52 protein-coding genes, 1 tRNA gene and 3 pseudogenes (2 of these 56 only partly in view) are annotated in these 57,671 nt (G+C 70.3%); 32 read left to right on the top strand and 24 right to left on the bottom strand.

Annotation, left to right across the window (positions count from 1 at the left end):
- From murJ to trxA, 6 genes are all read left to right on the top strand, one after another.
- A protein-coding gene (gene murJ / locus A8W25_RS16295; RefSeq protein WP_067162162.1) for a murein biosynthesis integral membrane protein MurJ crosses the window boundary here: on the top strand, window positions 1-1,417 show its 3' portion. Its footprint begins 755 nt before the window's first position; the window shows 1,417 of its 2,172 coding nt (coding positions 756-2,172); the start codon falls outside the window, past its left edge; it ends in the stop codon at window positions 1,415-1,417.
- Window positions 1,418-1,546: 129 nt separating this feature from the next.
- Window positions 1,547-3,262 carry a protein kinase family protein gene (locus A8W25_RS16290; RefSeq protein WP_067162160.1) on the top strand — a complete coding sequence of 572 codons (1,716 nt, stop codon included), beginning with the start codon at window positions 1,547-1,549 and terminating at the stop codon, window positions 3,260-3,262.
- Between the two features lie 64 nt (window positions 3,263-3,326).
- Window positions 3,327-4,040, top strand: a complete 714-nt coding sequence (sigM, locus tag A8W25_RS16285) for an RNA polymerase sigma factor SigM (RefSeq protein WP_067162158.1) — start codon at window positions 3,327-3,329, stop codon at window positions 4,038-4,040.
- Complete coding sequence (locus tag A8W25_RS16280) at window positions 4,037-4,990, top strand: anti-sigma factor family protein (RefSeq protein WP_067162157.1); 954 nt, start codon at window positions 4,037-4,039, stop codon at window positions 4,988-4,990. Before sigM ends, A8W25_RS16280 begins: the two co-directional genes overlap by 4 nt.
- Window positions 4,991-5,095: 105 nt before the next feature.
- Window positions 5,096-6,058, top strand: a complete 963-nt coding sequence (gene trxB / locus A8W25_RS16275) for a thioredoxin-disulfide reductase (RefSeq protein WP_067162155.1) — start codon at window positions 5,096-5,098, stop codon at window positions 6,056-6,058.
- 54 nt (window positions 6,059-6,112) lie between these two features.
- Complete coding sequence (gene trxA / locus A8W25_RS16270; protein ID WP_067162153.1) at window positions 6,113-6,445, top strand: thioredoxin; 333 nt, start codon at window positions 6,113-6,115, stop codon at window positions 6,443-6,445.
- Between the two features lie 122 nt (window positions 6,446-6,567).
- On the opposite strand, the gene A8W25_RS16265 is transcribed toward trxA, so the two are convergent.
- From A8W25_RS16265 to rpmH, 9 genes are all read right to left on the bottom strand, one after another.
- Window positions 6,568-7,185 carry a GNAT family N-acetyltransferase gene (locus A8W25_RS16265; protein WP_067162151.1) on the bottom strand — a complete coding sequence of 206 codons (618 nt, stop codon included), beginning with the start codon at window positions 7,183-7,185 and terminating at the stop codon, window positions 6,568-6,570.
- 331 nt (window positions 7,186-7,516) lie between these two features.
- The gene (locus A8W25_RS16260) at window positions 7,517-8,620 is read right to left on the bottom strand and encodes a ParB/RepB/Spo0J family partition protein (protein WP_079126128.1); all 1,104 of its coding nucleotides are present in this window, start codon (window positions 8,618-8,620) and stop codon (window positions 7,517-7,519) included.
- The gene (locus tag A8W25_RS16255) at window positions 8,617-9,696 is read right to left on the bottom strand and encodes a ParA family protein (protein ID WP_079126127.1); all 1,080 of its coding nucleotides are present in this window, start codon (window positions 9,694-9,696) and stop codon (window positions 8,617-8,619) included. Before A8W25_RS16255 ends, A8W25_RS16260 begins: the two co-directional genes overlap by 4 nt.
- A 279-nt stretch (window positions 9,697-9,975) precedes the next feature.
- The gene (rsmG, locus tag A8W25_RS16250; protein ID WP_067162147.1) at window positions 9,976-10,695 is read right to left on the bottom strand and encodes a 16S rRNA (guanine(527)-N(7))-methyltransferase RsmG; all 720 of its coding nucleotides are present in this window, start codon (window positions 10,693-10,695) and stop codon (window positions 9,976-9,978) included.
- A gap of 149 nt (window positions 10,696-10,844) precedes the next feature.
- A complete protein-coding gene (locus A8W25_RS16245) occupies window positions 10,845-11,354 on the bottom strand; it encodes a protein jag (protein ID WP_067162146.1) in 510 nt (169 codons plus the stop codon).
- 14 nt (window positions 11,355-11,368) lie between these two features.
- Window positions 11,369-12,655, bottom strand: coding sequence for a membrane protein insertase YidC (yidC, locus tag A8W25_RS16240; RefSeq protein WP_067162144.1), 1,287 nt, complete (start codon window positions 12,653-12,655; stop codon window positions 11,369-11,371).
- Between the two features lie 3 nt (window positions 12,656-12,658).
- Entirely contained in the window at window positions 12,659-12,994 is a 336-nt protein-coding gene (yidD, locus tag A8W25_RS16235; RefSeq protein WP_067162142.1) for a membrane protein insertion efficiency factor YidD, read from the bottom strand.
- Entirely contained in the window at window positions 12,991-13,362 is a 372-nt protein-coding gene (rnpA, locus tag A8W25_RS32460; protein ID WP_079126126.1) for a ribonuclease P protein component, read from the bottom strand. Before rnpA ends, yidD begins: the two co-directional genes overlap by 4 nt.
- An 18-nt stretch (window positions 13,363-13,380) precedes the next feature.
- Window positions 13,381-13,518, bottom strand: a complete 138-nt coding sequence (gene rpmH / locus A8W25_RS16225) for a 50S ribosomal protein L34 (protein ID WP_006381191.1) — start codon at window positions 13,516-13,518, stop codon at window positions 13,381-13,383.
- A 385-nt stretch (window positions 13,519-13,903) separates the two neighbouring features.
- Here rpmH and dnaA point away from each other — a divergent pair, with 385 nt between their 5' ends.
- The 9 genes from dnaA to A8W25_RS16180 all read left to right on the top strand — a co-directional run bounded on the left by dnaA (window position 13,904) and on the right by A8W25_RS16180 (window position 26,452).
- Window positions 13,904-15,682, top strand: coding sequence for a chromosomal replication initiator protein DnaA (gene dnaA / locus A8W25_RS16220; protein ID WP_079126125.1), 1,779 nt, complete (start codon window positions 13,904-13,906; stop codon window positions 15,680-15,682).
- Between the two features lie 882 nt (window positions 15,683-16,564).
- Complete coding sequence (gene dnaN, locus A8W25_RS16215) at window positions 16,565-17,695, top strand: DNA polymerase III subunit beta (RefSeq protein WP_067162139.1); 1,131 nt, start codon at window positions 16,565-16,567, stop codon at window positions 17,693-17,695.
- A gap of 120 nt (window positions 17,696-17,815) precedes the next feature.
- Window positions 17,816-18,694: a phosphogluconate dehydrogenase (NAD(+)-dependent, decarboxylating) gene (gnd, locus tag A8W25_RS16210; protein WP_067162137.1), complete on the top strand. Its 879-nt coding sequence runs from the start codon at window positions 17,816-17,818 to the stop codon at window positions 18,692-18,694.
- A 43-nt stretch (window positions 18,695-18,737) separates the two neighbouring features.
- Window positions 18,738-19,859, top strand: a complete 1,122-nt coding sequence (gene recF / locus A8W25_RS16205) for a DNA replication/repair protein RecF (RefSeq protein ID WP_067162135.1) — start codon at window positions 18,738-18,740, stop codon at window positions 19,857-19,859.
- Window positions 19,856-20,407, top strand: coding sequence for a DUF721 domain-containing protein (locus tag A8W25_RS16200; RefSeq protein ID WP_067162133.1), 552 nt, complete (start codon window positions 19,856-19,858; stop codon window positions 20,405-20,407). The genes recF and A8W25_RS16200 overlap by 4 nt, the downstream gene beginning before the upstream one ends.
- A 480-nt stretch (window positions 20,408-20,887) precedes the next feature.
- Entirely contained in the window at window positions 20,888-22,951 is a 2,064-nt protein-coding gene (gyrB, locus tag A8W25_RS16195; protein WP_067162131.1) for a DNA topoisomerase (ATP-hydrolyzing) subunit B, read from the top strand.
- Between the two features lie 44 nt (window positions 22,952-22,995).
- The gene (gene gyrA, locus A8W25_RS16190) at window positions 22,996-25,608 is read left to right on the top strand and encodes a DNA gyrase subunit A (protein ID WP_067162129.1); all 2,613 of its coding nucleotides are present in this window, start codon (window positions 22,996-22,998) and stop codon (window positions 25,606-25,608) included.
- A gap of 87 nt (window positions 25,609-25,695) precedes the next feature.
- Window positions 25,696-26,268 carry a DUF3566 domain-containing protein gene (locus A8W25_RS16185; RefSeq protein ID WP_067162127.1) on the top strand — a complete coding sequence of 191 codons (573 nt, stop codon included), beginning with the start codon at window positions 25,696-25,698 and terminating at the stop codon, window positions 26,266-26,268.
- A 110-nt stretch (window positions 26,269-26,378) separates the two neighbouring features.
- A tRNA-Ile gene (locus A8W25_RS16180) sits at window positions 26,379-26,452 on the top strand.
- 209 nt (window positions 26,453-26,661) lie between these two features.
- Here A8W25_RS16180 and A8W25_RS16175 read toward each other — a convergent pair.
- Complete coding sequence (locus tag A8W25_RS16175; protein WP_067162125.1) at window positions 26,662-27,036, bottom strand: DUF6344 domain-containing protein; 375 nt, start codon at window positions 27,034-27,036, stop codon at window positions 26,662-26,664.
- Window positions 27,037-27,246: 210 nt separating this feature from the next.
- Here A8W25_RS16175 and A8W25_RS34930 point away from each other — a divergent pair, with 210 nt between their 5' ends.
- The 7 genes and pseudogenes from A8W25_RS34930 (at window position 27,247) to A8W25_RS16145 (ending at window position 32,552) form a co-directional block, all read left to right on the top strand.
- Window positions 27,247-27,381 carry a DLW-39 family protein gene (locus A8W25_RS34930; RefSeq protein ID WP_003958712.1) on the top strand — a complete coding sequence of 45 codons (135 nt, stop codon included), beginning with the start codon at window positions 27,247-27,249 and terminating at the stop codon, window positions 27,379-27,381.
- A gap of 1,251 nt (window positions 27,382-28,632) precedes the next feature.
- Window positions 28,633-29,028, top strand: a pseudogene (locus A8W25_RS16165) (DUF881 domain-containing protein); the annotation flags it as partial.
- Between the two features lie 34 nt (window positions 29,029-29,062).
- Window positions 29,063-29,740 (top strand): class E sortase, encoded by a 678-nt coding sequence (locus A8W25_RS16160; protein WP_067164119.1) that lies wholly within the window; start codon window positions 29,063-29,065, stop codon window positions 29,738-29,740.
- A 67-nt stretch (window positions 29,741-29,807) separates the two neighbouring features.
- Window positions 29,808-29,984, top strand: a complete 177-nt coding sequence (locus A8W25_RS34405) for a hypothetical protein (RefSeq protein WP_180357215.1) — start codon at window positions 29,808-29,810, stop codon at window positions 29,982-29,984.
- Complete coding sequence (locus A8W25_RS16155; protein ID WP_067162121.1) at window positions 29,981-30,619, top strand: aminodeoxychorismate/anthranilate synthase component II; 639 nt, start codon at window positions 29,981-29,983, stop codon at window positions 30,617-30,619. Before A8W25_RS34405 ends, A8W25_RS16155 begins: the two co-directional genes overlap by 4 nt.
- Window positions 30,616-31,797, top strand: coding sequence for a class E sortase (locus tag A8W25_RS16150; protein ID WP_067162120.1), 1,182 nt, complete (start codon window positions 30,616-30,618; stop codon window positions 31,795-31,797). Before A8W25_RS16155 ends, A8W25_RS16150 begins: the two co-directional genes overlap by 4 nt.
- 20 nt (window positions 31,798-31,817) lie before the next feature.
- Window positions 31,818-32,552 (top strand): class E sortase, encoded by a 735-nt coding sequence (locus A8W25_RS16145; RefSeq protein ID WP_067162118.1) that lies wholly within the window; start codon window positions 31,818-31,820, stop codon window positions 32,550-32,552.
- 90 nt (window positions 32,553-32,642) lie between these two features.
- Here the strand turns inward: A8W25_RS16145 and pknB are convergent, their stop codons facing one another.
- The 7 genes from pknB to A8W25_RS16110 form a co-directional block, all read right to left on the bottom strand.
- Window positions 32,643-34,640 (bottom strand): Stk1 family PASTA domain-containing Ser/Thr kinase, encoded by a 1,998-nt coding sequence (pknB, locus tag A8W25_RS16140; RefSeq protein ID WP_067162116.1) that lies wholly within the window; start codon window positions 34,638-34,640, stop codon window positions 32,643-32,645.
- Between the two features lie 189 nt (window positions 34,641-34,829).
- Entirely contained in the window at window positions 34,830-36,284 is a 1,455-nt protein-coding gene (locus A8W25_RS16135; protein ID WP_067162114.1) for a peptidoglycan D,D-transpeptidase FtsI family protein, read from the bottom strand.
- Entirely contained in the window at window positions 36,281-37,702 is a 1,422-nt protein-coding gene (locus A8W25_RS16130; protein ID WP_067162112.1) for an FtsW/RodA/SpoVE family cell cycle protein, read from the bottom strand. Before A8W25_RS16130 ends, A8W25_RS16135 begins: the two co-directional genes overlap by 4 nt.
- Before the next feature lie 26 nt (window positions 37,703-37,728).
- A complete protein-coding gene (locus A8W25_RS16125) occupies window positions 37,729-39,192 on the bottom strand; it encodes a Stp1/IreP family PP2C-type Ser/Thr phosphatase (protein WP_067162110.1) in 1,464 nt (487 codons plus the stop codon).
- Between the two features lie 132 nt (window positions 39,193-39,324).
- Window positions 39,325-39,858, bottom strand: a complete 534-nt coding sequence (locus A8W25_RS16120; protein ID WP_067162108.1) for an FHA domain-containing protein FhaB/FipA — start codon at window positions 39,856-39,858, stop codon at window positions 39,325-39,327.
- A 10-nt stretch (window positions 39,859-39,868) separates the two neighbouring features.
- Window positions 39,869-40,090, bottom strand: coding sequence for an FHA domain-containing protein (locus A8W25_RS16115; RefSeq protein WP_416069051.1), 222 nt, complete (start codon window positions 40,088-40,090; stop codon window positions 39,869-39,871).
- Window positions 40,023-41,525, bottom strand: coding sequence for a glycoside hydrolase family 35 protein (locus A8W25_RS16110; RefSeq protein WP_199831764.1), 1,503 nt, complete (start codon window positions 41,523-41,525; stop codon window positions 40,023-40,025). Before A8W25_RS16110 ends, A8W25_RS16115 begins: the two co-directional genes overlap by 68 nt.
- 122 nt (window positions 41,526-41,647) lie before the next feature.
- Here A8W25_RS16110 and A8W25_RS16105 point away from each other — a divergent pair, with 122 nt between their 5' ends.
- The 3 genes and pseudogenes from A8W25_RS16105 to A8W25_RS32440 all read left to right on the top strand — a co-directional run.
- Window positions 41,648-42,535 (top strand): helix-turn-helix domain-containing protein, encoded by an 888-nt coding sequence (locus A8W25_RS16105; RefSeq protein WP_067162106.1) that lies wholly within the window; start codon window positions 41,648-41,650, stop codon window positions 42,533-42,535.
- Between the two features lie 11 nt (window positions 42,536-42,546).
- Entirely contained in the window at window positions 42,547-42,849 is a 303-nt protein-coding gene (locus tag A8W25_RS16100) for a chorismate mutase (protein ID WP_067162105.1), read from the top strand.
- Between the two features lie 87 nt (window positions 42,850-42,936).
- Window positions 42,937-44,034: pseudogene (locus tag A8W25_RS32440) on the top strand (M1 family metallopeptidase); the annotation flags it as partial.
- A gap of 28 nt (window positions 44,035-44,062) precedes the next feature.
- Here A8W25_RS32440 and A8W25_RS16090 read toward each other — a convergent pair.
- The 5 genes from A8W25_RS16090 to paaA are packed head-to-tail and all read right to left on the bottom strand — an operon-like array spanning window position 44,063 to window position 47,650.
- Window positions 44,063-45,118, bottom strand: a complete 1,056-nt coding sequence (locus A8W25_RS16090) for a 2Fe-2S iron-sulfur cluster-binding protein (protein WP_067162101.1) — start codon at window positions 45,116-45,118, stop codon at window positions 44,063-44,065.
- Window positions 45,119-45,637, bottom strand: coding sequence for a 1,2-phenylacetyl-CoA epoxidase subunit PaaD (gene paaD / locus A8W25_RS16085; protein ID WP_067162099.1), 519 nt, complete (start codon window positions 45,635-45,637; stop codon window positions 45,119-45,121). It abuts the gene before it with no gap.
- Entirely contained in the window at window positions 45,631-46,365 is a 735-nt protein-coding gene (gene paaC, locus A8W25_RS16080) for a 1,2-phenylacetyl-CoA epoxidase subunit PaaC (RefSeq protein ID WP_067162098.1), read from the bottom strand. Before paaC ends, paaD begins: the two co-directional genes overlap by 7 nt.
- Complete coding sequence (gene paaB / locus A8W25_RS16075; protein WP_067162096.1) at window positions 46,362-46,649, bottom strand: 1,2-phenylacetyl-CoA epoxidase subunit PaaB; 288 nt, start codon at window positions 46,647-46,649, stop codon at window positions 46,362-46,364. The genes paaC and paaB overlap by 4 nt, the downstream gene beginning before the upstream one ends.
- Window positions 46,646-47,650, bottom strand: coding sequence for a 1,2-phenylacetyl-CoA epoxidase subunit PaaA (paaA, locus tag A8W25_RS16070; protein ID WP_067162094.1), 1,005 nt, complete (start codon window positions 47,648-47,650; stop codon window positions 46,646-46,648). The genes paaB and paaA overlap by 4 nt, the downstream gene beginning before the upstream one ends.
- A gap of 296 nt (window positions 47,651-47,946) precedes the next feature.
- Here paaA and A8W25_RS16065 point away from each other — a divergent pair, with 296 nt between their 5' ends.
- On the top strand, window positions 47,947-49,146 hold the full coding sequence (locus A8W25_RS16065) for an HTTM domain-containing protein (RefSeq protein ID WP_067162092.1): 1,200 nt from the start codon (window positions 47,947-47,949) through the stop codon (window positions 49,144-49,146).
- A complete protein-coding gene (locus A8W25_RS16060; RefSeq protein ID WP_067162091.1) occupies window positions 49,143-49,841 on the top strand; it encodes a TrmH family RNA methyltransferase in 699 nt (232 codons plus the stop codon). The genes A8W25_RS16065 and A8W25_RS16060 overlap by 4 nt, the downstream gene beginning before the upstream one ends.
- A gap of 25 nt (window positions 49,842-49,866) precedes the next feature.
- Here the strand turns inward: A8W25_RS16060 and paaN are convergent, their stop codons facing one another.
- Entirely contained in the window at window positions 49,867-51,540 is a 1,674-nt protein-coding gene (gene paaN, locus A8W25_RS16055; protein ID WP_067162089.1) for a phenylacetic acid degradation protein PaaN, read from the bottom strand.
- A 121-nt stretch (window positions 51,541-51,661) separates the two neighbouring features.
- Between paaN and A8W25_RS16050 the strand changes: the two genes are divergently transcribed.
- Both A8W25_RS16050 and A8W25_RS16045 read left to right on the top strand, forming a co-directional pair.
- Window positions 51,662-53,188 (top strand): 3-hydroxyacyl-CoA dehydrogenase, encoded by a 1,527-nt coding sequence (locus tag A8W25_RS16050; protein WP_067162087.1) that lies wholly within the window; start codon window positions 51,662-51,664, stop codon window positions 53,186-53,188.
- Window positions 53,185-53,778 carry a TetR/AcrR family transcriptional regulator gene (locus A8W25_RS16045; RefSeq protein WP_067162085.1) on the top strand — a complete coding sequence of 198 codons (594 nt, stop codon included), beginning with the start codon at window positions 53,185-53,187 and terminating at the stop codon, window positions 53,776-53,778. Before A8W25_RS16050 ends, A8W25_RS16045 begins: the two co-directional genes overlap by 4 nt.
- Before the next feature lie 82 nt (window positions 53,779-53,860).
- Here the strand turns inward: A8W25_RS16045 and A8W25_RS16040 are convergent, their stop codons facing one another.
- On the bottom strand, window positions 53,861-54,358 hold the full coding sequence (locus A8W25_RS16040) for an Lrp/AsnC family transcriptional regulator (protein WP_107470710.1): 498 nt from the start codon (window positions 54,356-54,358) through the stop codon (window positions 53,861-53,863).
- 174 nt (window positions 54,359-54,532) lie between these two features.
- Here A8W25_RS16040 and pdhA point away from each other — a divergent pair.
- The 3 genes and pseudogenes from pdhA to A8W25_RS16025 form a co-directional block, all read left to right on the top strand.
- Window positions 54,533-55,682, top strand: a pseudogene (gene pdhA / locus A8W25_RS16035) (pyruvate dehydrogenase (acetyl-transferring) E1 component subunit alpha).
- A complete protein-coding gene (locus tag A8W25_RS16030) occupies window positions 55,679-56,683 on the top strand; it encodes an alpha-ketoacid dehydrogenase subunit beta (protein WP_067162081.1) in 1,005 nt (334 codons plus the stop codon). The pseudogene pdhA and the gene A8W25_RS16030 overlap by 4 nt, the downstream one beginning before the upstream one ends.
- Window positions 56,683-57,671, top strand: the 5' portion of a protein-coding gene (locus A8W25_RS16025; RefSeq protein ID WP_067164117.1) for a dihydrolipoamide acetyltransferase family protein. The gene runs 364 nt beyond the window's last position; the window shows 989 of its 1,353 coding nt (coding positions 1-989); the start codon lies at window positions 56,683-56,685; the stop codon falls past the right edge of the window. The genes A8W25_RS16030 and A8W25_RS16025 overlap by 1 nt, the downstream gene beginning before the upstream one ends.

Below are 57,671 nucleotides of genomic sequence, written 5' to 3'. Positions count from 1 at the left end.
GGTGCGCGCCATGAAGGACGACGAGGACGGCGGCCAGGCGTACGCCAACCGGCTGCTGACCCTGGTCATGGTGGCGCTCGGCGCGATCGTCGCCCTCGCGGTCCTCGCGGCCCCGATGCTCATCAAGCTGCTCTCGCCCACCATCGCGGACGACACGGCGGCCAACAGCGTCGCCGTCACCTTCGCCCGCTACTGCCTGCCCACGATCTTCTTCATGGGCGTGCACGTGGTGATGGGGCAGATCCTCAACGCCCGCGGCAAGTTCGGCGCGATGATGTGGACCCCGGTCCTCAACAACATCGTCATGATCGGCACGTTCGGCCTGTTCATCTGGGTGTACGGCACCTCGGCCGAGTCGCACATGGGTGTGCAGACGATCCCGCCGGAGGGCATCCGCCTCCTCGGCATGGGCACCCTGCTCGGCCTGGTCGTCCAGGCGCTGGCGATGATCCCGTACCTGCGCGAGACCGGCTTCCGGTTCCGGCCGCGGTTCGACTGGAAGGGCCACGGTCTGGGCAAGACGGTCAAGCTGGCCAAGTGGACGGTGTTCTTCGTCCTCGCCAACCAGGCCGGCGTGGTCGTCGTCACCCAGCTCGCCACAGCCGCCGGCAAGGCGTCCGGGAAGAACGGCACCGGCTTCCTCGCCTACTCCAACGCCCAGCTGATCTGGGGCATGCCGCAGGCGATCATCACGGTCTCGGTGATGGCGGCCCTGCTGCCGCGCATCTCCCGGGCCGCGCACGACAACGACCCGGGCGCCGTCCGCGACGACATCTCGCAGGGCCTGCGCAACTCGGCCGTCGCCATCGTCCCGGTCGCCTTCATGTTCCTCGCGCTCGGCGTCCCGATGTGCACCCTGCTGTACTCCAGCAGCGGCATCGAGGCCGGCCGGTCCATGGGCTTCATCCTGATGGCGTTCGCGCTGGGGCTGATCCCGTACTCGGTCCAGTACGTCGTCCTGCGCGGCTTCTACGCGTACGAGGACACCCGGACGCCGTTCTACAACACGGTCATCGTGGCCGCGGTGAACGCCGCGGTCTCGGCCGCCTGCTACGTGATCCTGCCCGCCCAGTGGGCAGTCGTGGGGATGGCGGGCGCCTACGGTCTCGCCTACGCCGTGGGCGTCGGGGTGGCCTGGCGCCGGCTGCGCAACCGCCTGGGCGGCGACCTGGACGGCGCGCGCGTGCTGCGTACGTACGCGAGGCTGTCCCTGGCGGCCGTCCCGGCGGCCGCCATCGGCGGGGCGCTGGGCTTCGTCATCCTCAAGGGGGTCGGCCAGGGGGCGCTCGGCTCGCTGGTGGCACTCGTGGTGGGCGGGGCGGTGCTGCTCGGGGTCTTCTTCGTCGCGGCGAAGAAGATGCGGATCGAGGAGCTCAACTCCATGGTCGGAATGGTGCGCGGACGGCTCGGACGCTGAGTCCGTTCTCCCGCGCACAACCATCGTCCGCCGCCGTGTGTCGTGCATAGTGCCGGACTGTGGGCACAATTGGCATGACTTTGCATGGCTGGCCGACAGCACGCAACGGATGGGGAGGCAGGAACGACGGTGGCGGAACGTAGCACGGCTGCCGTCGACGTGGCCGACAACAGCGGCGACAACCCGCTGACCGCCAAGGCGGACGGGGCCACGACCGACGGGGTGGCGGAATCCATCGACACGGCAGACACGGCGGAGCAGGGCGCCGGCGACACGGGCGGTGAACGGAAGCCCATCGCCACACCGGAGCTGCACAGCGGCCACAAGCTCGCCAGACGCTACCGGCTCGAAGAGTGCGTCACCCGTCTGGACGGTTTCAGCAGCTGGAGGGCGGTCGACGAAAAGCTGCGTCGCGCCGTGGGCGTCCATCTCCTCCCGGCGGACCATCCGCGGGCGCGTTCCGTCCTGGCGGCGGCCCGCTCGTCGGCGCTCCTGGGGGACCCGCGCTTCGTCCAGGTGCTGGACGCGGTGGAGGAGAACGATCTCGTCTACGTGGTCCACGAGTGGCTGCCCGACGCCACCGAGCTCACGGCGCTGCTAGCGGTCGGCCCGCTGGAGGCACATGACGCCTACCAGCTGGTCACCCAGGTGTCCCAGGCCATGGCGGCGGCCCACCGCGAGGGCCTCGCGCATCTGCGGCTGACTCCCGGCGCCGTCCTGCGGACCTCCTCGGGGCAGTACCGCATCCGCGGGCTCGCGGTGAACGCCGCACTGCGCGGCATCACCTCCGACACCCCCCAGCGGTCCGACACGGAGGCGATCGGCGCGCTGCTGTACGCCTCGCTGACCCAGCGCTGGCCGTACGACAGCGATGCCTACGGTCTGCACGGGCTGCCCAAGGGCGTCGGCCTGATCGCTCCCGACCAGGTGCGCGCGGGCGTCCACCGGGGCCTGTCCGAGCTCGCCATGCGCGCGCTGGCCAACGACGGCGCCACCGCGTCGCGCCAGGAGCCGGCCTGCACCACGCCGGACGAGCTGGTCAAGGCCGTCTCGGCGATGCCGCGGATCCGCCCGCCGGAGCCCGCCTTCACCGCGCCGCCGGAGTACCAGCGCACCACCTACCAGCAGGGCACCTACGGCCGTCCGCCCGCGGGTCCGCACCCCTCGGTCACCCAGGTCGTGCCGACTCCGCCGCCCGCGCTCCAGGGTCGTACCGGCAAGGCGCTCAAGTGGGCCGTGTCGGCGCTGCTCATCGCCGCGCTCGGCCTGGGCAGCTGGCAGCTCGCGGACTCGCTCCTGGGCCATGACAAGGGCTCCGGCGAGTCCGGGACGTCCCAGCAGCCGAACAAGGGCGACGGCGACAAGCCGAAGGCTCCGGTGCCGCTGCGCATCCAGGGGGCGGAGGAGTACGCCCCCGACGGCAAGCCGCAGAACGCCAAGGACGTGGGCAACACCTACGACGGCAACACCTCCACGTACTGGCGCTCCAAGAGCTACAAGGGCGGCCCCACGCTCGCTCCTTACAAGGAGGGCGTGGGCATCGTCTACGACCTCGGGTCCGAGAAGGGCGTGTCGGCAGCGTCGATAGCCCTCCGGTACGGCGGCAACCACACGACGGTGACGCTGTACGCGGCGGACTCCATGTCGCCGAGCACGCCGGTCGGCTCCATGAAGCAGATCGCGACCACGACGACGAGCAATGCCTCGGCCGATCTCAAGGCGGCGAAAGCGGTGAAGACCCGCTATGTCGTCCTGTGGATCACGGCGGTGCCCTACGCGGCCACCGACGAGTTCAGCGATCCCGGTTTCAAGCAGGCCATAACGGACGTCAAGTTCACCGGCTGATCCGGCAGGGCCTGAGTCCGAGGTTCGACAGGAAAATCCGACAGCACGGGGAGGGGGCTCACCGTTGGACGACGCCACATACGGCGGCGTGAACGACCAGGACCTTCTGGCCCGCCATGTCGACGGTGACCCCGAGGCCTTCGGCGAGCTGGTCCGGCGCCACCGCGACAGACTCTGGGCGGTCGCCCTGCGGACGCTGGGCGACCGCGAGGAGGCCGCCGACGCCGTCCAGGACGCCCTGGTGTCGGCCTACCGGGCCGCACACACCTTCCGCGGCCAGTCGGCCGTCACGACCTGGCTGCACCGCATCACCGTGAACGCCTGCCTCGACCGGGCCCGCAAGGCGGCGTCCCGTAAGACCTCGCCGGTCGACGACGCGGAGCGCCTTGAGCTGCTCCTGGAGCCCCATGAGTCGGCCGAGGCCCCAGCGGAGCGCCAGGACCTCCACCGACAGCTGGTGAAGGCCCTGGGGACGCTCCCGGCGGAACAGCGCGCCGCCCTGGTCCTGGTCGACATGCAGGGCTACCCGGTGGCAGAGGCGGCGGAGATCCTCGACGTGCCGGTGGGAACCGTGAAGAGCCGCTGCGCCCGGGGCCGGGCACGGCTGCAACCCCTGCTCGGTCATCTGCGCGGTGACACGGGCGACACCGGGGATAGCCAGGAGCGCGGTGGGGGAAGGAACCGGACGCCGGGGACATCCGTCCCACCTGCGTCGGGACCAAGGGACGCAGGACCGAATGATCCTGCTGCTGTGAAGGGCGGAGGTGGGCGCACGTGACATCCACGGCCGACATGACTCAGCACCCGGACGTCTCGGAGATCTCCGACCTCCACGAGGGCCTGCTTCCCCCCTCCCGTACCGCCGCCGTGCGCCGGCACCTGGACGGCTGCGACCTGTGCGCGGACGTCCACGCCTCCCTGACGGAGATCCGCGACCTGCTCGGCACCCTGCCCGGGCCGCCGCGCATGCCCGCCGACATCGCGGGCCGGATCGACGCGGCGCTGGCCGCCGAGGCCCTCCTCGACGCCACGGCGCCCACCACCGGGGCGACCGCGGTGTCCATCACAGCGGCAGCCCCCGTCACCACCGAGACGGCCGACGACGCGGCGCATGTTTCACGTGAAACATCGCTCGGCTCCGCCCCGGGCGACACTCCTGCGGCAGACCGCCCGGCCGGGCGCCCCAGGGCCGCCACCGGGCCGGGCCGACCGCGTGCCCCACGGCGTCGCCGCACAGCCGTGCTCGGAGCTGTCTTCGGCGCCGCGGCGATCGGGGTGAGCGTCTTCCTGGTGCAGGCGCTCCAGCCGTCCGACGACACCCACGCGAAGTCCGACGTCACGTCCCAGCCGACGCCGGGCACTGTCTTCTCCGACACCTCCCTCGCCGGCCAGGTGCGGACCCTGATGAGCTCCCGGTCCGGCCTGGAGAACACCGGGAACTCCCCGGCCGGCAAGGACCCCGAGTTCGGCGTCACATCCAACTCCCCGAAGCTCGGCGTCGCCGTCGACGTGCCGCCCTGCGTCCAGGCGGGCACCGGCCGGAACTCGGAGACCGTGCTCGCCGCCGAGACCGGCGAGTACCAGGGCACCCATGCGTACCTCCTCGTCCTTCCGCACCCCAAGGACACTTCGCAGGTCCAGGCGTACGTCGTCGACGCGAGCTGCGAGACCGCAGCGCCCGACGCCAAGGGCAAGCTGCTGCTGACGCACTCCTATCCCCGTCAGTGAGACGTTCCGGGAATGCTCGCCCCGTAGGATCCGTTGGGTGGGGTGAGAGTCCTGGACCGGACCCCGGTAGGCAGTAGGCAGTCCGCAGAGACGAGGAAGAAACCCGTGAGCGACGTCCGTAACGTGATCATCATTGGCTCCGGGCCGGCCGGCTACACGGCCGCGCTCTACACCGCGCGTGCGTCGCTTCAGCCGCTGGTGTTCGAGGGCGCCGTCACCGCCGGTGGCGCGCTGATGAACACCACCGAGGTGGAGAACTTCCCCGGCTTCCGTGACGGGATCATGGGCCCCGACCTCATGGACAACATGCGGGCGCAGGCCGAGCGCTTCGGTGCCGAGCTGCTCCCGGACGACGTCGTGGCCGTCGACCTCAGCGGCGAGATCAAGACCGTCACGGACACCGCCGGCACCGTCCACCGCGCCAAGGCCGTGATCGTCACCACCGGCTCCCAGCACCGCAAGCTCGGGCTGCCCAACGAGGACAAGCTCTCCGGGCGCGGTGTCTCCTGGTGCGCGACCTGCGACGGGTTCTTCTTCAAGGACCAGGACATCGCCGTGGTCGGCGGCGGCGACACCGCGATGGAGGAGGCGACCTTCCTCTCGCGCTTCGCCAAGTCCGTCACCATCGTCCACCGCCGGGACAGCCTGCGCGCCTCCAAGGCGATGCAGGAGCGCGCCTTCGCCGACCCGAAGATCAAGTTCGCCTGGGACAGCGAGGTCGCCGAGATCCACGGCGACCAGAAGCTCTCCGCTCTGACGCTGCGCAACACCAAGACGGGCGAGACCTCCGAGCTGGCCGTGACCGGCCTCTTCATCGCCGTGGGCCACGACCCGCGCACCGAGCTCTTCAAGGGCCAGCTCGACCTGGACGACGAGGGCTACCTCAAGGTCGCCGCGCCCTCCACCCGTACCAACCTGACCGGTGTCTTCGGCGCCGGTGACGTGGTGGACCACACCTACCGCCAGGCGATCACCGCCGCCGGTACGGGCTGCTCCGCCGCTCTCGACGCCGAGCGCTTCCTGGCCGCGCTCGCCGACGACGAGAAGGCCGCCGCGGCCGCCGTCTGAACCATCCGATCCTCCCTCCCCACCCCCCTCACCCATACCCGCAAGGAGGCTGCCGTGGCCGGCACCCTGAAGAACGTGACCGATGCCGACTTCGACGAGGTCGTCCTCAAGAGCGCCAAGCCCGTACTCGTGGACTTCTGGGCGGCGTGGTGCGGCCCGTGCCGCCAGATCGCCCCGTCCCTGGAGGCCATCGCGGCGGAGCACGGCGACCAGATCGAGATCGTCAAGCTCAACATCGACGAGAACCCGGCCACTGCCGCCAAGTACGGCGTGATGTCCATCCCGACCCTGAACGTCTACCAGGGTGGCGAGGTGGCCAAGACCATCGTCGGCGCCAAGCCGAAGGCCGCTCTGCTGCGCGACCTCGACAGCTTCATCGGCGAGTAAGTCCCAGCCACGCTGTTTCACGTGAAACAACGCGAACGGGCCCGGCCCCCCGAGGGGGCCGGGCCCGTTCGCGTTTCCGGACGACCACGAGGGCCGTGACGTTCCGCTGATGCCTTGGGGTTCTACAGGGGCCGCAGGGCGGGCTCCTTCTGGACGGCTCCCAGCAGCCGGTCCAGCGCCAGCTCGACGTCTTCCTTCCAGGAGAGCGTGGTCCTCAGCTCCAGCCGCAGCCGGGGATACCGGGGATGTGGCCGTACGGTCTTGAAGCCCACCGCCAGCAGGTGATCGGCGGGCAGCACACAGGCGGGCTCGCTCCAGCGGGCGTCGCCGAACGCCTCGATGGCTTTGAAGCCCCGGCGCAACAGGTCCTTGGCGACCGTCTGCACCATCACTCTCCCCAGCCCCTGGCCCTGATACCCGGGCATGATCCACCCCGTCATCAGCTGTACCGCGTCGGGGGACACCGGGCTGGTGGGGAAGGCAGTGGCGCGCGGCACATAGGCGGGCGGGGCGTAGAGGACGAAGCCCACCGGTACGTCGTCGACGTAGACGACCCGGCCGCAGGAGCCCCACTCCAGGAGCACGGCCGAGATCCAGGCTTCCTTTTCGAGCTCGGGCGTCCCTGCCTTTATCGCGGCCTCTCCGCTGACTGGGTCAAGTTCCCAGAAGACACAGGCGCGGCAACGCTTGGGAAGGTCCGGAAGGTTGTCCAGCGTGAGCGGTACAAGCCGACGCCCCATGAAGGCTGCTCCTCGCTTCCCTCGCCTGCCGCCCCCTGGGCGGCTGCCAGTGCACTCCGTTCCCGGAGAAGGCTGGCGACGAACCCGCCGAACACCCCGAGGCCCAGCCCCGCTGTCACCAGTCGGGTACGGCTCACCGTTCGCATGGCTCCCCGCCCTCCCTCCGAAGTGGCCCAAGGTGGATGTGCCATACCAGAACGCATCGTATCCACCCACCGCCGGTGCGGATACCGCACAACAGCAAAGGGCGGGCTGTGTTCCCGTATGCATCGGAACACAGCCCGCCCTTCACGACAACTGCCGTGCCTCAGACGGTGAGTGGGTCACCGCCTCAGGCTTCGCCGCCCTCCTCGGACTCCTCGGAGAGGCTCTTGTCGAGGACCCGTCCCTCGCCCGGGGCGAGGGTGCCGAGGATCCGCTCCAGATCGTCCATCGACGCGAACTCGACGACGATCTTTCCCTTCTTCTGGCCGAGGTCGACCTTCACCCGCGTCTCGAAGCGGTCCGAGAGCCGGGAGGCCAGATCGGAGAGTGCGGGCGACAGCCGGGTCCCGGCGCGCGGGCCCTTCGCCTTGGCGGCGCTCTTTGGCTCCGAGTTCAGCAGGGTCACGATCTCTTCGACCGCCCGCACCGAGAGCCCCTCGGCCACGATGCGGTGCGCCAGCCGGTCCTGCTCGTCCGAGTCGTCGACCGAGAGCAGTGCCCGGGCGTGGCCCGCCGAGAGCACCCCGGCCGCCACCCTGCGCTGGACCGGCGGCGAGAGCCGCAGCAGACGCAGGGTGTTGGAGACCTGCGGGCGCGACCGGCCGATGCGGTCCGCCAGCTGGTCATGGGTGCACTTGAAGTCCCTCAGCAGCTGGTCGTAGGCCGCCGCCTCTTCCAGGGGGTTGAGCTGGGAGCGGTGCAGGTTCTCCAGGAGCGCGTCCAGGAGCAGCTTGTCGTCATCCGTGTCCCGCACGATCGCGGGGATCCGCTCCAGGCCCGCCTCACGGCAGGCCCGCCAGCGGCGCTCGCCCATGATGAGCTCAAAGCGCTCGGGCGTCAGCTGCCGTACGACGACAGGCTGGAGGAGCCCGACTTCCTTGATGGAGGTGATGAGTTCGGCGAGGGCGTCCTCGTCGAACACCTCACGCGGCTGGCGCGGGTTGGGCGTGATCGAGTCCAGCGGCAGTTCCGCGAAGTACGCCCCCGTGGGCGCCTTCAGCTGCGCGACCGCCGACTCGGTTGCCTGGACCGGCACCGGTGTTTCACGTGAAACAGGAGGCGCCGCGAGCGTGGCCACCTTCGCCGCCGCCACCCCGCGCTCCGCGCCGAGCATCGGCACCGCCGCCGGGGACGTGGAAGCCGTCCCCACCGAAGGCGCGGCCTTCTCCTGCGGGGCTGCGGGGATCAGCGCACCGAGCCCCCGCCCCAGACCTCTACGTCGCTCACTCACTGGATCCCCTCCGACATGCTGTGCTGGTTGTTCTGACTGCCCACGGGGATGTGAGTCGTCGGGTCGTAGTTGATGCCGACCCCGCGCAGCGCGATCTCGCGGGCGGCTTCGAGGTACGAGAGCGAGCCGCTGGAGCCCGGGTCGTAGGTGAGCACCGTCTGGCCGTAGCTCGGAGCCTCCGAGATACGTACCGATCGCGGGATGCTCGTCCGCAGGACCTCGTGGCCGAAGTGGCTGCGCACCTCGTCGGCCACCTGGGAGGCGAGCCTGGTCCTGCCGTCGTACATGGTGAGCAGGATCGTCGAGACATGCAGGTCGGGGTTCAGATGCCCCCGCACCAGGTCGACGTTCCGCAGCAGCTGACCCAGTCCCTCCAGGGCGTAGTACTCGCACTGGATGGGGATCAGGACCTCGGCACCGGCGACCAGGGCGTTGACGGTGAGGAGCCCCAGGGACGGCGGGCAGTCAATCAGGATGTAATCCAGCGGCTGCTCGTACGCCTGGATGGCGCGCTGCAGACGGCTCTCCCGTGCCACCAGCGACACCAGCTCGATCTCCGCGCCGGCCAAGTCGATCGTGGCCGGGGCACAGAAGAGGCCCTCCACGTCCCGGACCGGCTGGACGACCTCGGAGAGCGGCCTGCTCTCCACCAGGACGTCGTAGATCGAGGGGACCTCGGCGTGGTGGTCTATCCCCAGCGCTGTGGAGGCGTTGCCCTGCGGGTCGAGGTCGACCACCAGAACCCGGGCACCGTGCAGCGCCAGGGAAGCGGCGAGATTGACCGTGGTAGTGGTCTTTCCTACGCCGCCCTTCTGGTTGGCGACCACCATGATGCGTGTCTGGTCCGGCCGGGGCAGACCCTCGCCGGCACGGCCGAGAGCTTCCACCGCCAGCTGGGCAGCACGACCAATGGGGGTGTCGTCCATCGGGGGCGGTGTTTCACGTGAAACATCCTCCCCCGCCGACTCGGTACGGGGACCGGGGACCGGATCGGTCATCGGTCCCGCGATGTTGGCGTCGGACCGCAAGGATTCACTCTCCTCGACTTCAGGCTCGCAATGCACAGAGCCTGCCATGCTTTCGGGGTCGTGAACCAGCGAGGTCCGTTCTTCTGTGGATGAATCCACGTCTGTGGACAACTCCGTAGCCCGTGAGGGGGACTCCAGGGCCCCGCCCAAGGGCTTGCGGTCGCGCGGCGCGGCATTACGGCCGCGGCTGATGATTCCATGCAGCAGAGAGCGACGTTTCACGTGAAACACGATGCACGCGCCCTGCGGTCAGATCGTTACGACACTCCGAAATGCGTACCTATCGCGCCTTCTATGGAGCATCCGCCCCTGAACGGCCCCTGCCGGTCAGCGGCGGCGCCTGGTACGGCTGGTCCTGGCGGCCTTGGCACGCTTGGCGGCGAACCGCACACCGCCCGGGCTCTCCCCGACCTCGACCCGCACGACTGTCGACAGCGGGTCCACGACGCCCTCACCGACATGCAGCACTGAGGTATTCACCACACCCAGCTTGCTCAGCGCGGCCCGCGCACCCAGGATCTCCTCCTCGGCGGTGTCGCCCTTGAGCGCGAGCATCTCGCCGTACGGGCGCAGCAGGGGCACGCCCCACCCGGCCAGCCGGTCCAGCGGAGCCACCGCACGGGCCGTGACCACATGCACCGGCTGCACCTTGCCCAGCATCTCCTCGGCCCGGCCGCGCACCACGGTCACATGGTCCAGGCCCAGCAGCTCCACGACCTCCTGGAGGAAGTTGGTGCGCCGCAGCAGCGGCTCCAGGAGCGTGATCTTCAGGTCCGGGCGCACCAGCGCCAGCGGGATACCGGGCAGACCGGCCCCGGAGCCCACGTCGCAGACCGTGACACCCTCGGGGACGACCTCGGAGAGCACGGCGCAATTGAGCAGGTGGCGCTCCCAGAGGCGGGGCACCTCACGCGGACCGATCAGGCCGCGCTTGACTCCCGCGTCCGCGAGCAGCTCGGCGTACCGGACGGCTTCCGGGAAGTACTCGCCGAATACCGCGCGCGCCTCTTCGGGCGCCTGGGGAAGCTCTGCTGCTGCCTCCGTCACGGGGGACCGTCCTTCCGTACCGCGCTTCCCGCGCTGGGGTGGCTGACTATCAGGCTGACAAAGATCGGCCCCGTCTGCGAACAGACGGGGCCGAGACCGGGGATCCCGGGGGAAAACCCCAAGATCCTCGGCAGAGGACTAAGGACCGCTCAGGCGGGGAGCACGACGACGAAGCGCTGCGGCTCCTCGCCCTCGGACTCGCTGCGCAGACCGGCGGCGGCGACCGCGTCGTGCACGACCTTGCGCTCGAACGGCGTCATGGGCTGGAGCTTTACCGGCTCGCCCGAGTTCTTGACCTCGTCCGCGGTCTTGGCACCCAGCTCGGCCAGTTCCGTGCGCTTCTTGGCCCGGAAGCCCGCGATGTCGAGCATCAGACGGCTGCGGTCACCGGTCTCCCGGTGCACGGCCAGCCGCGTCAGCTCCTGGAGCGCCTCCAGCACCTCACCGTCACGGCCGACGAGCTTCTGCAGCTCGCGGCTGTCGGCGTCACTGATGATCGAGACCGCGGCACGGTCCGCCTCGACGTCCATGTCGATGTCGCCGTCCAGGTCGGCGATGTCGAGCAGGCCCTCAAGGTAGTCGGCGGCGATCTCCCCCTCCTGCTCCAGGCGGGACAGGGTGTCGACACCCTCGGCGGCCGGGGTGGTGCCTTCCGTCACGGATGGACTCCTTCTTACTTCTTGGACGGGTGCTTGGGCCGCTGCTGACCCTTGCGCTGTCCGGACTGGGCCTTGCTGCGTGCGGTACCGGAGGCGGGCTTGCCCGCCGTCTTGGACTTGGCGGCCTGCGGCGCGTCCTGCTTCGCCTCGGTGTCCTCGTCCGACGTGCCCTTGTCCAGCGAGGTCTTCGCCGGCTCCTCACCCTCGCCGCCACCCTGCGCGGCGGCCGCACCGGACTGGCGCTGGGCCTTGGTAAGGCGCTTGGGCTGCTGCCGCTTGGCCGCGGCGCCCTCCGCCTCGGCCACGGCGGGGTCGCTCTTCACCACGGTGCCGTCCGCCTGGGCGGCGAAGCCCTGCTTGGCCAGGCCGGCGATGAACTTGCGCTCGTTGTCGTTGCGGTCCGGGCCCTTGGCCACGATCGCCTGGACGACGGCCCGACGGCGCTTGCCCCGCACATCGCTGTGGGCGGCGACGCTCTTGCTCAGTCGCTCCAGGTAGCTGGCCTGCGCCTTGGAACCCGGCGTCGGGTTCTGGTTGATCACGTACATCTGCTGGCCCATGGTCCACACGTTGGTGGTCAGCCAGTAGACGAGGACACCGACGGGGAAGTTGATACCCATCACGGCGAACATGACCGGGAAGACGTACATCAGCATCTTCTGCTGCTGCATGAACGGCGTCTTCACCGAGAGGTCCACGTTCTTCGTCATCAGCTGGCGCTGGGTGAAGAACTGCGACGCGGACATCAGCACGATCATGATCGCGGTGATCACACGGACGTCGGTGAGGGTGGCGCCGAGGCTCTCGACCTTGTGGGCGCTGTCCGTGAACTTGGCCGCCAGCGGGGCGCCGAAGATGTGGGCCTTCTGGGCGCTCTCCAGCAGCGGCTGGTTGATGACGCCGATGGTCTTGCCGCTCGCGATGCCCGACAGCACGTGGTACAGCGCGAAGAAGAAGGGCGACTGCGCCAGGATGGGAAGGCACGAGGAGAGCGGGTTGGTGCCCGTCTCCTTGTACAGCTTCATCATCTCTTCGGACTGACGCTGCTTGTCGCTCTTGTAGCGCTCCTGGATCGCCTTCATCTTCGGCTGGAGCGCCTGCATGTTCCGGGTCGACTTGATCTGCTTCACGAAGAGCGGGATCAGACAGATCCGGATCAGCACCACCAGGGACACGATGGACAGTCCCCAGGCCCAGCCCGTGTCCGGCCCGAAGATCGCGCCGTACAACTTGTGGAACTGGACGATGACCCAGGAAACAGGCCAGGTGATAAAGCTGAACAGACTGGCAATCGTGTCCACTAATCAGGCTCCTTGAGCATTGGGCGAGGTCTCTGCGGCCGGGCTGGGCTCGGTCTCAGCGGCGGACTGCCCGCCCTTGCTGCCGCGCCAGGCGTTGCGCAGCGCCTCGTGCCAACGAGGGCGCTTGCGTTCGGGGACGTAGTCCACGCCGCCCGGCGACCACGGATTGCACCGCAGGATGCGCCAGGCGGTCAGTGCCGTGCCCTTCACCGCGCCATGCCGGTCAATGGCCGTGAATCCGTAGTGGGAACACGACGGGTAGTACCTGCAGACGGGCCCGAGCAGCGGGCTGATCGTCCACTGGTACAACTTGATCAGGGCCAGCAGCGGGTACTTCATCGCGCACCCCCTCCCAGCAGCCGCCGAAGGGCGGCGTCCAGGTCTTGGGCCAGATGTGCATGATCGGCATCGCCCGCGCCGGGCAATGCTCGTACGACCACCAGGCTACCGGGGGGCAGCTGGGACAGCCGATCGCGCATCAGATGGCGAAGCCTTCGCTTCACCAGGTTGCGGACGACCGCCACACCCACGGCCTTGCTGACGACGAAACCCGCACGCGTCGGGGAAGCGCTCTCCCCAGGCGCGTGCGGGTCCGTTGCACCGCTGCGTAGATGGACGACGAGGAGCGGGCGACCGGCCCGGCGTCCTCGGCGTACCGCGGTCGCGAAGTCTTCGCGCCGCCTCAGCCGATTCTCGGTAGGCAGCACGTCATGACCTGTATGCGATTAGGCGGACAGGCTGGCGCGGCCCTTGCCACGACGGTTCGCGAGGATGGCGCGACCGGCACGGGTACGCATCCGCAGGCGGAAGCCGTGGGTCTTGGCGCGACGACGGTTGTTCGGCTGGAAGGTGCGCTTGCTCACTCGGGGGCTCCAGAAATGTTTCGGTGGTGGCGGGACATCGCCTGGCTGTCACCGTGCGCCCACGAGAAGCTCGCAATTCGCGAAGCTCGCAATACGCCCGAGTGCACCGCTTCACGATCACAGACCGTGATCTTTGCCCATCGGAGGCAGGCGGCAGCAGCCATCGACAACTCGACCTGGTTACGGTACGCGCGGCTACGCCATCCGGTCAAACCAGCGTCTTCGCGGGGCCCACTGTGCACAGCCTGTGGACAACAACTTGAACCACGTCAGTCGCCGCGACTACCGTGGCTCGACCCCGACTCTTTTCCTTTCTGTCCTTGCCTGTCCTTCCATCCCGTCCCGAGAACCACACATTCGTGGGACCTGCGAGAGAGCGTGCCTTGTGGCTGACGTACCTGCCGATCTTGCCGCAGTGTGGCCACGAGTGCTGGAGCAGCTCCTCTCAGAGGGCCAGCAGGGCATCGAGCCCAAGGACAAGCAGTGGATCGAGCGCTGCCAGCCGCTCGCCCTGGTCGCCGACACGGCGCTGCTCGCCGTCCCCAACGAGTGGGGCAAGCGCGTCCTGGAGGGCCGCCTGGCCCCGCTGATCAGCGACACGCTCAGCCGTGAGTGCGGCCGCCCGATCCGGATCGCGATCACCGTCGACGACTCCGTGGGCGAGCCTCCCGGCCCCGGCCCCCAGTCCGCGCCGCCCCAGCAGCAGCCGCGCTACCAGGACGACGGCTACGGCCGCCCGGCCGACGACGGCCTGCCGACCGTGCGCCCCGCCTACCCGGACTACCAGCAGCAGCGCCCCGAGCCCGGCGCCTGGCCGCGCGCCCAGGAGGACCTCTCCTGGCAGCAGCAGCGCCTCGGCGGCTTCCAGGACCGCGACCCGTACGCGACCGCCCGCCCGCAGCAGCCGCAGCACGACTACCGGCAGCCGCAGATGCCCGAGCGCCCGCAGTACGAGCAGCAGCCGCAGCAGTACGAGCAGCAGGCGCAGCCGTACAAGCCGGAGCGCCACGAGCTCCCCGAGCCGCAGGCGCCGCAGCACCACGGCGGCCCGCATCCGGGCGGCGGCGCCCCGCGTCCGATGGGCGGCCCCTCGTCGTCCTCGGCGGCCCAGCCGGGCGGCCCCGGCGAGCCGCACGCGCGCCTCAACCCCAAGTACCTCTTCGACACGTTCGTCATCGGTTCCTCGAACCGGTTCGCGCACGCGGCGGCCGTAGCCGTCGCCGAGGCGCCGGCCAAGGCGTACAACCCGCTCTTCATCTACGGCGAGTCGGGCCTTGGCAAAACGCATCTTCTGCACGCCATCGGGCACTACGCCCGCAGCCTCTACCCCGGCACCCGCGTGCGGTACGTGAGCTCCGAGGAGTTCACCAACGAGTTCATCAACTCGATCCGCGACGGCAAGGGCGACACCTTCCGCAAGCGGTACCGGGACGTGGACATCCTCCTGGTCGACGACATCCAGTTCCTGGCGAGCAAGGAGTCGACGCAGGAGGAGTTCTTCCACACCTTCAACACGCTCCACAACGCCAACAAGCAGATCGTGCTCTCCTCCGACCGGCCGCCCAAGCAGCTGATGACGCTGGAGGACCGGCTGCGGAACCGTTTCGAGTGGGGTCTGACCACCGATGTGCAGCCGCCGGAGCTGGAGACGCGTATCGCGATCCTCCGTAAGAAGGCGGTGCAGGAGCAGCTCAACGCCCCGCCGGAGGTGCTGGAGTTCATCGCGTCCCGGATCTCGCGGAACATCCGTGAGCTGGAGGGCGCGCTGATCCGGGTGACGGCGTTCGCGTCGCTCAACCGGCAGCCGGTGGACCTGGGGCTCACGGAGATCGTGCTGAAGGACCTGATCCCCGGCGGCGAGGACTCGGCGCCCGAGATCACGGCCGGCGCGATCATGGCGGCGACCGCGGACTACTTCGGGCTCACCGTCGAGGACCTGTGCGGATCCTCGCGCAGCCGGGTCCTGGTGACGGCGCGCCAAATCGCGATGTACCTGTGCCGCGAGCTCACCGACCTCTCGCTGCCGAAGATCGGGGCGCAGTTCGGCGGCCGCGACCACACGACGGTGATGCACGCCGACCGGAAGATCCGCGCGCTGATGGCCGAGCGGCGCTCCATCTACAACCAGGTCACCGAGCTCACCAACCGCATCAAGAACGGCTGAGCAGGCCGCTCACAGAGCCCCTCAGGGCGCCCGGGACACCGTCCCGGGCGCCCTTTTTGTTGCCCAGGAGCCCGCGTAAGACGCCGTCCCCACCTCTGTGGACGGCTCGCCACGACGACTCCGCAGGGCCCGCGCCCGCTCCCGGTGTTCGAATACGCGCCGGTCAGAGGGGGTTCTCCACAGATTCGGCGACTTTTCCCCGTCCACACCCTGGGGACTGTTCAGTTGTCCAGATTGCATCCACAGGCCGACCCCCTGATACTCCATCACCCCAGGTCAGATACTTGTGGATTTGTGCGCGAGCGCGCTCCACAGGCTGTGGATGAAATCTCTGTCCACAGCCTGTGGTCAAAGTTGTCCACCGGCGGCCCACAGGCTGGGGCATGTTGCCCACAGCTTCTCCACAGCGCTGTCCACTGTTCGGCAACGCAACACCTCTCATCACCGGGTCGAGTGAAAGGCGTCACACCAACGAGCCGGTTGGGCTGTGGGGAACGTGGGTAAAGCTGGGGACGGCCCTGGGGAGAAGTGGGCCCTGCCTGTGCATCGGGTGTGCAGAACTTTCGGGTGTCCACAGAACCGGTGAGTTGTCCACGGGCTCCACCCACAGGCACGGTGGACAAAAAAGTGGGGTTGACCTGCGAAAACGGGGTTATCCACCGTTTCCACAGGCCCTACTACTACTCCCACTTAGAGTTAGCTCGGATTTCGCTTCGAAGTGGGGCCTGTGCACAACTCGGGCCCGGTGGCCCTCCGACCTCTCGCCACGACTTGACCCCGACTAGCACCGAGTGTCAGCGGCGTACGTCAGACTGGTCCCCGGCGAAACAGCCGACGACGAAAGCCAGCAGGGCGAGCCAGCAACAGCAGGAGGCGGTTCCGGTGAAGATCCGGGTGGAGCGCGATGTTCTCGCGGAGGCGGTGGCGTGGGTGGCCCGCAGCCTCCCGGCCCGTCCGCCCGCGCCCGTGCTCGCGGGCCTTCTTCTGAAGGCGGAGGACGGCGCCCTCAGCTTCTCCAGCTTCGACTACGAGGTCTCGGCGCGGGTCTCGGTCGAGGCCGAGGTCGACGAGGACGGCACGGTGCTCGTCTCCGGCCGTCTGCTCGCCGACATCTGCCGTGCCCTGCCCAACCGCCCGGTGGAGATTTCCACAGACGGTGTACGGGCGACGGTGGTCTGCGGCTCCTCCCGCTTCACCCTCCACACCCTGCCTGTGGAGGAGTACCCGGCGCTGCCGCAGATGCCGACCGCGACCGGCACCGTTCCCGGTGAGGTCTTCGCCTCCGCCGCCGCCCAGGTCGCCATCGCCGCCGGGCGCGACGACACGCTGCCCGTGCTGACCGGTGTCCGCATCGAGATCGAGGGCGACACGGTCACCCTGGCCTCCACCGACCGCTACCGCTTCGCGGTCCGCGAGTTCCTGTGGAAGCCGGAGAACCCGGACGCCTCCGCGGTCGCCCTGGTGCCCGCCAAGACGCTCCTGGACACCGCCAAGGCCCTCACCAGTGGTGACACGGTCACGCTCGCGCTGTCGGGCTCGGGCGCCGGAGAGGGCCTGATCGGCTTCGAGGGCGCCGGCCGGCGCACCACCACCCGCCTGCTCGAAGGCGACCTGCCGAAGTACCGGACGCTGTTCCCCACCGAGTTCAACTCGGTCGCGGTGATCGAGACCGCCCCCTTCGTCGAGGCCGTCAAGCGCGTCTCCCTGGTCGCCGAGCGCAACACGCCGGTCCGCCTCAGCTTCGAGCAGGGCGTGCTCATCCTGGAGGCCGGCTCCAGCGACGACGCACAGGCTGTGGAAAGGGTCGACGCCAACCTGGAGGGCGACGACATCTCGATCGCCTTCAACCCGACCTTCCTGCTCGACGGCCTGAGTGCCATCGACTCCCCGGTCGCCCAGCTCTCCTTCACGACCTCGACCAAGCCGGCGCTGCTGAGTGGCAAGGCCGCGCTCGACGCCGAGGCGGACGACGCGTACAAGTACCTGATCATGCCGGTGCGTCTCTCCGGCTGATCCACCCGGCTGACCTGCGGGGCCACGTTCGTCTGAGCGGCCGACCCCACAGGTGTGTGCCCGTGTCCCGGCGTAGGCTCGGACACGGGTACGAACGCCACAACGTCAAAGGATCATGTGATGGAGCTCGGTCTCGTCGGCCTCGGCAAGATGGGCGGCAACATGCGCGAGCGGATTCGCCGCGCAGGCCACACCGTCATCGGTTACGACCGCAACCCGGACGTCGCCGATGTCCACAGCCTCGAAGAGCTTGTGGGCAAGCTCAAGGGCCCGCGCGTGGTCTGGGTGATGGTCCCGGCCGGTGCCGCGACCCAGTCCACGATCGACGAGCTGGCGGAGCTGCTCTCCCCCGGAGACGTGGTCGTCGACGGCGGCAACTCGCGCTGGACGGACGACGAGAAGCACGCCGTCGAGCTGGGCCTCAAGGGCATCGGCTTCGTCGACTGCGGCGTCTCCGGCGGCGTCTGGGGCCTGGAGAACGGCTACGCGCTGATGTACGGCGGCGACGCCGAGAACGTGGCGAAGGTCCAGCCGGTCTTCGACGCGCTCAAGCCCGAGGGCGAGTTCGGCTCGGTCCACGCGGGCAAGGTCGGCGCCGGCCACTTCGCCAAGATGGTCCACAACGGCATCGAGTACGCGATGATGCAGGCGTACGCCGAGGGCTGGGAGCTCCTGGAGAAGGTCGACTCCGTCACCGACGTCCGCGAGGTCTTCCGCAGCTGGCAGGAGGGCACGGTCATCCGTTCCTGGCTGCTGGACCTGGCGGTCAACGCCCTCGACGAGGACGAGCACCTCGACCAGCTGCGTGGCTTCGCCGCGGACTCCGGCGAGGGCCGGTGGACCGTGGAGGCGGCCATCGACAACGCCGTTCCGCTGCCCGCGATCACCGCGTCGCTCTTCGCGCGGTTCGCGTCCCGGCAGGACGACTCCCCGCAGATGAAGATGATCGCGGCGCTGCGCAACCAGTTCGGCGGCCACGCGGTCGAGTCCAAGAAGTAGTCCACAGGCTGTTGGCAGGGCCGGGGGAGGTCGGCGCACCACCATGCACGTCACGCATCTCTCGCTGGCCGACTTCCGCTCGTACGCCCGGGTCGAGGTTCCGCTCGACCCGGGCGTCACCGCGTTCGTGGGGGCCAACGGCCAGGGCAAGACCAACCTTGTCGAGGCGGTCGGCTATCTGGCGACCCTCGGCAGCCACCGGGTCTCCTCGGACGCGCCGCTGGTGCGCGCGGGCGCCGAGCGCGCGGTCATCCGCGCGGCCGTGACCCAGGGCGAGCGCTCCCAGCTGATCGAGCTGGAGCTGAACCCGGGCCGGGCGAACCGGGCCCGTATCAACCGGTCCTCGCAGGTCAGACCGCGTGACGTGCTGGGGATAGTGCGGACCGTGCTCTTCGCGCCGGAGGATCTGGCGCTGGTCAAGGGCGACCCCGGCGAGCGGCGGCGGTTCCTGGACGAGCTGGTCACCGCGCGCTCCCCGCGCATGGCGGCCGTCCGCTCCGACTACGACCGCGTCCTCAAGCAGCGCAACACCCTGCTGAAGTCGGCCGCGATGGCCCGGCGCCATGGCGGCCGCGGCATGGACCTGTCCACACTCGACGTGTGGGACCAGCATCTGGCGCGGGCCGGGGCGGAGCTGCTCGCCCAGCGGCTCGACCTGATCGCGACGCTCCAGCCGCTCGCGGACAAGGCGTACGAGCAGCTGGCGCCCGGCGGCGGTCCGGTGGCCCTGGAGTACAAGCCGTCGGCGCAGGGCGAGGCGAGCACCCGCGAGGATCTGTACGGGCAGCTGATGGCCGCGCTCGCCGAGGTGCGCAAGCAGGAGATCGAGCGCGGGGTGACCCTGATAGGGCCGCACCGCGACGACCTGCTGCTCCAGCTCGGCCGGCTCCCGGCCAAGGGGTACGCGAGCCACGGCGAGTCCTGGTCGTACGCCCTGGCGCTGCGGCTCGCCTCGTACGACCTGCTGAGGGCCGAGGGCAACGAGCCGGTCCTGGTCCTGGACGACGTCTTCGCGGAGCTGGACGCCCGGCGCCGCGAACGGCTGGCGGAGCTGGTGGCCCCGGGCGAGCAGGTGCTGGTGACGGCGGCCGTGGACGACGACGTGCCCGGCGTCCTCGCGGGGGCTCGGTACGAGGTCGCCGCGGGAGAGGTGGCGCGGGTATGAGCGAGCACTCCGGTAACGAGAAGCCGGCGCCCAAGGTTCCCGAGTCCTCCGGCGTCGACCTGGCGCGCGTGGCGCTGCGCGCCGCCAAGGAGCAGGCCAAGGCGCGGGGCGCCGCCGCCCAGCAGAAGAAGCAGGCCCGCCGGGGCGGCGGCCTGCGCTCGGGCGCGCGCGCGGACGGCCGCGACCCGCAGCCGCTGGGCGCCGCGATCAACCGGCTGATCACCGAGCGCGGCTGGGAGACCCCGGCCGCCGTGGGCGGCGTGATGGGCCGCTGGCCGCAGATCGTCGGCGACGACCTGGCCAAGCACTGCGTGCCGCTGCGCTACGACGAGGACCCCGACGAGCGGGTGCTCACGGTGCAGTGCGACTCCACGGCGTGGGCGACGCAGCTGCGCCTGCTCGCGCCCCAGCTGGTGGCCCGGCTCAACGCGGACCTGGGCCACGGCACGGTACGGATGATCAAGGTTCTGGGGCCGGGCGGCCCGCCGACGCGGTACGGGCGCCTGCGGGCCCCGGGGAGCACGGGGCCGGGCGACACGTACGGGTGAGGCGGTGCGAGGCCGCTCCTCGGCCTTGCCCTCACCGACCGTCGCGGTCTCTGTCGCGCGCCCGTACGCGCGCGTGGACGGTGACGCGCAAGGAGCGTGAGCCGAAGCCACGCCCGCGAAGAAGCAGCCCCCCAGGCCCCTCACGGGCGGCCGTCGCGCGCCAGGAAACCGGGCGGTACGGGTGAGGCGTCCCTCACGGTAGCCGGAGGTTGACAGGCCGAAGCGCTGAATGCCCGTGTGAGGCTCTTAGAGCCCCTGCCCGGATATGGGGAGTCGGTAGCCGCCCGCTCAGGGCGGCACATGCGGACTCAGGTACCGGCAAACCCCCATTCATGTCGGCGCTACCGGTAGACTGGTCAATAATCCCGCCCTCCTCGCGGGACCCACCGAATGACGCGGTCGGGTCATGCCTCCACGGCACCCCCCGACGCTGACCATCGCTGAACGACGCAGCTGCTCCTGTCTGCCCAGGGGAAGGCTGTGCTGTGCCAGAAAGGGCGCTTCGTGGCCGATTCCGGCAACCCCAACGAGAACACCCCGTCCGCTGCCGCCGGTGAGAACGGCGAGGTCACCGCCTCGTACGACGCCAGTGCCATCACCGTCCTCGAAGGTCTGGACGCGGTCCGCAAGCGACCTGGCATGTACATCGGCTCGACGGGTGAGCGCGGCCTGCACCACCTGGTGCAGGAGGTCGTCGACAACTCCGTCGACGAGGCCCTCGCCGGCCACGCGGACACGATCGACGTCACGATCCTGCCCGACGGCGGCGTGCGTGTGGTCGACAACGGCCGTGGCATCCCGGTGGACATGCACCCCGTGGAGAAGAAGCCGGCCGTCGAGGTCGTCCTGACCGTGCTGCACGCGGGCGGCAAGTTCGGCGGCGGTGGCTACGCCGTCTCCGGTGGTTTGCACGGTGTCGGCGTCTCCGTGGTGAACGCCCTCTCGACCAAGCTCGCGGTCGACATCAAGCGCGACGGCTACCGCTGGACCCAGGACTACAAGCTCGGTGTCCCCACCGCCCCGCTGGCCAAGCACGAGCAGGTCGAGGAGAGCGGCACCACGGTGACGTTCTGGGCCGACCCGGACGTCTTCGAGACCACCGAGTACTCCTTCGAGACGCTCGCGCGGCGCTTCCAGGAGATGGCCTTCCTCAACAAGGGCCTGACGATCAAGCTCACGGACGAGCGGGAGTCGGCGAAGGCCGTCTCCGGGGCGGACTCGGCCGAGGAGTCGGAAGTCGAGCAGGCGCTCACGGTCTCGTACCACTACGAGGGCGGCATCGTCGACTTCGTGAAGTACCTCAACTCGCGCAAGGGCGAGCTGATCCACCCGACCGTGATCGACGTGGAGGCCGAGGACAAGGAGCGCATGCTCTCGGCCGAGATCGCGATGCAGTGGAACTCTCAGTACAGCGAGGGCGTTTACTCCTTTGCGAACACCATCCACACGCACGAGGGGGGTACGCATGAGGAGGGATTCCGCGCCGCGCTCACGGGCCTGGTCAACCGGTACGCCCGCGACAAGAAGCTGCTGCGCGAGAAGGACGACAACCTCTCCGGCGAGGATATCCGCGAGGGTCTGACGGCGATCATCTCCGTCAAGCTGGGCGAGCCGCAGTTCGAGGGCCAGACCAAGACCAAGCTGGGCAACACCGAGGCGAAGACGTTCGTCCAGAAGGTGGTGCACGAGCACCTGACCGACTGGTTCGACCGCAACCCCAACGAGGCCGCGGACATCATCCGCAAGGCCATCCAGGCGCAGACGGCCCGCGTCGCCGCCCGCAAGGCGCGCGACCTGACCCGCCGCAAGGGGCTGCTGGAAAGCGCCTCCCTGCCCGGCAAGCTCTCCGACTGCCAGTCCAACGACCCGACGAAGTGCGAGATCTTCATCGTCGAGGGTGACTCCGCCGGTGGTTCGGCGAAGTCCGGCCGCAACCCGATGTACCAGGCCATCCTGCCCATCCGAGGCAAGATCCTGAACGTCGAGAAGGCCCGTATCGACAAGATCCTGCAGAACACCGAGGTCCAGGCGCTGATCTCGGCCTTCGGCACCGGAGTCCACGAGGACTTCGACATCGAGAAGCTCCGCTATCACAAGATCATCCTGATGGCGGACGCCGATGTCGACGGCCAGCACATCAACACCCTGCTGCTGACCTTCCTCTTCCGCTTCATGCGGCCGCTGGTCGAGGCCGGGCACGTGTACCTGTCGCGCCCGCCGCTCTACAAGATCAAGTGGGGCCGGGACGACTTCGAGTACGCATACTCGGACCGTGAGCGCGACGCGCTCGTGGAGCTCGGCAAGCAGGCGGGCAAGCGGATCCGCGAGGACTCGATCCAGCGCTTCAAGGGTCTCGGCGAGATGAACGCCGAGGAGCTGCGCGTCACCACGATGGACGTCGAGCACCGCGTCCTGGGCCAGGTCACCCTGGACGACGCGGCCCAGGCCGACGACCTGTTCTCGGTGCTGATGGGCGAGGACGTCGAGGCGCGGCGCTCGTTCATCCAGCGCAACGCCAAGGACGTCCGCTTCCTCGACATCTGAGTCGGTCTGTCGCTGACCGCTTCGAAAGGACTTGAGAACCAGCAATGGCCGACGAGAACACTCCCGCGACCACTGAACCCACCGAGGAAGAACCTGTACTGCGCATCGAGCCCGTCGGGCTCGAGACGGAGATGCAGCGCTCCTACCTCGACTACGCGATGTCCGTCATCGTCTCGCGCGCGCTGCCGGACGTACGGGACGGTCTGAAGCCCGTCCACCGCCGTGTGCTGTACGCGATGTACGACGGCGGCTACCGGCCCGAGAAGGGCTTCTACAAGTGCGCCCGCGTCGTCGGCGACGTCATGGGTACCTACCACCCGCACGGCGACTCCTCGATCTACGACGCCCTCGTGCGCCTCGCCCAGCACTGGTCGATGCGCATGCCGCTGGTGGACTCCAACGGCAACTTCGGTTCCCCGGGCAACGACCCGGCCGCCGCCATGCGGTACACCGAGTGCAAGCTGATGCCGCTGGCCATGGAGATGGTCCGCGACATCGACGAGGAGACCGTCGACTTCCAGGACAACTACGACGGCCGCAACCAGGAGCCGACGGTCCTGCCGGCGCGCTTCCCGAACCTGCTGGTCAACGGCTCGGCGGGGATCGCCGTCGGTATGGCCACCAACATCCCGCCGCACAACCTGCGCGAGGTGGCGGACGGCGCCCAGTGGTTCCTGTCGCACCCCGAGGCCTCGCACGAGGAGCTCCTGGACGCGCTGATCGAGCGCATCAAGGGCCCCGACTTCCCGACCGGCGCCCTCGTGGTCGGCCGCAAGGGCATCGAGGAGGCGTACCGCACCGGGCGCGGCTCGATCACCATGCGCGCGGTGGTCGCGGTCGAGGAGATCCAGAACCGCCAGTGCCTGGTGGTCACGGAACTTCCGTACCAGACCAACCCCGACAACCTGGCGCAGAAGATCGCCGACCTGGTGAAGGACGGCAAGGTCGGCGGCATCGCCGACGTCCGGGACGAGACCAGCTCCCGTACCGGCCAGCGCCTGGTCATCGTGCTCAAGCGCGACGCGGTCGCCAAGGTCGTCCTCAACAACCTGTACAAGCACACCGACCTCCAGACGAACTTCGGCGCCAACATGCTGGCGCTCGTCGACGGCGTGCCGCGCACGCTCTCGCTGGACGCGTTCATCCGCCACTGGGTGACGCACCAGATCGAGGTCATCGTCCGGCGTACCAGGTTCCGGCTGCGCAAGGCCGAGGAGCGGGCCCACATCCTGCGCGGTCTGCTCAAGGCGCTCGACGCCATCGACGAGGTCATCGCGCTGATCCGGCGCAGCGACACCGTCGAGGTCGCGCGCGAGGGCCTGATGGGCCTGCTCTCCATCGACGAGATCCAGGCCAACGCGATCCTGGAGATGCAGCTCCGCCGGCTCGCCGCCCTGGAGCGCCAGAAGATCGTCGCCGAGCACGACGAGCTCCAGGCGAAGATCAACGAGTACAACGCGATCCTCGCCTCGCCCGAGCGCCAGCGCCAGATCATCAGCGAGGAGCTGGCCGCGATCGTCGAGAAGTTCGGCGACGACCGGCGCTCCAAGCTGGTGCCGTTCGACGGTGACATGTCCATCGAGGACCTGATCGCCGAAGAGGACATCGTCGTCACCATCTCCAACGGCGGCTACGTCAAGCGCACCAAGACCGAGGACTACCGGTCGCAGAAGCGCGGCGGCAAGGGCGTACGGGGCACCAAGCTGAAGCAGGACGACATCGTCGACCACTTCTTCGTCTCGACCACGCACCACTGGCTGCTGTTCTTCACCAACAAGGGCCGGGTCTACCGGGCCAAGGCGTACGAGCTGCCGGACGCCGGCCGGGACGCGCGCGGTCAGCACGTGGCGAACCTGCTGGCCTTCCAGCCGGACGAGAAGATCGCCCAGATCCTCGCCGTCCGCGACTACGAGGCGGCGCCCTACCTGGTCCTCGCCACCAAGTCCGGCCTGGTGAAGAAGACATCGCTCAAGGACTACGACTCGCCCCGATCGGGTGGTGTCATCGCCATCAACCTCCGTGAGACGGAGTCCGGCGGCGAGGACGAGCTGATCGGCGCCGAGCTGGTGTCGGCCGAGGACGATCTGCTGCTCATCAGCAAGAAGGCGCAGTCCATCCGCTTCACGGCGACGGACGACGCCCTGCGCCCGATGGGACGCGCCACCTCGGGCGTCAAGGGGATGAGTTTCCGCGAGGGCGACGAGCTGCTCTCGATGAATGTCGTCCGGCCCGGTACTTTCGTGTTCACCGCCACCGACGGCGGGTACGCGAAGCGGACCCCCGTCGACGAGTACCGCGTCCAGGGTCGCGGTGGCCTCGGAATCAAGGCCGCCAAGATCGTTGAGGACCGGGGCTCGCTGGTCGGTGCGCTGGTGGTCGAGGAGACCGATGAAATCCTCGCCATCACGCTCGGCGGTGGTGTGATTCGTACGCGAGTCAACGAGGTCAGGGAGACGGGCCGTGACACCATGGGCGTCCAACTGATCAACCTGGGCAAGCGCGATGCCGTGGTCGGCATCGCTCGTAACGCCGAGGCCGGTCGCGAGGCTGAAGAGGTCGACGGTCCCGAAGGGGCCGAGATCGACGCTGCCGAGGGCGAGTCTGCCGAGGCCGCAGTCGAGGGCATCGAGCCCTCGGCCGGGGAGCACGAGGAGTAAAGCGTGAGTGGAGCCACGGGCGCCGGATCGGCCGCTTCCGGAGCGAACGGTGCCCGTGGCCCTGCCGCGGACTCCCAGGGGGTAACGGTGACCGACACCCGCGGGCCTGAGGCCCGGTCCGACTACGGGGCACTGCCCGGCGAGCGCGAGAAGTCCGGATCGGGCCCCGCGCAGCCGTACCACCCGCCGCAGGCCTACCAGCCGTCCCAGAACGGGACGCAGGGCGGTCAGCAGCGCGGTGGCGGCCCCGCCGTGCGCCGCCCCCGCACGGGGGCGCGTACGACCCCGCGCACCCGCAAGGCGCGGCTGCGGGTGGCCAAGGCCGACCCGTGGTCGGTGATGAAGGTCAGCTTCCTGCTCTCCATCGCGCTGGGCGTGTGCACGGTGGTGGCCTCGGCGGTGCTGTGGATGGTCATGGACGCGATGGGCGTCTTCTCGTCGGTGGGCGGGACCATCAGCGAGGCCACGGGCTCCAACGAGTCCAACGGCTTCGACCTGCAGTCCTTCCTGTCGCTGCCGCGCGTGCTGATCTTCACCTCGGTGATCGCGGTCATCGACGTGGTGCTCGCCACCGCGCTGGCGACGCTCGGCGCGTTCATCTACAACCTCTCGGCCGGTTTCGTGGGCGGCATCGAGCTCACGCTGGCCGAGGACGAGTAAGCGCGGGTTGCCGCAGGTCGGACCGGGGGCGGCCATCGATTTTGGGACTGGCCCCCACGTGCGCTAATCTTCAGAGGTCAGCGCGCGGGGGACACCCCGCAGAGCGCGGCGGGGCTATAGCTCAGTTGGTTAGAGCGCATCCCTGATAAGGATGAGGCCACAGGTTCAAATCCTGTTAGCCCCACAGTGCAGAAGGTCCCCGGACGACATGTCCGGGGACCTTTTCGTTGTGCCGTGGGCTTCGGTGCGCCCTGAGCGGCGGATGTCCGGTGGGCCGGGCCCCGGTGCGGGTCCTTCGCGTACGTACTACGTACGTACGCACACGAAGAAGCCCGGCAACTCGGGGGAGTCGCCGGGCTCGTGGTGCGCGGGCTCGGGCAGAGCCGGGAGGGATCAGGAGGAGGCGGGCGGCGCCTCGTCGGCCAGGGCGGGGGCCTGCGCCGTCTCGTCGGGCGAGGTGGCCTGCGCCCCGTCGCCGCCTTCGTTCTCGTCGTGGGCTCCGGGCAGGTGCCGGGTCGAGGGCGACGACCCGTGGGCCTCGGCGCGGATGCGCTGCTTCATCGTGGGCGGCAGCGCCGAGGCACTGGGCAGGGCCCATCGCACGTTCGGCGTCTCGGGGGCGAGGATGTCGCTCCGGTGGTGCGCGGCGCCCTGCTGCGGTACGGAAGCGGCGGCGGTGGCCTGGCCGGTCAGGCCGAGGGAGGCGAGGAGGGCGACGAGCGCGCCGATGAGTGCGGTCCACCACGTCGTGAGCTTGCTGGTTGCCATGACTTCCTCGCTTCTATGCCGTTCCGGGTTGCCCGATTTGCGTTGTATCTCATGATGTGTACGAGCGGCGGAGAGCGAGGGCGCGACGCACCGTTATGGGCGGATCTTCCGATGAACTGCACTCGGATGGACCATCACCGATTGATATCGATCGGTGTGTATAGTCGGGCGACAGAGGTCCCTTACGTCAAGGAAAGACGAGGTCGCGCGGTGAAGAAGCTCCTCCTGGTCGCACTGGCCGCCATTGGCGGGCTCCTCGTGTACCGCCAGATCCAGGCGGATCGCGCCGAGCAGGACCTGTGGACGGAGGCGACCGACTCCGTGCCCGCAGGTTCGGGTGTGTGAGCCCCACAGAGTCCAGTTGCAGAGCCCCGGCCGCCGACGCGGCCGGGGCTCTGTGCTGTCATGTGCCCGGGGCAGCCGTCCCCACGGGTTCACCTGCGCAAATCAATGGCTTGCAGAAGCAAAATTGAAGGGGGCGCGGCGGCATGACGAACCAGCGTGGGAAGGGCCGGGCCGCGGCCGCCGTGGCCGTGCTGTGCACGCTGGCGGTCCTCCCGGGCCAGGGGGCCCGGGCCGCGAACGGGCCGCAGCCGCACCGCCCGTACCGCGCTGAGGGCTCCTACGGCTACGACCCCCATGCTCGGCCGGTCACCGGAGCGGCGACCGGCCGGGGCGCGCCTCGGTTGGCGGCCGGCACGGTGTACCGGTCGGCCGTCGGGTCCGGCGCGAAGACCTACTACCAGGTCGACCTGGGTGCCACCGGAGACGCCTATGTGTCGGCCGTGGCCGTACCGAACCCGGACACCGAGGTCGCCTACGGCGACGGCATCGAGCTCACGCTCCAGGACCGCGACGGCAACACCTGCGACACCGGCCAGGCCGTCTTCAGCTCTCCCGAGTACCCCAGGCCGATCGCCACGTACGTCTCACGGGGCCTGAACCGCCATCAGACGCCCTGTCAGGCGGCGGGCCCGTACTACGTGTTGGTCCAGCGGATCGGGAAAGCGGCCTCCGCGCCCGGCGAGTGGGGGCTGGAGCTGCGGCACACCAGGGAGCCGCGGCTCACGGCCGACGAGCCGACGACCGCACCCACGCACTGGGCGACCGCCTCGCCGCCCGCGCCCTCCTCGGCGGCGCGCACGGCGCACGGCGGTGCGGGCTTCGCCGACGCGCCCCCGCTGAGCGGCGGCGCCTGGCGCGATGCGCTGCGGCCGGGCACGACGCTGTTCTACCGCGTTCCGGTCGGCTGGGGGCAGCAGGTGTTCGCCACCGCCGAACTGGGCCGTGCCGCCGGGAGCGTCTATGTGGCCAACGCCATCGACGTGCGCCTCTACAACCCGGCGCTCGGCCCGGTCGCGGACGTGTACACGGGGTACGACGGGAAGCCCGCGACCGTCTTCTTCCAGCCGTTCCCGCCAGTGGCGTACAAGAACCGCCACTCCACCTCGGACTCGGTCGGCGCGCTGCGCTTCGGGGGCGACTACTACCTGGCGGTCAGCCTCAGCCCCCAGCTCGCCCGGACGGGGACGTACCCCGTGACGCTCCGGGTGGGCGTGCGGGGCAAGGCGGGGCCCGCGCCCGCGTACGAGGGGGCCGCGCCCGACTTCGCGGCCCGGCTACCCGCCCCCGCAGCCCAACGACCTGGTCATCCACCAGCAGGACCTCCAGGCCGTGGTCAACGCGCTGTGGCAGGGCGGCGCCCAGGGCATCCAGGTCATGGACCAGCGGCTCATCTCCACCAGCGCCGTGCGCTGCGTCGGCAACACCCTGATCCTCCAGGGCCGCGTCTACTCGCCCCCGTACAAGGTCACCGCGGTCGGTGATCCCGGGAAGCTGCGCCGGGCGCTCGCCGACTCCCCGGCGATCCAGAACTACCAGCTGTATGTGAAGGCGTACGGGCTGGGCTGGAAAGTCGACGAGCACAAGGCGGTGACTCTGCCCGGCTACTCGGGCACAGTGGATCTCCACTACGCGAAGCCGGTGGGATAGCGCGGGAGGGGGCGGCCCGGTGCCTGTGGTCTCGGTGCGGCTGGTCGTCAGGACGTTCAGCGAGCTGTGCATCACCATCGGCGCCCTGATCGTCCTCTTCGTCGCGTACGTCCTGTACTGGACCGGGGTGAAGGCCGACAGCGCCGCCGACAGCCAGATATCCGAGCTGCACCACCAGTGGGCGCGCACCCCCGCCGCGAGCGCGCCCGAGCCGGTCGCGCCGCCCGCCCCCGCCCCGTACACCGCGGGCAAGTCCTTCGCGGTCATGTACATCCCCAGGCTGGGCGGGGACTGGCACAAGCCCGTGCTGGAGGGGACCGGGGTCAAGGACCTCCAGAAGGGCCTCGGGCACTACGCCACCACCACACGGCTCGGGCAGCCGGGCAACTTCTCGGTGGCCGGGCACCGGCGCACCTACGGCGACCCGTTCAAGGACTTCCCCGAGCTGCGGCCCGGCGACGCGGTGGTGCTCACCGACGGGACGACCTGGTTCACCTACCGCCTCGACAACAAGCCCTACCGGACCGTGCCGAGCGATGTGGGGGTCATCGACCCGGTCCCCGCCAAGTCGCCGTTCCGCTCCCCCGGCCGCTATCTGACCCTCACCACCTGCGATCCCGAGTGGGGCAGCAGCCACCGGCTGATCGCCTGGGCCCACCTCGACTCCACCCTGCCCGTGGCCCGGGGCAAGCCCCGGGCTTTGACCGGCTGAGCCCCTGTCGACAGCGCCGACCCTTAGTCTGGTGCGGTAACGATCGTCGGAAGGGACAGCGGACAGCATGTACGGCTGGATCTGGCGGCATCTGCCGGGCAACGCGTGGGTACGGGCGTTCACTTCGCTCGTACTGGTACTGGCGATTGTCTATGTGCTCTTCCAGTACATCTTCCCGTGGGCGGAGCCGCTGCTGCCGTTCAACGATGTCACCGTCGACCAGGGCAGAGGAGCGACCCGATGAGCGCACGCGTTCTCGTCGTGGACAACTACGACAGCTTTGTCTTCAACCTGGTCCAGTACCTGTACCAGCTGGGCGCGGAGTGCGAGGTGGTACGCAACGACGAGGTGTCCCTGGAGCACGCGCAGGACGGTTTCGACGGCGTGCTGCTCTCGCCCGGCCCGGGCGCGCCGGAGCAGGCCGGTGTCTGCGTCGACATGGTGCGCCACTGCGCGGCGACCGGGGTGCCGGTCTTCGGCGTCTGCCTCGGCATGCAGTCGATGATGGTCGCGTACGGGGGCGTGGTCGACCGGGCGCCCGAGCTGCTGCACGGCAAGACCTCGCCGGTCCTGCACGACGGCGTCGGCGTCTTCCAGGGGCTGCCCTCGCCGTTCACCGCCACCCGGTACCACTCGCTGGCCGCCGAGCCCGCCACGCTCCCCGCGGAGCTGGAGGTCACCGCCCGGACGGCCGACGGGATCGTGATGGGGCTGCGCCACCGGGAACTGCCCGTGGAGGGCGTCCAGTTCCACCCCGAGTCGGTCCTGACCGAACACGGCCATCTGATGCTCGCCAACTGGCTGGTGCGGTGCGGGGACAAGGGAGCCGTCGAGCGGTCGGCAGGCCTGGCACCGGTGGTGGGCAAGGCCGCGGCGTGACGGCCGTCCGGCCCGAGCACGAATACGACCCGCTGACGGACCCCCTCCCGGCGGGCGGTCACGGGTCGCCGTGGTTCAGGGCGGACAACATCCCGCAGGAGCAGGTCCAGGCCGAGCCCCAGGTCCAGGTGCCGGGCGGCGACCCCTACGCGCGCGTGGACGCCTACGCGCGCGTGGCGGAAGCGGCGGCCCCGCCCGTGCGGGAGTGGTACGCGGAGCCCGCCGCGGACCCCGTACCGGAGCCCCTGCCGCAGCCCGGACCGGTGCCCGGGACCGTGTTCGAGCCCGAGCCCGGTCCCGACGAGGTCTCCTTCGACGACGCCACCATGGCGCTCAAGCGAATAGCGGAGACGCCCGCGCCCCCCACCGGCGGCCGGGCCGAGCGGCGCCGGGCCGCCAAGGCGCGCGGACACCGGGCCTCGGCCGCCTCCGCGCCCGCCGAGCCGGCGAAGACCGGGCGTCCGCCGACCCGCGCCGAGGCGCGCCGCGCCGCCAAGGCCCGCAAGGACAGCGCGGCCGTGGTGGCCAGCCGGATCATCGGCGAACTGTTCATCACGCTCGGCGTGGTGATGCTCCTGTTCGTCACGTACCAGCTGTGGTGGACCAACATCCGCGCCCATCAGCAGGCGGGCAGCGAGGCGAAGAAGATCACCCACGACTGGGCCAGCGGCAAGAAGGCCCCCGGTGTGTTCGCGCCCGGCAAGGGCTTCGCCATCATGCACATCCCCAAGCTGGACGTGGTCGTCCCCGTCGCCGAGGGCACCAACAAGCACAAGGTCCTCGACAAGGGCATGGTCGGCCACTACGGCCAGGGCAGTCTGAAGACCGCGATGCCGGGGGACAGGACGGGCAACTTCGCGGTCGCCGGGCACCGCAACACGCACGGCGAGCCCTTCCGCTACATCAACCGGCTCAAGCCGGGCGATCTGGTGATCGTGGAGACCCAGCAGGCGTACTACACGTACGCGATCACCGGCATGCTCCCGTCGACCAGCCCCAAGAACGTCTCGGTGCTCAAGCCGATCCCGGTCGGCGCGGGGTTCACCCGGCCGGGCCGCTACTTGACGCTGACGACCTGCACCCCCGAGTTCACGAGTACGTACCGAATGATCGTGTGGGGCAAGATGGTCGACGAACGACCGCGCAGCAAGGGCTTGCCCGAAGCGCTCGCCGGCTGACGGAACGACAGACAGGTGCGGTGGAGTTGAGGACCGAGCACGACGAGCAGCAGACCGAGGCCCCCGTCCCGCCGCGACCGCGCCGCCGCGGTGTGGTCGCCGGGGTCGTCAGCGTCATCGGCGAGCTGCTGATCACGGCCGGGCTGGTGCTCGGCCTCTTCGTCGTCTACTCGCTGTGGTGGACCAACGTCATAGCGGACCGCGAGGCCGCCAAGCAGAGCAAGGACGTGCGCCGGGACTGGGCGAACAGCGGCCCCGGCGCCCTCGACACCAAGGGCGGCATCGGCTTCCTGCACGTACCCGCCATGAGGAACGGCGAGGTGCTGGTCAAGCGGGGCACCGACACCAAGGTGCTCAACGGCGGCGTGGCGGGCTACTACACCGACCCGCTGAAGGCGGTCCTGCCCGCGAGCGGCACCAAGGGCAACTTCACGCTGGCCGCGCACCGCGACGGCCACGGCGCGAAGTTCCACAACATCGACAGGATAAGGACCGGCGATCCGATCGTCTTCGAGACGAAGGACACCTGGTACGTCTACAAGACGTTCGCCGAGCTCAAGGAGACGTCGAAGTACAACGTCGACGTCCTGCAGCCGGTGCCGAAGGAGTCGGGCGCCAAGAAGCCGGGCCGCTACATCACGCTGACGACGTGCACGCCCGTCTACACCTCCGACTACCGCTACATCGTGTGGGGTGAGCTGGTGCGCACCCAGAAGGTCGACGAGAAGCGCACCAAGCCCGTGGAGCTGCGCTAGAGCCCCCTGGCCGCCTCTGGGCAGCCGTGTACGTACGGAAGAGCCCCGGCCCCCTGTGAAGGGGACCGGGGCTTCGCGCTGTGCCGGTGGTCAGCCGCCGGACGGGCCGCCGAACGGGAAGTTCCCGCCGCCGTCCTGGTTGCCGCCCCCGCCGATCGTCGTCAGGACGATCGCCGTGGTGGTCGGGTCGGACGGCGTGTTGGCCGGCGGGGTCTGCGAGGTGACCCGCGCCTTCTCGTCGCTGGAGCTGCCCGGCGCGAACTGGATGTTGCTGAATCCGGCCGCGTTGAGCATCTCGGTCGCCTGCTTGACCGTCTTGCCGAACACGTTCGGCACGGGGACCTGCGTGGGCGTCTGCGGGCCCTTGGAGACCTTCAGGACGATCTGGACGTCCTTGGTCTGGTTGGTGTTGCCCTTGGGCGTCTGGTCGACGACCTGGTTGGCGGGCTTTTCCGAGTCGACGTCCTGGCGGGAGACATTGGTGAAGCCGAGCGTGTTGAGCTGGGCCACCGCCGCGGTGTAGTCGGTGTTCGTGACGTCGGGGATCTTGGACGTCTTCTTCTTGGCGATGGAGAGCGTGACCTCGGAGCCCTTCTCGGCCTGCTGGCCGCCCTTGGGGTCCTGGCTCACGACCGTGCCCTCCTCGGACTCGGACTCGACCGTGGTCGTCTTCACGGTGAAGCCCTTGTCCTGGAGGAGCTGGCTCGCGTTGTCCTTCTTCTTCTCCGTGACGTCCGGGACCTCGACCTTGGGCGCGCCGGTGGAGACGACGACCGTGACGGCGTCGCCCTTCTTCAGCTTGCCGCTGGTCGGGCTCTGGCTGCAGACGCTGCCCTTGGGCTGGTCGGCGCAGGGCTCGGTCTTGGACACGGTGAGCTTGAGGCCGACGTTCGCCGTCAGGGTCTCGGCGGACTTCTGGGTCTCGCCGACCAGCTGCGGCACCGGCACCTGGCCGCTGTCGCCGTTGCCGCCGAAGACCGACTTGCCGATCAGGATCGCGCCGACGAGCACCAGCACACCGGCGAGGACCAGCAGGATCGTCGAGGTGTGGGACTTCTTCTGGCGGCGGCGGTCGGGGCGGTCGTCGTAGCCGTAGCCGTCGTCCGGGTTGACCGGGGGCAGCATCGACGTCTGGCCCGCCGCGTCCGCGGGACGCAGCGCGGCCGTCGGCTGGTCCTGCGGGCCCGAGGTGTAGGCGTCGTAGCCGCCGTAGCCGACCGCGCCCATGGCGGCGGTCGCGGCGACCGGCTGGCCGTCGAGGCAGGCCTCGATGTCGGCGCGCATCTCGTCGGCCGACTGGTAGCGGTAGTCCGGGTCCTTGACCAGCGCCTTCAGGACGATGGCGTCCATCTCGGGCGTGATCTCGGGGTCGAAGTTGCTCGGCGGCTGCGGCTCTTCCCGTACGTGCTGGTAGGCGACCGCGACCGGCGAGTCGCCGACGAACGGCGGCCGGACGGTCAGCAGCTCATACAGGAGGCAGCCCGTCGAATACAGGTCGGAGCGGGCGTCGACCTGCTCGCCCTTGGCCTGCTCCGGCGAGAGGTACTGGGCGGTGCCGATGACGGCCGCGGTCTGCGTCATCGTCATACCGGAGTCGCCCATGGCCCGCGCGATGCCGAAGTCCATGACCTTGACCTGGCCGGTGCGCGTCAGCATGACGTTCGCCGGCTTGATGTCGCGGTGGACGATGCCGGCGCGGTGGGAGTACTCCAGGGCCTGGAGGATGCCGACCGTCATCTCCAGCGTGCGCTCGGGCAGCAGCTTGCGCCCGGAGTGAAGCAGCTCACGCAGGGTGGAGCCGTCGACGTACTCCATGACGATGTACGGAATGGAGATGTTGTCGACATAGTCCTCGCCGGTGTCGTAGACAGCGACGATCGCCGGGTGGTTGAGCGAGGCGGCGGACTGGGCCTCACGGCGGAACCGGGCCTGGAAGGACGGGTCGCGGGCGAGGTCGGCCCGCAGCGTCTTCACGGCGACAGTGCGGCCGAGCCGGGTGTCGTGCGCGAGGTAGACCTCCGCCATGCCACCACGGCCGAGCACCTGGCCCAGCTCGTACCGGCCGCCGAGGCGACGCGGCTCTTCCATAACGTTCCAGCCCTCTCCGTCAGTCCCGACCGCACCCGTGTGTGTGGTCCGGCGGTGTGCTGTTCGCGCATACGCTACCGGGCACCGGAAGCGGATCCGTCCGCGACCGTCAGCTGATACCGGACCGGTACAGGGCGCGAGAGACGTTTCACGTGAAACGAGGACTGTTTCACGTGAAACGTCCCGGGGTCACTTCTTGAGCACCGCCTTCATCACAGCCTTCGCGATGGGAGCGGCCAGACCGCCACCGGAGATGTCGCCGCGGTGCGCCTCGCCGTCCTCGACGACCACGGCGACGGCGACCGGGGAGCCCTGGTCGGTCTTGGCGTACGAGATGAACCAGGCGTACGGCTTCTCGCTGTTGTTGAGGCCGTGCTGGGCGGTACCGGTCTTGCCGCCGACGGTGACGCCGTCGATGGCACCCTTCTTGCCCGTGCCGTCCGTGACGACGTTCTCCATCAGCGCCTGGACCTTCTGGGCGTTGGCCGCCGACAGCGGCTGGCTCATCTTCTCCGGCTGGGTCTTGGAGAGGACGTCGAGGTTCGGTGCCTGGAGCTGGTCGACCATGTACGGCTTCATCAGCTTGCCGTCGTTGGCGACGGCGGCGGCGACCATGGCCATCTGGAGCGGGGTGGCGCGGTTGGAGGCCTGGCCGATGCCGGCCATCGCGTTCTGCGGCCGGTTGTCCTTGGGGTAGACGCTGGCGTCGGCCCGGACGGGGGTGAAGACCTCGTCGTTGAAGCCGAACTTGTTGGCCTCGTCGATCATCTTCTGGTTGCCGAGGTCATCGCTGATCTTGCCGAAGACGGTGTTGCAGGACCACTGGAGCGCCACCTTGAGGGTGGCGTTCTCGCAGGGGATGGTCCCCTCGTTCTTCAGCGGGGTCGTCGACTGCGGCAGCTGGTACGGCAGCGGCGAGCGGGTCGGCTCGTCGATGCTGGAGTACAGCCCGTTCTCCAGCGCCGCCGAGGCGGTGACCACCTTGAACGTGGAGCCCGGCGGGTAGGTCTCGCGCAGCGCCCGGTTCAGCATGGGCTTGTCTTTGTCGCTGAGCAGCTTCTGGCGGGCCTCGGAGTCCGTCTTGGTGTTGCCCGCGAAGACCGAAGGGTCGTACGACGGCGTCGAGGCCAGCGCCAGGATCGCGCCGGTGCGCGGGTCGATCGCGGCGACCGCGCCCTTCTTGTCGCCGAGGCCCTCGAAGGCGGCCTTCTGGGCGGCGCTGTTGAGGGTGGTGACGACGTTGCCGCCCTGCTTCTTCTCACCGGTGAACATCGAGAGCGTCCGGTCGAAGAAGAGCCGGTCGTCGTTGCCCGAGAGGATCTTGTCCTCGATGTTCTCCAGCTGCGAGGAGTCGAAGGCCTGCGAGTTGTACCCGGTCACCGGCGACCACAGGGCGCCGTTGTTCCAGGTCCGCTTGAACTTGTAGTCGCTGCCCGAGGTCTCCTTGGACGCGGTCATCGGCTGGCCGTCGGCCGTGATGATGTTGCCGCGCTCATGGGCGAACCGCTCGATCTGGACCCGGCGGTTGTACTTGTGCGCGTTCAGTTCGTCGGCGCGCACGTACTGGAGCCAGTTGTCGCGGATCATCAGGGCCATGATCAGCAGCCCGCAGAAGATCGCGATCCGTCGCAGGGGCTTGTTCACGGTCGGACCACCTGGGTCATCTCGGCGTCGGGGGACGGGGCAGGGGCGGGCGCCGGGCGCCGGGCGGTGTCGCTGATGCGGATCAGGATGCCGATCAGCGCCCAGTTGGCGATGACCGAGGAGCCGCCCTGTGCGAGGAACGGCATGGTCATACCGGTCAGCGGAATGAGACCCATCACACCGCCGGCGACGACGAAGACCTGGAGCGCGAACGCGCCCGAGAGGCCGATCGCCAGCAGCTTGCCGAACGGGTCGCGGGCGGCGAGCGCGGTGCGCACGCCCCGCTCCACGATCAAGCCGTAGATCAGCAGGATCGCCATCATCCCGGCCAGCCCCAGCTCCTCACCGACGGTGGAGAGGATGAAGTCGGCGTTGGCGGCGAAGCCGATCAGGTCGGAGTTGCCCTGGCCCAGGCCCGTGCCGAGCGTGCCACCGGAGCCGAACGACATGATCGCCTGGCCGATCTGCTCGCAGGCGCCGGTCTTGTCGGTCTTGTAGCAGGCGAAGGGGTCGAGCCAGGCGTTCACCCGGGACTGCACGTGCGGCTCGAAGGAGGCCACGGCGACCGCGCCGGCCGCCGACATCAGCAGACCGAAGACGATCCAGCTGGTGCGCTCGGTGGCCACGTACAGCATGATCACGAAGAGGCCGAAGAAGAGCAGCGAGGTGCCCAGGTCGGTCTCGAAGACCAGGATGAGGATCGAGACGCCCCACACCACGAGGATCGGACCGAGGTCACGGCCGCGCGGCAGGTACAGGCCCATGAAACGGCGGCTGGCGAGCGCCAGCGCGTCCCGCTTGACCATCAGGTAGCCGGAGAAGAACACCGCGATGATGATCTTCGCGAACTCGCCGGGCTGGATCGTGCCCAGACCGGGGATGGAGATCCAGATCTTGGCGCCGTTCACCGCGGGGAAGAACATCGGCAGGATCAGCAGGAACAGCGCGAACGCCATCGAGATGTACGTGTAGCGCTGGAGGATCCGGTGGTCCTTGAGGAGCATGAGCACGCCGATGAACAGCGCCACGCCGATCGCCGTGTACAGCATCTGCTTGGGCGCGTCCGGGTGGAAGGCACCGAAGGCGCTCTTGGCTCTCTGGATCAGACGCGGTGACTGGTCCAGGCGCCAGATCATCACCAGGCCCAGCCCGTTCAGCAGCGTCGCCAGCGGCAGCAGCAGCGGGTCCGCGTACGGGGCGAACTTGCGCACCACGAGGTGCCCGACGGCCGCGAGGAGCCCGAGGCCCAGCCCGTAACCGAGCATGCCGGAAGGCAGTTTGCCGGTCATGGCCAAGCCCACGTTGGCGTACGCGAACACCGGGATGGCGACGGCGAAGACGAGCAGCGCGAGCTCGGTGTTGCGACGGCTCGGTGCGTCGATCGCGCCGATGGTGGTCGTGTTGGTGACAACGCTCATGGTGTGGAAAGGCCCCCTACGGCTGCCTACTGCTTACCGCACTGCGGGACCAGCTTCTGCTCTTCCTCCGAGAGGCTGGGGCCGGGCGTGGGAGTGGCGGTGGTCTTGGTGGAACCGGTCTTGCCGGGCGACGGGGAGGCCGTCGTACCGGTCTTCGGCGGGTTCTGGCTCTCGGCGGCGCGCCGCTGCTCGTCCTTCTTGCACGCCGACGCCTGGGTGGACAGTTCGGTGATCTTGGCCTGGGCCTTGGTGAGGCTGCTCTCGGCGATCGTCGCCTCGACCTGCTTGCGCTGGTACGGCGGCAGGTACTTGAGTTCGATCTCGGGGTGGTCGGTCTCCACCTTCGACAGCTTCACCCAGGCCAGGTCCTGGCTGATGCCCTGGTAGAGCGCGACGTGCTCGTCCTTGGAGCCGACGAAGTACTGGGTCTGCGTCCAGCGGTAGCCGCCGTAGAGACCGCCGCCGATCACGGCCAGGGCGAGCACGATGTAGGCGGATCTCTTCAGCCACTTGCCGCGCCGCGGCTTGACGAAGTCCTCGTCCGTGTAGGCGCCGAAGGAGCCCTCGGGCGGGGCGCCGTAGCCGCTCTCGTCACCGCTGCCGGGCGGGCCGAAGCCACCCTGCGGCGGTGCCTGACGGCCGAGCCCCGAGGCACGGCCGGCCGGGGTCTGCATCGCCCCGTCGTCGTTGAGCTGGAGCTGGTTCTCGGCGACCGCGCCCACGATCACCGGGATGTCGCTGAGCTGGCCGGCCAGCGTGTCACCGGAGTCGACGTCCAGGACGTCGGCGATGATCACCGTGATGTTGTCCGGGCCGCCGCCGCGCAGCGCGAGCTGGATCAGCTCCTGCACCGTCTCCTGCGGGCCCTGGTAGCTGGCGAGGGTGTCCTCCATCGTCTGGTGGGACACCACCCCCGACAGGCCGTCGGAGCAGATCAGATAGCGGTCGCCCGCCCGCACCTCGCGGATCGACAGGTCCGGCTCGACGTGGTCGCCGCTGCCCAGCGCGCGCATCAGCAGCGAGCGCTGCGGATGCGTCGTCGCCTCCTCCTCGGTGATGCGGCCCTCGTCCACCAGCCGCTGCACCCAGGTGTGGTCCTGTGTGATCTGGGTGAGCACGCCGTCGCGCAGCAGATACGCGCGCGAGTCGCCCACGTGCACCAGGCCCAGGCGCTGGCCCGTCCACAGCAGAGCGGTGAGCGTGGTGCCCATCCCCTCCAGCTGGGGGTCCTCCTCGACCATCATGCGCAGCTGGTCGTTGGCGCGCTGCACCGCCGTACCCAGCGACGTGAGGATGTCGGAGCCGGGCACGTCGTCGTCGAGCGTGACCAGGGTGGAGATCACCTCGGAGGAGGCGACCTCACCGGCGGCCTGGCCGCCCATGCCGTCGGCGATGGCGAGGAGACGGGGACCGGCGTAACCGGAGTCCTCGTTGCCCTCGCGGATCATGCCCTTGTGCGATCCGGCGGCGAAGCGCAGGGAGAGACTCATGCCCACCTCGCCCGTCGGCTCGGGGTACAGCCGGTCATGTCGAGCCACACTGCCCACCCTCCGGTCGGGAGCCCGTCCCGGTCCGTCGTCCGGACCGCCGCGGCTCGCTCGCTCCGCTCGCTCATTGTCGTACTACTTCCGCAGCTCGATGACGGTCTTGCCGATGCGGATCGGCGCGCCCAGCGGAATCGGGGTCGGGGTGGTGAGCCGCGTCCGGTCCAGGTAGGTGCCGTTGGTGGAACCGAGGTCCTCGACGATCCAGTTGCCGTCGCGGTCCGGGTAGATCCTGGCATGCCGGCTCGACGCGTAGTCGTCGTCGAGGACGATCGTCGAGTCGTGCGCCCGTCCCAGCGTGATGGTCTGCCCCTGGAGCGCCACCGTCGTGCCGGTGAGAGTGCCCTCGGACACCACCAGCTTGGTGGGCGCGCCCCGGCGCTGGCGGCCGCCGGACGGCGGGGCCTGCTGGCCGCGCTGCTGCGGCGGCGCGGCAGCGGCGGCCTGCCGGCCGGTCTGCTGGCGGCCCGTGTCCCCGCCCCGGCGCGAACCGCGCTGGGTGACACGCGTGCCGAACAGGTCGCTGCGGATGACCTGGACGGCCACGATGACGAACAGCCACAGTACGGCGAGGAAACCCAACCGCATGACCGTGAGGGTCAGCTCTGACATTGCCCCCGCTTCACCCTTCGGCTTGCCGGTAAACGATGGTGGTGCTGCCCACGACGATCCGCGAGCCGTCGCGGAGCGTAGCGCGGGTGGTGTGCTGCCCGTCCACCACGATGCCGTTGGTGGACCCGAGATCCTGGATCGTCGAGGGCGTTCCGGTCCGGATCTCACAGTGCCGGCGCGAGACGCCGGGGTCGTCGATCCGCACATCGGCGTCGGTGCTGCGACCCAGCACCAGCGTCGGGCGGGAGATCTGGTGGCGGGTGCCGTTGATCTCGATCCAGCGCCGCACCTGGGAGCCCGGCATGGGGCCGGGAGCCGTCGGGCGGCGGTCCGCGCCGGGGCGGCCGGGGCCGCCGGGGCCCCGCCACCGGCTCCGGCAGCACCGCCTCGTCCTCGGTGAGCACCCCGGCCCGCACCCCGTCGACGTATACGACCGCCCGGTCCCGCAGACCGAGCACCCGCAGTGGATACGGCTGCCGGGGCCCGGGCACCTCGAACCGGTAGCGCACCACGCCCCGGTCCACGTCCAGCTCCTCGAACGTCGGCGGCGTCGCGTACACCTCCTCCGCCGACCCCAGCGCCTCCAGTACGTCCTCGGCCGCCACCCACTGGGTCAGCGGCACGGTGACGGGCGCGCCCAGCGCCGCGGGCGCGGGCGGCGGCTTTGGCAGCGGGCCCCGGGCGTACTTCGCCAGCACCTCGCGGAACGCCCAGAACTTCGGCGTCGGGCGGCCGTACTCGTCGATGGGCGCGTCGTAGTCGTAGGACGTGACATCCGGCCGAAGGACGCCGAGGTGCTCCTCGCCGTCCCGGTTGGCGCCCGACCACCCGGCGAAGCTGGTGCCGCCGTGCGCCATGTAGAGGTTGACGGAGGCGCCGCACTCCAGGATCTCGTGCAGCACCCCGGCCGCCTCGTCCGCGTCCCGCGCCACCGGCTCCGCACCCCAGTGCTCGAACCAGCCGCACCAGAACTCCATGCACATCAGCGGCCCCTCGGGGCGGTGGCGGCGCAGCGCCTCGAAGCCCTCACGGGCGTTCGAGCCGAAGTTCGCCGTGGCGAGCACGCCCGGCACGCAGCCGCCGCTGAGCATATGGTCCTCGGGGCCGTCGGAGGTGAACAGCGGCACGCTCACGCCCAGTTCGCCGAGCAGGTCCGCGAGCGCCCGCAGATACACCCGGTCCGAGCCGTAGCTGCCGTACTCGTTCTCCACCTGCACCATCACCACCGGGCCGCCCCGGTCGATCTGGCGGGCCACGACCTGCGGCAGCAGCGCCCGGAACCAGCGCTCCACATGTCCCAGGTACTCCGCGTCCCGGGTGCGCACCCGCGTCCCGAGCGCCCCCGTCAGCCAGTGCGGAAGCCCGCCGTTCTCCCACTCGGCGCAGATGTACGGGCCGGGGCGCACGATCGCCCACAGTCCGGCCGCGCCCGCCGCGTCCAGGAACCGGCCGAGCGCCGCCACGTCCCGGTGGCGGCCCGGGGCCGGCTCGTGCAGGTTCCACGGAACGTACGTCTCGACGCAGTTCAGCCCCATCGCCCGCAGCATCGCGAGCCGGTGGCCCCACTGGGACTCGTGCACCCGGAAGTAGTGCAGCGCCCCCGACAGCAGCCGTACCGGCCGCCCGTCCAGCAGAAAGTCCTTCTCACCCACGGTGAAGTCGGCCACGGCCCGCCCCCGTCTCTCGTTCTCCCACCGCCGCCACTCTCGCCCCTGGCGCGGGCGCGGGTCCATGGACAAAGATCGGCGCTGATTGGACGCAAAGGGGGACGGGAGGCGGTGGAACCGGCATGTACCACACCTGGATGCGCTATTTCACGCCGAGCCAGGTCCACCACCGGCTCGGCCTGGTCTGCCTGGGCGTCGGGATGCAGCACGGCGCGCTGCCCACGGTCGGACCGCGCACCCTGGACCACCACGTCGCCGTGGTGATCGGCGCGGGCGGCGGCTGGTTCAAGGGAGCGGACGGGCGGCGGGTCACCGTCACCGCGCCCGCGCTGATCTGGCTCACCCCGGGCGTGCCGCACCACTACGGGCCCGACCCGGCCACCGGCTGGGACGAGTCGTTCGTCGACTTCACCGGGCCCGCGACCGCCACCTACACCGAACTCGGCTACATCGAGCCCGAGCGGCCCGTCGTGCCGCTCGCCGACACGGCGGGCGCCCGGGCCGCCGTCGGCCGGATCGCGCGGGCGGCCCGCCGGGGCAACCCGCTCCTGGAGGTCGAGACGGGCGCCGCCGTCCATGAACTCCTCGTCGCCCTGCGCCGCGCCCGCGCCGATCTCGCGCCCGACGGCGACCCGGTCCTGCAGGCACTGGCCCGCGACGCCTTCCAGCCGCTGTCGGTGGCCGAGCACGCCGCCCGGCACGGCATGACCCCCGCGGAGCTGCGCACGGCGGTGCGCCGGGGCGCGGGGTGCAGCCCCAAGGACTACCTCCTGGGCATCCGGCTCGGCCGGGCCAAGGAACTGCTCGCCGCCACCGAGCTGCCGGTCGCCGCCGTGGCCCGCCGGGTGGGCTACGACGACCCCGCCTACTTCTCCCGCCTGTTCACCCGGCGTGTCGGCACCGCCCCGGTCCGCTTCCGCGAGCAGCAGGGCCGGGCCGTCCCCGGCGGCTGGAGCAGCCGGATCCCGGATCCTGAACACCCTCCGACGATCCCGGGCGCGGCCACGTAAGCTCGACGACCATGACCACGATCGACCCCTCCGTGCAGGCGGAGCTCGCCCGGCTCCGGGACAGCATCGACAACATCGACGCGGCCGTCGTCCATATGCTCGCCGAGCGCTTCAAATGCACCCAGCAGGTCGGCCACCTCAAGGCCGAGCACAAGCTGCCGCCGGCCGACCCGGCCCGCGAGTCCGAGCAGATCGAACGGCTGCGCCGCCTCGCGGAGAGCGCCAAGCTGGACCCGGCCTTCGCCGAGAAGCTCCTGAACTTCATCATCGCGGAGGTGATCAGGCACCACGAGACGATCGCCAAGTCGTCCTGAGCCGCCCCGCGCACGGGTGCCGCGTGCGCTGAGAGCGCAACGCAATCCCGGTGTGCGGACGGGGGCGCATCGGGCAGCATGGCCCCCATGTCCGTACTGACGCGCGACGAAGCGCAGACCCGTGCCCGGCTCCTCGACGTCCAGCGGTACGAGATCGAGCTCGATCTCACCACCGGCGAGGAGACCTTCGACTCCCAGACCGTCATCCATTTCACCGCACGCGCGGCCGGGGACACGTTCGTCGAGGTCAAGCCGGCCACCCTGCGCTCGGTCAGTCTCGACGGACAGCCGCTGGACCCCGCCGCGCTGGTCGAGAACCGCCTCGCGCTCACCGGTCTCACCGAGGGCCCGCACGAGCTGCGCGTCGAGTCGCGGATGACGTACTCGCACACCGGCGAGGGGCTGCACCGCTTCACCGACCCGGCCGACGGCGAGGCCTACCTCTACACCCAGCTCTTCATGGAGGACGTGCAGCGCGTCTTCGCCGCCTTCGACCAGCCCGACCTGAAGGCCGTCTTCGACCTCACGGTCACCGCGCCCGAAGGCTGGACCGTGCTCGCCAACGGCATCACCGAGCACCTGGGCGAGGGCCGCTGGAAGGCCGCCACCACCCCGCTGCTCTCCACCTACTTCGTGGCGCTCGCCGCCGGCCCCTGGCACTCGGTCACCACCGAGCACGCGGGCCTGCCCTTCGGCCTCCACTGCCGCCGCTCGCTGGCGCCGTACCTGGACGCCGACGCCGACGAGCTCTTCGAGATCACCCGGCAGTGCTTCGACCGCTACCACGAGAAGTTCGACGAGCCCTACCCCTTCGACTCGTACGACCAGGCCTTCGTGCCCGAGTTCAACGCGGGCGCCATGGAGAACCCGGGCCTGGTCACCTTCCGGGACGAGTTCATCTACCGCTCGGCCGTCACCGACACCGAGCGCCAGACCCGCGCCATGGTCGTCGCGCACGAGATGGCCCACATGTGGTTCGGCGACCTGGTCACCCTGCGCTGGTGGGACGACATCTGGCTGAACGAGTCGTTCGCCGAGTACATGGGCTACCAGACCCTCACCGAGGCCACCCGCTTCACCGACACCTGGGTGGACTTCGGCATCGCCCGCAAGGCCTGGGGCTACGACGCCGACCAGCGCCCCTCCACCCACCCCGTCGCCCCGGACCCCGACGCGGTGCCCGACCCTCCCCCCCGCCTCACCTCACCTCACCTCACCGATCGAAGTCCAGCTCCACTTCCTTGGTCGCCGGGTGGGACTGGCAGGCCAGCACATAGCCCGCCTCGGTCTCGTCCTCTTCCAGGGCGAAGTTGCGGTCCATCCGCACCTCCCCCGAGACCAGGAACGCACGGCAGGTGCCGCACACCCCGCCCTTGCAGGCGTACGGGGCGTCCGAACGGGCCCGCAGCACCGTGTCCAGGAGCTTCTCGCCGTCCTGGACCGGCCAGGTGCCGGAGCGGCCGTGCAGCGTCGCGGTCAAGGTGGCGTGCGCCGGGGCCGAGGCCGCCGCGGTGCTCTGCGTGGGGGCCTCGTCGACGTGGAAGATCTCCTCGTGGATGCGGCCGCGTGCGACGCCCAGTTCGCGCAGGGCCCGCTCGGCGCCCTGGACCAGACCGAACGGTCCGCACAGGTACCAGCCGTCGACCTCCTCCACCGGGAGCAGCGCGGGCAGCAGCGCCGCCAGCCGTTCCTGGTCGAGCCGGCCGGAGGGCAGTCCGGACTGCTGCTCTTCCCGGGAGAGCGCGGTGACCAGCTGGAAACGGTCGGGGAAGCGGTCCTTGAGGTCGGCCGTCTCCTCCAGGAACATGGTGGACGACACCGTACGGTCGCTGCGTATGAGGCAGAAGCGAGCCTCGGGCTCCCGCTCCAGCAGGGTCGTGGCGATCGACAGCACCGGGGTGATGCCGCTGCCGCCGACGACGGCCACGAAGTATCCGGCGCGGGGCTCCAGGATGAAGCGGCCCATCGGCTCCATGACGTCGACGACGTCCCCGACGGTGAGTTCCTTGAAGGCGTACGTGGAGAACTCGCCGCCTTCGACGAGGCGGATGCCGACGCGCAGCACGGGTGCGGCGGGCTGTTCGACGGAGGGTGCGCAGATCGAGTACGTGCGGCGGATCTCCTGGCCCTGCACGATGCGGCGCAGTGCGAGGTGCTGGCCGGGGCGGTGCCGGTAGGCCTCGCGCAGGTCCGGCGGCACGTCGAAGGTGACGGTCACCGAGTCGTCCGTGAGCCGTTCGACCTCGCTCACCCGGAGTGGATGGAACATCTACAACTCCTTGAAGTGGTCGAACGGTTCGCGGCAGGCCACGCAGCGGCGCAGTGCCTTGCACGCCGTGGAGGAGAACCTGCTCAGCAGCTCGGTGTCGGTGGAGCCGCAGTGGGGGCAGCGCACGGAGAGGGTGAGGGCGACGGGGCCCTCGGTGCTGTGGGGCCGGGGCGGCGCTATCCCGAACTCCGCCAGTTTGCGGCGGCCTTCGGCGCTGATGTCGTCGGTCGACCAGGCGGGGGAGAGCACCCGGACGACCGAGACGTCCGGGATTCCGTTCTCGTGCAGCACCTGTTCGATGTCGGCGGTCATCGCTTCTATGGCGGGGCAGCCGGTGTACGTGGGGGTCAGCCGGACGGTGACCTTGCCGGGGCCCTCCAGGTGGACTCCGCGCAGGACGCCGAGCTCCTCCAGGGTGATCACGGGCAGTTCGGGGTCGGGGACCGATCCGGCGAGCCGGGCCAGTTCCTGTTCCAGGGGTGTCATGTCGGCTGTGGCCGTGGCGGTGCTGGTCACCATGTCGCCCCCGGGTGGCTGCGGTGCAGGTGCTGCATTTCTGCGAGCATCCGCCCGAACGGTTCGGTGTGCAGGCCCTGGCGGCCGGCTCCGGCGGCCCAGGCGCCGTTCCTGGGTCCTTCGGGGACGGTGAGGGTGGCCTGCCGCAGCACGGAGGTGACGGAGGCCAGCCAGGTCTGCTCGGTCTCCTGCCAGTCGATGTCGACGCCGTCGACGGGCTGGAACATCTCTGCGGTGAACCGCCACAGTGCCTCGCACGCGTGCTGCATCCGCCGGTGGCTCTCCTCGGTGCCGTCGCCCAGGCGCAGGGTCCACTGTTCGGCGTGGTCCTGGTGGTAGGCCACTTCCTTGACGGCCTTGGCGGCGAGCCCGGCGAGTTCGCCGTCGGCTGCCGCGAGCTGTCCGTAGAGCAGCTTCTGGTAGGTCGAGAAGTAGAGCTGGCGGGCGATGGTGTGGGCGAAGTCGCCGTTGGGCTGCTCGACCAGCTGGAGGTTGCGGAAGGCCCGCTCCTCGCGCAGATAGGCCAGCTCGTCCTCGTCGCCCGCGAGGGAGAGCAGGACGCGGGCCTGGCCGAGCAGGTCGAGGGCGATGTTGGCGAGGGCCACTTCCTCTTCGAGGACGGGGGCGTGTCCGGCCCACTCCCCCAGCCGGTGCGAGAGCACCAGCGCGTCGTCGCCGAGGACCAGCGCGGCGGTGGCCGTCGTCTGCTCCGGGGTCGGGGTGGCCGTCACAGGTGCTTCACTCCGTCCGGGATCTCGTAGAAGGTCGGGTGGCGGTAGGGCTTGTCGCCGGCCGGTTCGAAGAAGGAGTCCTTCTCGTCGGGGGAGGAGGCGGTGACGGCGGTGGAGGGCACCACCCAGATGGAGACGCCTTCGGAGCGGCGGGTGTAGAGGTCGCGCGCGTTGCGCAGGGCCATCTGGGCGTCCGGGGCGTGCAGGCTTCCGGCGTGGGTGTGGGACAGTCCGCGGCGCGAGCGCACGAACACCTCCCACAGCGGCCATTCGTGTGCGGTCATGCCGTCGCCTCCCCGTTCGTGTGCTGCTTGGTCGCGTACGCGGCTGCCGCGTCGCGGACCCAGGCGCCGTTTTCGTGGGCGTGGCGCCGCTGGGTGATCCTTTGTTCGTTGCACGGGCCGTTGCCCTTGAGGACGTCCCAGAACTCGGTCCAGTCGATCGTCCCGAAGTCGTGGTGTCCCCGCTCCTCGTTCCACCGCAGGGCGGGGTCGGGGAGGGTGAGGCCGAGGGCCTCGGCCTGGGGGACGCAGATGTCGACGAAGCGCTGGCGCAGCTCGTCGTTCGAGTGGCGCTTGATCTTCCAGGCCATGGACTGCGCCGAGTGGGACGACTCGTCGTCGGGCGGGCCGAACATCATCAGCGAGGGCCACCACCAGCGGTCCACCGCGTCCTGCGCCATCGCGTGCTGTTCCGGGGTGCCCTGGGAGAGGGCGAGGAGCAGTTCGTAGCCCTGGCGCTGGTGGAAGGACTCCTCCTTGCAGACGCGGACCATCGCCCGTGCGTACGGCCCGTAGGAGCAGCGGCAGAGGGGGACCTGGTTGGTGATGGCGGCGCCGTCCACGAGCCAGCCGATGGCGCCGACGTCGGCCCAGGTCAGGGTGGGGTAGTTGAAGATCGACGAGTATTTCTGGCGGCCCGAGTGGAGCTTGTCGAGGAGCTCGTCGCGGCTGACGCCGAGGGTTTCCGCCGCGCTGTACAGATACAGCCCGTGGCCTGCCTCGTCCTGCACCTTCGCCATGAGGATCGCTTTGCGGCGCAGTGAGGGCGCGCGGGTGATCCAGTTGGACTCGGGCTGCATGCCGATGATCTCGGAGTGGGCGTGCTGCGCTATCTGGCGGACCAGCGAGGCCCGGTAGGCCTCGGGCATCCAGTCGCGCGGCTCGATGCGCTCGTCTGCGGCCACGGCGGCGTCGAACGCGGCCTCGTACGCCGCCGCGTCCTTCTCGTCCGCCGCTGGTGAGCCGTGCTTGTTGGTGCCGGTCTCCGCGGTCACTGCCGTCATCCGAGCTCCCTGCCGAGCGGTCGATTCCGGGCCGTCCGCCGGGCCACTAGCGCCCGACCGATCGTTCGGTCCATTGACTTCAATGGTGAGTCGACGGCCCGTAGGGTGTCAACCCTGTGGATAACCCAGTGGAGCCGACCGGGATCGGGGCGGGATGGATTCGTACGACGAGAAGGACGGGCCGGGTGGGGAGGAGCAGCCCCGGCGGCCCGAGCCCGACGCCGCCGACGGCGGCCCGCAGGCCGCCCCTGGCACTGCCGCACCCGCTCCGAGCAGCGAAGACGTGGCCCCGAGCAGTGACGGCCCACGCGCCGGCCCCCGACTCCAAGCCCGCCCAGGCCCTGCGCCGGGTCACGGGCGCCGCGCTCGGCCCGTACCAGAGCGCCGTCGTCCGCATCGGCTTCTCCGCGACCTGGCTGCTCTTCCTGCTGCGCGAGCTGCCGCACCGCCGCGAGCTGTACGGCCCGGACGGCCCGTGGAGCTGGGACATGGCCCAGCGGCTCGTCGACGGCAACCACGCCTTCACGGCGCTGCTGTGGACGGACAGCACGCTGTGGTTCGAGGTCGTGTACGCCGTCGCCGTGCTCTCCAGCGCGCTGCTGATGCTCGGCTGGCGCACCCGCACCATGTCCGTGCTGTTCATGGTGGGCGTGCTGTCGCTGCAGAATCGGTCCGTCTTCATGGGGGACGGCGGCGACAACGTCATCCACCTCATGGCGATCTATCTGGTGCTCACCCGCTGCGGCCAGGTCTGGTCGCTGGACGCGCGCCGGCGCGAGCGGGCCGCTGCCCGCGCCGCCCGCTCCGGCGAGCCGGTGACGGACCGGGTGGGGCCCGTGCTGTGGGCCGTCCTCGGTGTCGCCCTCGTCGCCGTCACGCTGCTCGGTGACGCCGGCGGTGGCTGGCTGCTGATCTTCTGGGCGCTGTGGGTCGTACAGGCGCTGTGGTGGGCGGCCGGGCGGTACGCGCAGGGCGACCCGCGCGCCCTGCTCGACGTCGTCGCCAACCTCGCGCACAACGCCACCATGGTCGTGATCATGGCCGAGGTCTGTCTGATCTACGCGACCGCCGGCTGGTACAAGATCCAGGGGTCGCGCTGGCAGGACGGCACCGCGCTCTACTACCCGCTGCACCTGGACTACTTCTCGCCCTGGCCCGCCCTCTCCGACGTCCTCGGCGGCAGCGGCCTGATCGTCATGCTGCTCACTTACGGAACGGTCGCCGTCCAGGTGGCGTTCCCGTTCACGCTCTTCAATCGCCGGGTCAAGAACGTCCTGCTGGTGGCGATGATGATGGAGCACGCGGGCATCGCCCTGCTGCTCGGGCTGCCGTTCTTCTCGCTCGCGATGATCGCGGCGGACGCGGTGTTCCTGCCGACCGGGTTCCTGCGCTGGCTGGGCGGCCGCATCGGGCGGCTGCGCGAGCGGCTGGCGCGGCGGGCGGCCCCGCAGCGGCGTACGGAGGAGGAGCAGCGGCCCCGTACGCTCGTGGCGTGAGCAGCGAGACCAGCCCCAGCCCTTCCCCCTCCGCCGAGTCCCCGGCGCAGGAGCCGCTTCAGTACGACGACGGCTATACGCCCGAGGTCGGGGTGGGGCCGCACCCGCTGCCCTGGCCGCAGGGGGAGCGGTACGACCCGGAGCTGCTCGCCCACGGCGACCGGCGCAACGTCGTCGACGCCTACCGCTACTGGACGCGCGAGGCGATCGTCGCGGACCTGGACACCCGCCGCCACGACTTCCATGTGGCGGTGGAGAACTGGGGCCATGACTTCAACATCGGCTCCGTCGTACGGACCGCCAACGCCTTTCTGGCGAAGGAGATCCACATCGTGGGGCGGCGGCGCTGGAACCGGCGCGGCGCGATGGTCACCGACCGCTACCAGCATGTGCGCCACCACCCGGACACCGAGTCGCTGACGGCGTGGGCGGCCGCCGAGGGGCTGCCGATCATCGGGATCGACAATCTGCCGGGCGCCGTGCCGCTGGAGCGCACGGTGCTGCCCCGGCGGTGTGTGCTGCTCTTCGGGCAGGAGGGGCCGGGGCTCACCGAGCAGGCACGCGAGCACGCCTCGGCGGTGTGCTCGATCGCCCAGTTCGGCTCGACCCGGTCGATCAACGCGGGTGCGGCGGCCGCGATCGCGATGCACGCGTGGGTGCAGCGCTACGCCACGATCCCGGACCCGGCGCTCTGAGGCGGCCGGGTCCGGTACGCGCGCGTCAGGCCTGGCGGCGGACCTCCACCACCCGGAAGCGGTTGGCCACGAACGCGCCGTCGCACAGGGCCGCGTTCGCCGCCGGGTTGCCGCCCGAGCCGTGGAAGTCGGAGAACGCCGCCGTCTGGTTGACGTAGACCCCGCCCGTCAGGTTCAGGGAGAGCTGGGCGGACTCCTCCAGGCAGACCTCCTCGACCGCGCGCTCCACCTCCTGCGACGTCGTGTACGCGCCGACGGTCATCGCGCCCTTGTCGCGGACCGTGCGCCGCAGCAGCTCCAGCGCGCCAGCCGTGGAGTCGACCGCCACGGCGAAGGAGACCGGGCCGAAGCACTCCGACAGGTAGGCCGCCTCCGCGTCCGGCTTGGCGCCGTCCAGCTTGACGATCACCGGGGTGCGCACCACCGCGTCCGGGAAGTCCGGGTTGGCGATCTCCCGTGAGGGCAGGGCGACTTCGCCGAGCCCGGCAGCGGCTTCCAGGCGGGTCTTCACGTCCGGGTTGACCAGCGCGCCCAGGATCGCGTTGGCGCGCGCGTCGTCACCGAGCAGCCCGCCGACCGAGGCGGCGAGGTCGGCCACCACCTCGTCGTAGGACTTCGCTCCCGCGTCGGTGTCGATGCCGTCGCGGGGGATCAGCAGGTTCTGCGGGGTGGTGCACATCTGGCCGCTGTAGAGGGACAGCGAGAAGGCCAGGTTGGAGAGCATCCCCTTGTAGTCGCCGGTGGAGTCCACGACGACCGTGTTGACGCCGGCCTTCTCGGTGTAGACCTGCGCCTGGCGGGCGTTGGCCTCCAGCCAGTCGCCGAAGGCGGTCGACCCCGTGTAGTCGATGATCCGGATCTCGGGGCGGACGGCCAGCGTCTTGGCGATGCCCTCGCCGGGACGCTCGGCGGCCAGCGCCACCAGGTTCGGGTCGAAGCCCGCCTCCGCCAGGACCGCACGGGCGATCTGGACGGTCAGGGCGAGCGGCAGCACCGCGCGCGGGTGCGGCTTGACCAGGACGGGGTTGCCGGTGGCCAGCGAGGCGAACAGGCCCGGGTAGCCGTTCCACGTCGGGAAGGTGTTGCAGCCGATCATCAGCGCGATGCCGCGCGCGGTGGGGACGAAGGTCTTGCTGAGCTCCAGCGGGTCGCGCTTGCCCTGCGGCTTGGACCAGTGCGCCGTGTCCGAGGGGGTGCGGGTCTGCTCCTGGTACGCGTACGCCACCGCTTCCAGGCCGCGGTCCTGGGCGTGCGGGCCGCCCGCCTGGAAGGCCATCATGAAGGCCTGGCCGCTGGTGTGCATGACCGCGTGCGCCAGCTCCGGGGTGCGGGCGGAGATACGGGAGATGATCTCCAGGCAGACCAGGGCGCGCAGCTCGGGCCCGGCCTCCCGCCAGGCGCCCATGCCGGCCTTCATCGCGGGCAGCAGCACCTCCAGGTCGGGGTGCGGGTAGGTGATGCCCAACTCGGTCCCGTACGGGGAGACTTCCGCTCCCGTCCAGTCGTCGGTGCCGGGCTGGTCCAGGTCGATGCGGGTGCCGAGCAGCGCGTCGAAGGCGGCCCTGCCGTCGTTCTCGTACGCCTTGGGGTGCTCGGGGTGGGGGGACCAGTACGCGCGTGTGCGGATCGCTTCCAGGGCCTGGTCGAGCGTGGTCCGGTGGGTCTCGGTGAGCTGCTGGGGGCTGAGCTGGGCGGCCATACGGACCCACTCCTCGTCGAGCTGGGCAGGGACGGGCGGACAGAGTTAGAGTAACCGAACGATCGGTCGGGACAAGGGGGTCCGTCGAACCTGTGGACAACTCATCGGGGAGGATCGCGTCATGACCGCCATCGAACAGAGCCCCGCCGTCGGGCCGGACCGCGCCGTCGCCGTCGTCGGCACCGGGACCATGGGACAGGGCATCGCCCAGGTGGCCCTGGTCGCCGGGCACCCCGTGCGGCTGTACGACGCCGTCCCCGGCAGGGCGCGGGAGGCCGCGGCGGCCGTCGCGGCCCGCCTGGAGCGGCTCGTCGAGAAAGGCCGGATCACATCGGCGGGGCGCGACGACGCACTCGCCCGGCTGCACCCGGCCGAGGAGCCGGCCGAGCTCGCGGACGCCGCGCTGGTCATCGAGGCGGTCGTCGAGCAACTCGGCGTCAAGCAGCGGCTCTTCACGGAGCTGGAGGAGATCGTCGCCGAGGACTGCCTGCTCGCCACCAACACCTCCTCCCTGTCCGTGACCGCTGTCGCGGGCGCCCTGCGCCACCCGGGCCGCTTCGTCGGGCTGCACTTCTTCAACCCGGCGCCGCTGCTCCCCCTCGTCGAGGTCGTCTCCGGCTTCGCGACCGAGGAAGCGGCCGCCACGCGCGCGTACGAGACGGCCAAGGCGTGGGGCAAGACGCCGGTGCGCTGCGCCGACACCCCGGGCTTCCTGGTCAACCGCATCGCGAGGCCCTTCTACGCGGAGGCCTTCGCGGTGTACGAGGAGCGCGCCGCCGACCCCGCCACCATCGACGCCGTGCTGCGCGAGAGCGGCGGCTTCGCCATGGGCCCCTTCGAACTGACCGACCTCATCGGCCAGGACGTCAACGAGGCCGTGACCCGCTCGGTGTGGGAGTCCTTCTTCCAGAGCCCCAAGTTCACCCCCTCGCTGGCCCAGCGCAGGCTGGTCGAGTCGGGCCTGCACGGCCGCAAGAGCGGCCGCGGCTGGTACGCGTACGGGGACGGCGCGGTGCGCCCCGAGCCGCACACCGCCGAGCCGGCCGAGGCGCCCGGCGCCGTCACGGTCGTCGGTGACCTCGGCCCCGCCGCCGAGCTCGTCGCGATGATGCGCGAAGCGGGCATCGAGGTGAAGACCACCGACTCCGGTGGCCCCTACATCGGGCTGCCGGGCGACGGCCAGCTCGTCCCGGCCGACGGACGCACCTCCGTCGAGTACGCGGACGTCGTCTACTTCGACCTCGCCCTCGACTACCGGGGTGCGACGCGCATCGCGCTCTCGGCGAGCGAGGACACCTCCACGCGCGCGGTGAGCGAGGCCGTGGGCCTCTTCCAGAAGCTCGGCAAGAAGGTCAGCGTGATCGGGGACGTCCCCGGCATGATCGTCGCCCGTACGGTGGCGATGCTCGCGGACCTCGCCGCCGACGCGGTCGCCCGGGGCGTCGCCACGCCCGAGGACGTCGACACCGCGATGCGCCTGGGCGTCAACTACCCGCTCGGACCCGTCGAGTGGAGCCGCAGGCTGGGTCAGGACTGGGCGTACGACCTGCTCTCCGCGATGCACGAGCGCTGCCCCACCGGCCGCTACGCCCCCTCGCTCGCCCTCTACCGGCAGTCGTACAGCAACGGCGAGGAGACCGCCTCATGACCACCGCCAAGCGGGACACGTACACCCCGGAGACCCTGCTCACGGTCGCCGTGCGGGTCTTCAACGAGCGCGGCTACGACGGCACCTCCATGGAGCACCTGTCCAAGGCGGCCGGCATCTCCAAGTCGTCGATCTACCACCATGTGGCGGGCAAGGAGGAGCTGCTGCGGCGCGCCGTCAGCCGCGCCATCGACGGCCTGTTCGCTGTCCTGGACGAGCCGGGAGCCACGCGCGGGCGCCCGATCGAGCGGGTCGAGTACGTCACCCGGCGCACGGTCGAGGTGCTGATGGCGGAGCTGCCGTACGTCACGCTGCTGCTGCGCGTACGCGGCAACACCAAGACCGAGCGCTGGGCGATGGAGCGCCGCCGGGAGTTCGACCAGCGCGTCTCGGACCTGCTCAAGGCCGCGGCCGCCGACGGCGACCTCCGTACGGACATCGACATACGCCTGGCCACCCGGCTGCTCTTCGGCATGGTGAACTCCCTGGTGGAGTGGTACCGGCCGCAGCGCGAGTCGGAGGCGGAGCGCGCCCAGGTCACCGAGGCGGTCGTCCACCTGGCCTTCGACGGGCTGCGCACCCACCCCTGACGCACCCGCCTCTGACGCGCGCGTGCCGTTGCTTCCCCCGGACGCCCCCAGACGACCCCTCTGACGGCGCCGGCCGCCGGGCCTACGGCGTGCCGGGGCCCGGGTCCAGGTCGGTCTCCTCGAAGACCAGCAGGGTGCGGGTGGACAGCACTTCGGGGATCGACTGGAGCTTGGTGAGGACCAGTTCGCGCAGCGCCCGGTTGTCCGGCGAGTGCACCAGCAGCAGCACGTCGAAGTCACCGCTGACCAAGGCGATGTGGGCGGCTCCCGGCAGCGCCTGGAGCTGCTCGCGGACCGTGCGCCACGAATTCTGGACGATCTTGAGCGTGATGTAGGCGGACGCGCCCTGGCCCGCCCTCTCGTGGTCCACACGCGCGGTGAAGCCGCGGATCACCCCGTCGTCCAGCAGACGGTTGATCCGGGCGTAGGCGTTGGCGCGGGACACGTGCACACGCTCGGCCACGGAGCGTATCGAGGCGCGCCCGTCGGTCTGGAGCATGCGCAGGATGTCGCGGTCGACGGCGTCCAGCGGCCGCGCCGCCGCGCCCTGGCCCTCGTCGGCCATTTGTTCAGCTGCCATGTCCCCCCGCCTCCTTAGCATGGACGACCTGTCTCTATCCCAGGCTGTGCAGAACCGTTTGTCCACAGGCTCGCGGTGCCTGTAGCCAAAATGCGCTCTCGACCGAACAATCGGTAGGTGAGGCGCATCACACTGTCGTGCCTCCTTCCCGCTCCCACGAGGAGGTGCTTCGTCATGACGGTTCAAGAGCTGCCCGGTGCCGGTGCCGCCGCCTACCGGCCCACCCCTCCCCCTGCCTGGAGGCCCCCGCACCGACCCCGCCCCGCTGCTCCCGGACCCCGAGCCGTACCGCGTGCTCGGCACGGGCGCCCCGCTCGACCGCACCCTGATGCTGCGGCTGTACGCGGAACTGATCCGCGGCCGGCGGTACAACGCGCAGGCCACCGCCCTCACCAAGCAGGGCCGCCTCGCGGTCTACCCGTCCTCCACCGGCCAGGAGGCCTGCGAGGTCGCGGCCGCGCTGGTGCTCCAGGAGCAGGACTGGCTCTTCCCCAGCTACCGGGACACCCTCGCCGCCGTCGCCCGCGGACTCGACCCCGTACAGGCCCTTACCCTGCTGCGCGGCGACTGGCACACCGGATACGACCCGCACGAGCACCGCATCGCACCCCTGTGCACGCCGCTGGCCACCCAGCTCCCGCACGCGGTGGGCCTGGCCCACGCCGCGCGTCTCAAGGGTGACGACGTGGTGGCGCTCGCCATGGTCGGCGACGGCGGCACCAGCGAGGGCGACTTCCACGAGGCGCTGAACTTCGCGGCCGTCTGGCAGGCCCCGGTCGTCTTCTTCGTGCAGAACAACGGCTTCGCGATCTCCGTGCCGCTGGCCAAGCAGACCGCGGCCCCCTCCCTCGCCCACAAGGCCGTCGGGTACGGGATGCCGGGCCGGCTGGTCGACGGCAACGACGCGGCGGCGGTCCACGAGGTGCTGGCCGACGCCGTGGCGCGCGCCCGCCGTGGCGGCGGCCCCACGCTGATCGAGGCCGTGACGTACCGGATCGAGGCGCACACCAACGCCGACGACGCCACCCGCTACCGGGTGGACGCCGAGGTGGAGGCGTGGCGCGACCACGACCCGATCCAGCTCCTGGAGGCCGAGCTGACCAGCCGCGGGTTCCTCGACGACAGCGCGAAGAAGGCCGCGGCCGAGGCCGCGGAGAGCATGGCCGCCGCCCTGCGCGAGCGGATGAACGCGGACGCGGAGCTCGACCCCATGGACCTCTTCGCGCACGTCTACGCACAGAAGACGGCCCAGCTGCGCGAACAGGAGGCCCAGCTGCGGGCCGAGCTGGCGGCGCACGAGGACGAGCACGAGGGGGAGCGATGACCACGGTCGCGGCGAAGCCCGCCACCATGGCGCAGGCGCTGCAGCGCGCGATGCGCGACGCGATGGCCGAGGACCCCACGGTCCATGTCCTCGGAGAGGACGTGGGCACGCTCGGCGGGGTCTTCCGGATCACCGACGGTCTCGCCAAGGAGTTCGGCGAGGACCGCTGCACCGACACCCCGCTCGCCGAGGCCGGCATCCTCGGCACGGCCGTCGGCATGGCGATGTACGGGCTGCGGCCCGTGGTGGAGATGCAGTTCGACGCCTTCGCCTACCCGGCGTTCGAGCAGCTGATCAGCCATGTCTCCCGGATGCGCAACCGCACGGGCGGCTCCATGGGCATGCCGCTGGTGGTGCGGGTGCCGTACGGGGGCGGGATCGGCGGTGTCGAGCACCACAGCGACTCCTCCGAGGCGTACTACATGGCGACCCCCGGGCTGCACGTGGTGACGCCCGCCACCGTCGAGGACGCGTACGGGCTGCTGCGCGAGGCCATCGCCTCCGACGACCCGGTCATCTTCCTGGAGCCCAAGCGGCTCTACTGGTCGAAGGCCGAGTGGTCGCCGGACGCGCCCACCGAGGTGGCGCCGATAGGCAAGGCGGTCGTGCGCCGCCCCGGCCGCAGCGCCACGCTGATCACCTACGGCCCCTCCGTCCCGGTCTGCCTGGAGGCGGCCGAGGCGGCCACGGCCGAGGGCTGGGACCTGGAAGTCGTCGACCTGCGCTCCCTGGTGCCCTTCGACGACGAGACGGTGTGCGCGTCCGTGCGGCGTACGGGCCGGGCCGTCGTCGTCCATGAGTCGACCGGCTTCGGCGGCCCCGGCGGCGAGATAGCGGCCCGGGTCACCGAGCGCTGCTTCCACCATCTGGAGGCGCCGGTGCTGCGCGTCGCCGGGTTCGACATCCCGTACCCGCCGCCGATGCTGGAGAAGCACCATCTGCCGGGCGTGGACCGGGTCCTGGACGCGGTGGCGCGGCTGCAGTGGGAGGCGGGGAGCTGATGCCCAAGGTCCTGGAATTCAAGCTGCCGGACCTCGGTGAGGGCCTCACCGAGGCGGAGATCGTGCGCTGGCTGGTCGCGGTGGGCGACGTCGTGGCGATCGACCAGCCGGTGGTCGAGGTCGAGACCGCCAAGGCGATGGTGGAGGTGCCGTGCCCCTACGGGGGCGTGGTGACGGCGCGGTTCGGTGAGGAGGGCACGGAACTGCCCGTCGGCGCGCCCCTGCTGACCGTCGCCGTCGGCGCGCCCGAGGCGGCCGACGCCGAGTCCTCGGAGTACTCGGGCAATGTGCTGGTCGGCTACGGGACGGGCGAGGCCGTGCGGCGGCGCCGCCGGGTGCGCCCGGCGCCGGTGGGCGCCGCCCCCGCCGCCGCGCCGGTGACGCCCTCCGTCCCCCCGGCGGAGGCCGCGCCGGGCCACGCGCGCGCCGCCGCTCCGGCCGCCGCGCGCGTGGCCGCGCCCACTGCGGCGACCGGCCCCGTGCCCGTCATCTCGCCCCTCGTACGGAAGCTGGCCCGTGAGAACGGGGTGGACCTGCGCGGGCTGACCGGTTCCGGGCCCGAAGGGCTGATCCTGCGCGGTGACGTGGAGTCGGCGCTGCGGGCGGAGGCCGAGCCGGTGACGGCGGCGGCACCCGTGCCGGTGGCGGCCGGTTCCGCCACCGCCGGTACGCGGATACCGCTGCGCGGGATACGGGGCGCGGTGGCCGACAAGCTGTCGCGCAGCCGGACCGAGATCCCGGACGCGACGTGCTGGGTCGACGCGGACGCCACCGAACTCATGGCGGCGCGGGCCGCGATGAACGCGGTGGGCGGACCGAAGATCTCCGTACTGGCGCTGCTGGCCCGGATCTGCACGGCGGCCCTCGACCGCTACCCCGAGCTCAACTCGACGGTGGACACGGCGGCGCGGGAGATCGTGCGGCTGCCCGCGGTGCACCTGGGCTTCGCCGCCCAGACCGAGCGGGGCCTTGTCGTGCCGGTCGTACG

Source organism: Streptomyces sp. ERV7 (genome assembly GCF_001653515.1).
In the GTDB taxonomy this organism is placed as follows: Bacteria; Actinomycetota; Actinomycetes; order Streptomycetales; family Streptomycetaceae; genus Streptomyces.
Note: the sequence above shows the minus strand (reverse complement) of the source record. Positions and strands in the feature narration are given on the sequence as shown.

Coding starts and splice junctions, on each gene's coding strand:
- paaD (WP_067162099.1), bottom strand. CDS start 45,637: ATGGTGACCAGCACCGCCACGGCCACAGCCGACATGACACCCCTGGAA.
- pknB (WP_067162116.1), bottom strand. CDS start 34,640: ATGGAAGAGCCGCGTCGCCTCGGCGGCCGGTACGAGCTGGGCCAGGTG.
- A8W25_RS16255 (WP_079126127.1), bottom strand. CDS start 9,696: ATGGCAGGCTCTGTGCATTGCGAGCCTGAAGTCGAGGAGAGTGAATCC.
- gyrA (WP_067162129.1), top strand. CDS start 22,996: ATGGCCGACGAGAACACTCCCGCGACCACTGAACCCACCGAGGAAGAA.
- A8W25_RS16130 (WP_067162112.1), bottom strand. CDS start 37,702: ATGAGCGTTGTCACCAACACGACCACCATCGGCGCGATCGACGCACCG.
- A8W25_RS16105 (WP_067162106.1), top strand. CDS start 41,648: ATGTACCACACCTGGATGCGCTATTTCACGCCGAGCCAGGTCCACCAC.
- yidD (WP_067162142.1), bottom strand. CDS start 12,994: ATGAAGTACCCGCTGCTGGCCCTGATCAAGTTGTACCAGTGGACGATC.
- A8W25_RS16155 (WP_067162121.1), top strand. CDS start 29,981: ATGAGCGCACGCGTTCTCGTCGTGGACAACTACGACAGCTTTGTCTTC.
- A8W25_RS16030 (WP_067162081.1), top strand. CDS start 55,679: ATGACCACGGTCGCGGCGAAGCCCGCCACCATGGCGCAGGCGCTGCAG.
- A8W25_RS16100 (WP_067162105.1), top strand. CDS start 42,547: ATGACCACGATCGACCCCTCCGTGCAGGCGGAGCTCGCCCGGCTCCGG.
- A8W25_RS16175 (WP_067162125.1), bottom strand. CDS start 27,036: ATGGCAACCAGCAAGCTCACGACGTGGTGGACCGCACTCATCGGCGCG.
- A8W25_RS16120 (WP_067162108.1), bottom strand. CDS start 39,858: ATGTCAGAGCTGACCCTCACGGTCATGCGGTTGGGTTTCCTCGCCGTA.
- recF (WP_067162135.1), top strand. CDS start 18,738: ATGCACGTCACGCATCTCTCGCTGGCCGACTTCCGCTCGTACGCCCGG.
- A8W25_RS34405 (WP_180357215.1), top strand. CDS start 29,808: ATGTACGGCTGGATCTGGCGGCATCTGCCGGGCAACGCGTGGGTACGG.
- A8W25_RS16040 (WP_107470710.1), bottom strand. CDS start 54,358: ATGGCAGCTGAACAAATGGCCGACGAGGGCCAGGGCGCGGCGGCGCGG.
- paaN (WP_067162089.1), bottom strand. CDS start 51,540: ATGGCCGCCCAGCTCAGCCCCCAGCAGCTCACCGAGACCCACCGGACC.
- A8W25_RS16045 (WP_067162085.1), top strand. CDS start 53,185: ATGACCACCGCCAAGCGGGACACGTACACCCCGGAGACCCTGCTCACG.
- A8W25_RS16200 (WP_067162133.1), top strand. CDS start 19,856: ATGAGCGAGCACTCCGGTAACGAGAAGCCGGCGCCCAAGGTTCCCGAG.
- paaB (WP_067162096.1), bottom strand. CDS start 46,649: ATGACCGCACACGAATGGCCGCTGTGGGAGGTGTTCGTGCGCTCGCGC.
- gnd (WP_067162137.1), top strand. CDS start 17,816: ATGGAGCTCGGTCTCGTCGGCCTCGGCAAGATGGGCGGCAACATGCGC.
- A8W25_RS16090 (WP_067162101.1), bottom strand. CDS start 45,118: ATGTTCCATCCACTCCGGGTGAGCGAGGTCGAACGGCTCACGGACGAC.
- A8W25_RS16125 (WP_067162110.1), bottom strand. CDS start 39,192: ATGAGTCTCTCCCTGCGCTTCGCCGCCGGATCGCACAAGGGCATGATC.
- A8W25_RS16265 (WP_067162151.1), bottom strand. CDS start 7,185: ATGGGGCGTCGGCTTGTACCGCTCACGCTGGACAACCTTCCGGACCTT.
- paaA (WP_067162094.1), bottom strand. CDS start 47,650: ATGACGGCAGTGACCGCGGAGACCGGCACCAACAAGCACGGCTCACCA.
- A8W25_RS16050 (WP_067162087.1), top strand. CDS start 51,662: ATGACCGCCATCGAACAGAGCCCCGCCGTCGGGCCGGACCGCGCCGTC.